The sequence below is a fragment of the Ferruginivarius sediminum genome (assembly GCF_003344765.1).
In the GTDB taxonomy this organism is placed as follows: domain Bacteria; phylum Pseudomonadota; class Alphaproteobacteria; order Kiloniellales; family Rhodovibrionaceae; genus Ferruginivarius; species Ferruginivarius sediminum.
Genome location: NZ_QPMH01000007.1, coordinates 111,212 through 168,593, shown reverse-complemented (window position 1 = coordinate 168,593; position 57,382 = coordinate 111,212). Strand labels below are relative to the sequence as shown.

51 protein-coding genes (2 of these 51 cut by a window edge) are annotated in these 57,382 nt (G+C 65.5%); 36 read left to right on the top strand and 15 right to left on the bottom strand.

Going from position 1 to position 57,382, the window contains the following annotated elements:
- The 18 genes from DRB17_RS09925 to lpxB all read left to right on the top strand — a co-directional run.
- Positions 1–726, top strand: partial view of a lipoprotein-releasing ABC transporter permease subunit gene (locus DRB17_RS09925; protein WP_114582037.1) — the 3' portion only. It extends 519 nt beyond the left edge of the window; only the last 726 of its 1,245 coding nucleotides appear in the window; the start codon falls outside the window, past its left edge; its stop codon occupies positions 724–726.
- Entirely contained in the window at positions 719–1,411 is a 693-nt protein-coding gene (locus DRB17_RS09920; protein ID WP_114582036.1) for an ABC transporter ATP-binding protein, read from the top strand. Before DRB17_RS09925 ends, DRB17_RS09920 begins: the two co-directional genes overlap by 8 nt.
- Before the next feature lie 179 nt (positions 1,412–1,590).
- Positions 1,591–5,070 (top strand): DNA polymerase III subunit alpha, encoded by a 3,480-nt coding sequence (dnaE, locus tag DRB17_RS09915; RefSeq protein ID WP_114582035.1) that lies wholly within the window; start codon positions 1,591–1,593, stop codon positions 5,068–5,070.
- Between the two features lie 201 nt (positions 5,071–5,271).
- A complete protein-coding gene (rpsB, locus tag DRB17_RS09910) occupies positions 5,272–6,189 on the top strand; it encodes a 30S ribosomal protein S2 (protein ID WP_114582034.1) in 918 nt (305 codons plus the stop codon).
- A gap of 60 nt (positions 6,190–6,249) precedes the next feature.
- Positions 6,250–7,167, top strand: coding sequence for a translation elongation factor Ts (tsf, locus tag DRB17_RS09905; RefSeq protein ID WP_114582033.1), 918 nt, complete (start codon positions 6,250–6,252; stop codon positions 7,165–7,167).
- 116 nt (positions 7,168–7,283) lie between these two features.
- Complete coding sequence (gene pyrH, locus DRB17_RS09900; protein ID WP_114582032.1) at positions 7,284–8,009, top strand: UMP kinase; 726 nt, start codon at positions 7,284–7,286, stop codon at positions 8,007–8,009.
- 42 nt (positions 8,010–8,051) lie between these two features.
- Positions 8,052–8,573 (top strand): ribosome recycling factor, encoded by a 522-nt coding sequence (gene frr / locus DRB17_RS20480; RefSeq protein ID WP_206607849.1) that lies wholly within the window; start codon positions 8,052–8,054, stop codon positions 8,571–8,573.
- A gap of 3 nt (positions 8,574–8,576) precedes the next feature.
- Positions 8,577–9,314: an isoprenyl transferase gene (locus DRB17_RS20475; protein WP_114582030.1), complete on the top strand. Its 738-nt coding sequence runs from the start codon at positions 8,577–8,579 to the stop codon at positions 9,312–9,314.
- Positions 9,247–10,116 carry a phosphatidate cytidylyltransferase gene (locus tag DRB17_RS09885; RefSeq protein ID WP_241503798.1) on the top strand — a complete coding sequence of 290 codons (870 nt, stop codon included), beginning with the start codon at positions 9,247–9,249 and terminating at the stop codon, positions 10,114–10,116. The genes DRB17_RS20475 and DRB17_RS09885 overlap by 68 nt, the downstream gene beginning before the upstream one ends.
- A 35-nt stretch (positions 10,117–10,151) precedes the next feature.
- Positions 10,152–11,348, top strand: a complete 1,197-nt coding sequence (gene dxr / locus DRB17_RS09880; protein ID WP_114582080.1) for a 1-deoxy-D-xylulose-5-phosphate reductoisomerase — start codon at positions 10,152–10,154, stop codon at positions 11,346–11,348.
- Between the two features lie 70 nt (positions 11,349–11,418).
- The gene (gene rseP / locus DRB17_RS09875) at positions 11,419–12,549 is read left to right on the top strand and encodes an RIP metalloprotease RseP (protein ID WP_114582079.1); all 1,131 of its coding nucleotides are present in this window, start codon (positions 11,419–11,421) and stop codon (positions 12,547–12,549) included.
- Between the two features lie 30 nt (positions 12,550–12,579).
- Complete coding sequence (gene bamA, locus DRB17_RS09870; RefSeq protein WP_241503797.1) at positions 12,580–14,874, top strand: outer membrane protein assembly factor BamA; 2,295 nt, start codon at positions 12,580–12,582, stop codon at positions 14,872–14,874.
- Between the two features lie 4 nt (positions 14,875–14,878).
- Positions 14,879–15,454 (top strand): OmpH/Skp family outer membrane protein, encoded by a 576-nt coding sequence (locus DRB17_RS09865; protein ID WP_147274869.1) that lies wholly within the window; start codon positions 14,879–14,881, stop codon positions 15,452–15,454.
- Positions 15,455–15,462: 8 nt separating this feature from the next.
- Positions 15,463–16,494, top strand: a complete 1,032-nt coding sequence (gene lpxD / locus DRB17_RS09860; RefSeq protein WP_114582028.1) for a UDP-3-O-(3-hydroxymyristoyl)glucosamine N-acyltransferase — start codon at positions 15,463–15,465, stop codon at positions 16,492–16,494.
- On the top strand, positions 16,487–16,957 hold the full coding sequence (gene fabZ / locus DRB17_RS09855) for a 3-hydroxyacyl-ACP dehydratase FabZ (RefSeq protein ID WP_114582027.1): 471 nt from the start codon (positions 16,487–16,489) through the stop codon (positions 16,955–16,957). Before lpxD ends, fabZ begins: the two co-directional genes overlap by 8 nt.
- Positions 16,957–17,760 (top strand): acyl-ACP--UDP-N-acetylglucosamine O-acyltransferase, encoded by an 804-nt coding sequence (lpxA, locus tag DRB17_RS09850; protein WP_114582026.1) that lies wholly within the window; start codon positions 16,957–16,959, stop codon positions 17,758–17,760. Before fabZ ends, lpxA begins: the two co-directional genes overlap by 1 nt.
- A complete protein-coding gene (locus tag DRB17_RS09845; RefSeq protein WP_114582025.1) occupies positions 17,750–18,577 on the top strand; it encodes an LpxI family protein in 828 nt (275 codons plus the stop codon). The genes lpxA and DRB17_RS09845 overlap by 11 nt, the downstream gene beginning before the upstream one ends.
- Positions 18,577–19,773, top strand: a complete 1,197-nt coding sequence (gene lpxB / locus DRB17_RS09840; protein ID WP_114582024.1) for a lipid-A-disaccharide synthase — start codon at positions 18,577–18,579, stop codon at positions 19,771–19,773. Before DRB17_RS09845 ends, lpxB begins: the two co-directional genes overlap by 1 nt.
- Before the next feature lie 69 nt (positions 19,774–19,842).
- Here lpxB and gltA read toward each other — a convergent pair whose 3' ends face one another.
- Both gltA and gltX read right to left on the bottom strand, forming a co-directional pair.
- Positions 19,843–21,177: a citrate synthase gene (gltA, locus tag DRB17_RS09835; RefSeq protein WP_114582023.1), complete on the bottom strand. Its 1,335-nt coding sequence runs from the start codon at positions 21,175–21,177 to the stop codon at positions 19,843–19,845.
- A gap of 118 nt (positions 21,178–21,295) precedes the next feature.
- Entirely contained in the window at positions 21,296–22,705 is a 1,410-nt protein-coding gene (gene gltX, locus DRB17_RS09830) for a glutamate--tRNA ligase (protein WP_114582022.1), read from the bottom strand.
- 181 nt (positions 22,706–22,886) lie between these two features.
- Here gltX and DRB17_RS09825 point away from each other — a divergent pair, with 181 nt between their 5' ends.
- Positions 22,887–25,034: a ComEC/Rec2 family competence protein gene (locus DRB17_RS09825; protein WP_114582021.1), complete on the top strand. Its 2,148-nt coding sequence runs from the start codon at positions 22,887–22,889 to the stop codon at positions 25,032–25,034.
- Here the strand turns inward: DRB17_RS09825 and lexA are convergent.
- From lexA to DRB17_RS09795, 6 genes are all read right to left on the bottom strand, one after another.
- Positions 25,028–25,735, bottom strand: a complete 708-nt coding sequence (gene lexA / locus DRB17_RS09820; protein WP_114582077.1) for a transcriptional repressor LexA — start codon at positions 25,733–25,735, stop codon at positions 25,028–25,030. The two genes, DRB17_RS09825 and lexA, sit on opposite strands and share 7 nt — an antisense overlap.
- A gap of 192 nt (positions 25,736–25,927) precedes the next feature.
- Complete coding sequence (locus DRB17_RS09815; protein ID WP_114582020.1) at positions 25,928–27,142, bottom strand: molybdopterin molybdotransferase MoeA; 1,215 nt, start codon at positions 27,140–27,142, stop codon at positions 25,928–25,930.
- A complete protein-coding gene (moaC, locus tag DRB17_RS09810) occupies positions 27,142–27,621 on the bottom strand; it encodes a cyclic pyranopterin monophosphate synthase MoaC (RefSeq protein WP_114582019.1) in 480 nt (159 codons plus the stop codon). The genes DRB17_RS09815 and moaC overlap by 1 nt, the downstream gene beginning before the upstream one ends.
- Positions 27,622–27,634: 13 nt before the next feature.
- Positions 27,635–28,450, bottom strand: a complete 816-nt coding sequence (trpC, locus tag DRB17_RS09805; protein ID WP_114582018.1) for an indole-3-glycerol phosphate synthase TrpC — start codon at positions 28,448–28,450, stop codon at positions 27,635–27,637.
- 14 nt (positions 28,451–28,464) lie between these two features.
- A complete protein-coding gene (gene trpD, locus DRB17_RS09800; protein ID WP_114582017.1) occupies positions 28,465–29,505 on the bottom strand; it encodes an anthranilate phosphoribosyltransferase in 1,041 nt (346 codons plus the stop codon).
- A 17-nt stretch (positions 29,506–29,522) separates the two neighbouring features.
- Complete coding sequence (locus DRB17_RS09795; protein WP_114582016.1) at positions 29,523–30,104, bottom strand: anthranilate synthase component II; 582 nt, start codon at positions 30,102–30,104, stop codon at positions 29,523–29,525.
- 173 nt (positions 30,105–30,277) lie between these two features.
- Between DRB17_RS09795 and DRB17_RS09790 the strand changes: the two genes are divergently transcribed.
- From DRB17_RS09790 to DRB17_RS09780, 3 genes are all read left to right on the top strand, one after another.
- Positions 30,278–32,800 (top strand): heavy metal translocating P-type ATPase, encoded by a 2,523-nt coding sequence (locus DRB17_RS09790; RefSeq protein WP_114582015.1) that lies wholly within the window; start codon positions 30,278–30,280, stop codon positions 32,798–32,800.
- Positions 32,797–33,234, top strand: a complete 438-nt coding sequence (gene cueR, locus DRB17_RS09785; protein ID WP_114582014.1) for a Cu(I)-responsive transcriptional regulator — start codon at positions 32,797–32,799, stop codon at positions 33,232–33,234. Before DRB17_RS09790 ends, cueR begins: the two co-directional genes overlap by 4 nt.
- An 86-nt stretch (positions 33,235–33,320) precedes the next feature.
- Positions 33,321–34,568, top strand: coding sequence for a divergent polysaccharide deacetylase family protein (locus DRB17_RS09780; protein WP_114582013.1), 1,248 nt, complete (start codon positions 33,321–33,323; stop codon positions 34,566–34,568).
- Positions 34,569–34,657: 89 nt separating this feature from the next.
- Here the strand turns inward: DRB17_RS09780 and DRB17_RS09775 are convergent, their stop codons facing one another.
- On the bottom strand, positions 34,658–35,866 hold the full coding sequence (locus DRB17_RS09775) for an MFS transporter (protein WP_114582012.1): 1,209 nt from the start codon (positions 35,864–35,866) through the stop codon (positions 34,658–34,660).
- A gap of 121 nt (positions 35,867–35,987) precedes the next feature.
- Here DRB17_RS09775 and DRB17_RS09770 point away from each other — a divergent pair, with 121 nt between their 5' ends.
- Positions 35,988–36,887: a LysR substrate-binding domain-containing protein gene (locus DRB17_RS09770; RefSeq protein ID WP_114582076.1), complete on the top strand. Its 900-nt coding sequence runs from the start codon at positions 35,988–35,990 to the stop codon at positions 36,885–36,887.
- 175 nt (positions 36,888–37,062) lie between these two features.
- Here the strand turns inward: DRB17_RS09770 and trpE are convergent, their stop codons facing one another.
- Both trpE and DRB17_RS09760 read right to left on the bottom strand, forming a co-directional pair.
- The gene (gene trpE / locus DRB17_RS09765) at positions 37,063–38,571 is read right to left on the bottom strand and encodes an anthranilate synthase component I (RefSeq protein ID WP_114582011.1); all 1,509 of its coding nucleotides are present in this window, start codon (positions 38,569–38,571) and stop codon (positions 37,063–37,065) included.
- 20 nt (positions 38,572–38,591) lie between these two features.
- The gene (locus DRB17_RS09760; protein WP_114582010.1) at positions 38,592–40,478 is read right to left on the bottom strand and encodes a peptidyl-prolyl cis-trans isomerase; all 1,887 of its coding nucleotides are present in this window, start codon (positions 40,476–40,478) and stop codon (positions 38,592–38,594) included.
- A 212-nt stretch (positions 40,479–40,690) separates the two neighbouring features.
- Between DRB17_RS09760 and tpiA the strand changes: the two genes are divergently transcribed.
- From tpiA to DRB17_RS09700, 12 genes are all read left to right on the top strand, one after another.
- Complete coding sequence (tpiA, locus tag DRB17_RS09755; protein ID WP_161958774.1) at positions 40,691–41,437, top strand: triose-phosphate isomerase; 747 nt, start codon at positions 40,691–40,693, stop codon at positions 41,435–41,437.
- Positions 41,438–41,567: 130 nt separating this feature from the next.
- Entirely contained in the window at positions 41,568–41,939 is a 372-nt protein-coding gene (gene secG, locus DRB17_RS09750) for a preprotein translocase subunit SecG (protein ID WP_114582074.1), read from the top strand.
- A gap of 164 nt (positions 41,940–42,103) precedes the next feature.
- Positions 42,104–43,732 carry a CTP synthase gene (locus tag DRB17_RS09745; protein WP_114582009.1) on the top strand — a complete coding sequence of 543 codons (1,629 nt, stop codon included), beginning with the start codon at positions 42,104–42,106 and terminating at the stop codon, positions 43,730–43,732.
- A gap of 13 nt (positions 43,733–43,745) precedes the next feature.
- Positions 43,746–44,603, top strand: coding sequence for a 3-deoxy-8-phosphooctulonate synthase (gene kdsA, locus DRB17_RS09740; RefSeq protein ID WP_114582008.1), 858 nt, complete (start codon positions 43,746–43,748; stop codon positions 44,601–44,603).
- An 86-nt stretch (positions 44,604–44,689) separates the two neighbouring features.
- Positions 44,690–45,967 (top strand): phosphopyruvate hydratase, encoded by a 1,278-nt coding sequence (gene eno, locus DRB17_RS09735; RefSeq protein WP_114582007.1) that lies wholly within the window; start codon positions 44,690–44,692, stop codon positions 45,965–45,967.
- 134 nt (positions 45,968–46,101) lie between these two features.
- On the top strand, positions 46,102–46,434 hold the full coding sequence (locus DRB17_RS09730; protein WP_241503796.1) for an FtsB family cell division protein: 333 nt from the start codon (positions 46,102–46,104) through the stop codon (positions 46,432–46,434).
- A 214-nt stretch (positions 46,435–46,648) separates the two neighbouring features.
- On the top strand, positions 46,649–47,731 hold the full coding sequence (gene pdhA, locus DRB17_RS09725; protein ID WP_114582006.1) for a pyruvate dehydrogenase (acetyl-transferring) E1 component subunit alpha: 1,083 nt from the start codon (positions 46,649–46,651) through the stop codon (positions 47,729–47,731).
- A 78-nt stretch (positions 47,732–47,809) separates the two neighbouring features.
- Positions 47,810–49,276, top strand: a complete 1,467-nt coding sequence (locus DRB17_RS09720; protein ID WP_114582005.1) for a pyruvate dehydrogenase complex E1 component subunit beta — start codon at positions 47,810–47,812, stop codon at positions 49,274–49,276.
- A 31-nt stretch (positions 49,277–49,307) separates the two neighbouring features.
- Positions 49,308–50,702: a pyruvate dehydrogenase complex dihydrolipoamide acetyltransferase gene (locus DRB17_RS09715; RefSeq protein ID WP_114582004.1), complete on the top strand. Its 1,395-nt coding sequence runs from the start codon at positions 49,308–49,310 to the stop codon at positions 50,700–50,702.
- 33 nt (positions 50,703–50,735) lie between these two features.
- Positions 50,736–52,139, top strand: coding sequence for a dihydrolipoyl dehydrogenase (gene lpdA / locus DRB17_RS09710; RefSeq protein ID WP_114582003.1), 1,404 nt, complete (start codon positions 50,736–50,738; stop codon positions 52,137–52,139).
- 21 nt (positions 52,140–52,160) lie between these two features.
- Positions 52,161–53,114, top strand: coding sequence for a lipoyl synthase (gene lipA, locus DRB17_RS09705; protein ID WP_114582002.1), 954 nt, complete (start codon positions 52,161–52,163; stop codon positions 53,112–53,114).
- 23 nt (positions 53,115–53,137) lie between these two features.
- Positions 53,138–53,605, top strand: coding sequence for a type II toxin-antitoxin system RatA family toxin (locus DRB17_RS09700; RefSeq protein ID WP_114582001.1), 468 nt, complete (start codon positions 53,138–53,140; stop codon positions 53,603–53,605).
- Positions 53,606–53,625: 20 nt separating this feature from the next.
- Here DRB17_RS09700 and DRB17_RS09695 read toward each other — a convergent pair whose 3' ends face one another.
- From DRB17_RS09695 to DRB17_RS09680, 4 genes are read right to left on the bottom strand one after another with little or no spacing between them, the layout of a single operon-like run.
- Positions 53,626–54,339, bottom strand: a complete 714-nt coding sequence (locus tag DRB17_RS09695; protein WP_161958773.1) for a CPBP family intramembrane glutamic endopeptidase — start codon at positions 54,337–54,339, stop codon at positions 53,626–53,628.
- Positions 54,340–54,384: 45 nt separating this feature from the next.
- Positions 54,385–54,876: a CinA family protein gene (locus tag DRB17_RS09690; RefSeq protein WP_338322693.1), complete on the bottom strand. Its 492-nt coding sequence runs from the start codon at positions 54,874–54,876 to the stop codon at positions 54,385–54,387.
- Entirely contained in the window at positions 54,873–55,352 is a 480-nt protein-coding gene (locus DRB17_RS09685) for a phosphatidylglycerophosphatase A family protein (RefSeq protein WP_241503795.1), read from the bottom strand. Before DRB17_RS09685 ends, DRB17_RS09690 begins: the two co-directional genes overlap by 4 nt.
- Positions 55,349–56,518 carry a bifunctional 2-C-methyl-D-erythritol 4-phosphate cytidylyltransferase/2-C-methyl-D-erythritol 2,4-cyclodiphosphate synthase gene (locus DRB17_RS09680; protein WP_114581997.1) on the bottom strand — a complete coding sequence of 390 codons (1,170 nt, stop codon included), beginning with the start codon at positions 56,516–56,518 and terminating at the stop codon, positions 55,349–55,351. The genes DRB17_RS09685 and DRB17_RS09680 overlap by 4 nt, the downstream gene beginning before the upstream one ends.
- 87 nt (positions 56,519–56,605) lie before the next feature.
- Between DRB17_RS09680 and ccsA the strand changes: the two genes are divergently transcribed.
- Positions 56,606–57,382, top strand: the 5' portion of a protein-coding gene (ccsA, locus tag DRB17_RS09675) for a cytochrome c biogenesis protein CcsA (protein WP_241503794.1). Its footprint extends 48 nt past the window's final position; only the first 777 of its 825 coding nucleotides appear in the window; the start codon lies at positions 56,606–56,608; its stop codon lies beyond the right edge, outside the window.

The following is a 57,382-nucleotide window of genomic DNA, read 5'->3' as shown; positions in this document are numbered from 1 at the left end:
ACCACGGTGATGGGCACCGTGCCGCGCGTGAAGAGCTATCCCATCGCCGGCCTGTTCCAGGTCGGCATGTACGAATACGACAGCAGCTTTATCTACCTGCCGTTGGCGGCCGCGCAGAAGTTCTTCAAGCATGGCGACACGGTGAACGCCATCGAGGTGTTCGTGCGCGATCCCGACACCGTCGACGAAGTCCGGGGCGAGATCGCGCGCGTGCTGGGGCCCGGCTATCGCACGGTTGACTGGCAGCGGGCGAACGCCAGCTTCTTCAACGCTATCCAGGTTGAGCGGAACGTCATGTTCCTGATCCTGACGCTCATCATCCTGGTGGCGGCGTTCAACATCATCTCCGGGCAGATCATGCTGGTGAAGGACAAGGGCGCGGATATCGCCATACTTCGCACGATGGGCGCAACGCGCGGCATGATCATGCGGATATTCCTGATCTCGGGGGCCAGCATCGGCGTCGTTGGCACCTTTTTGGGATTCGTGCTGGGCCTGACGTTCTCCCTCAACATCGAGACCATCCGGCAGTGGCTGCAAAGCCTGACGGGAACGGAGCTCTTCGCCGCCGAGATCTACTTCCTGTCGAACCTGCCGGCCAAGGTCGACCCGAACGAGGTCGTCTCCGTGGTGCTCATGGCGCTGGCCCTGTCGCTACTGGCGACGCTCTATCCCTCTTGGCGGGCGGCACGGCTCGATCCAGTTGAGGCGCTGCGTTATGAGTGATCGCGCGGCATCACCAGCGCTGGATATCCAGGAGATCCGCAAGACCTTCCGGCAGGGTGAGCGGGCGCTGCACGTGCTGGCGGGCGCATCGCTGCAGGTCTCGGCCGGGGAGATGGTGGCGCTTGTGGGGCCCTCCGGGTCGGGCAAGTCCACGCTGATGCAGATCGCCGGGCTGTTGGAGCGGCCGGACGATGGCTCGATCCGCGTCGCCGGCGCCGATTGTACCGCGATGTCGGATGGAGAGCGCACGCGGCTGCGCCGGGGTGCCATCGGCTTCGTCTACCAGTACCACCATCTGCTGCCCGAGTTCTCGGCGCTGGAGAACGTGGTGCTGCCGCAGATGATTGCGGGTGTCGGCAAGCGCGATGCCCGGCAGCGTGGGCAGGAACTTCTCAGCCGCGTGGGGCTTGGCGAGCGGATGGAGCACCGGCCCGCGCGCCTGTCGGGCGGCGAGCAGCAGCGTGTGGCGGTGGCCCGCGCGCTGGCGAACGCCCCCAGCCTGCTGCTGGCGGACGAGCCGACGGGCAATCTCGATCCGCACACCTCCGACCGGGTTTTCGAGATGCTCACCGGACTGGTCAGGGACGTCGGTCTTGCCGCCCTTGTGGCGACGCATAACCTGGACCTCGCCGCACAGATGGACCGCACCCTGCGGCTTGAGGACGGTCATATCGTTCAGGTGTGAAGAAGGCGTTGCCGGACTCGGGCCGGTACGGGCACACTAACCGAGAGGCGCGGTCGATAATGTCGACGGTTATATCTTAATATCAGGACGTTAGGAAGTTTCCTTCACGCGCCGTCGGTGCTGCCGTCCCGAAATCTTCGAGCGTCTGCAAACGTCATCAAACGCCAACAAATGTCAGCATGAACCACGCCGACTTCGTCCACCTGCGAGTCCACTCCGCCTATTCGCTCTCGGAAGGGGCGATCAAGGTCAAGCCGCTCGTGGAGCTGTGCAAGACGCACGGCATGCCGGCCGTGGCGATGACCGACACGAACAATCTGTTCGGCGTCCTTGAGTTCGCGCTGACGGCTGCGAAGGCGGGCGTCCAGCCGGTGGTCGGTTGCCAGATTTCCGTCGCCGGGAACGGCAACGACGAGCCCGCGGCGAATGCGCAGAACAGCAAGGTGCCGGCGCCCGACCAACTCGTGCTGCTGGTCCAGGACGAGACAGGCTACCAAAATCTGATCAAGCTGGCCTCGGATGCCTTCCTGCTGACCCCGACCGGGGAGGCGCCGCACGTCACCTGGGACAACCTGGCCGCTCATTCGGAAGGATTGCTGTGCCTGACCGGCGGGCCGGCGGGACCCGTATGCCGGCTGCTCGCGGCGGGCAAGCACGACAAGGCAAAAACGGCATTCGAGTGGCTTGTCAACACCTTCCCCGGCCGTCTTTACGCGGAAGTGCAGCGCCACGGCCTGCCCGAGGAAGAGGCCAGCGAGGATGCCCTGGTCGAGATGGCGTTCGACCTCGACGTGCCACTTGTGGCGACGAACGAGGCGTTCTTCGCGGACCGGGAGATGCACGCGGCGCACGACGCGCTGCTCTGCATCGCCGAGGGCGCCTATGTGAACCAGGACGACCGGCGCACGTTGACGCCGGAACACTACTTCAAGTCGGCCGAGGAGATGCGCGCGCTCTTCGCCGACCTGCCGGAGGCGGTCGACAACACGCTCGCCGTGGCGCGCCGCTGCGCATATTTCCCCGAGCCCATCGATCCGATGCTGCCGGCCTACGACACCGCCGGCGGCCGCAGCGAGGCGGAGGAATTGCGCGCGCAGGCCGAGGCAGGGCTCAGGGAGCGGCTGGAGACGCAGGTCTTCACGCCGGAGATGGACGAGGCGGCGCGGGAGCAGGCGGCCCATCCCTACTGGCAGCGGCTGGAGCACGAGTTGAACGTGATCCAGGGGATGGGCTTCCCCGGCTACTTCCTGATCGTCGCCGACTTCATCCAGTGGGCGAAGGGGCAGGACATCCCGGTGGGACCGGGCCGCGGCTCGGGCGCCGGCTCGGTGGTCGCCTGGGCGCTGACCATCACCGACCTGGACCCGCTGCGGTGGAACCTGCTGTTCGAGCGGTTCCTGAACCCTGAACGCGTGTCCATGCCGGACTTCGACGTGGACTTCTGCCAGGACCGCCGCGACGAGGTCATCAGCTACGTCCAGAAGAAGTACGGCCACGACCGCGTGGCGCAGATCATCACCTTCGGAAAGCTGCAGGCGCGCGCGGTGCTGCGCGATGTTGGCCGCGTGTTGCAGATGCCGTACCCGCAGGTGGACCGCATCTGCAAGCTGGTGCCGAACAACCCCGCCAATCCGGTGACGCTGGCCGAGGCCATCGAGGGCGAGCCGATGCTGCAGGCGCAGCGCGACGAGGACGAGAGCGTCGCGCGCCTGATCGATATCGCGCTCAAGCTGGAGGGCCTATACCGCCACGCTTCGACCCACGCTGCCGGCGTGGTGATCGGCGACCGGCCGCTCGACGAGATTATTCCGCTCTACCGCGATCCGCGCGCCGACATGCCGGTGACGCAGTTCAACATGAAGGACGTCGAGAAGGCCGGGCTGGTGAAGTTCGACTTCCTCGGCCTCAAGACGCTGACGGTGCTGGCGCGGGCGCTGGAACTGATTGCCGAGCGCGAGACACCGCCGGACCTGTCGATGATTCCCCTGGACGACCCGGATACCTACGACCTTCTCACACGCGGCGACACGGTCGGCGTATTCCAGCTTGAATCCTCGGGCATGCGCGATGTGTTGAAGCGGCTGAAGCCCGACCGCTTCGAGGACATCATCGCCGTCGTCGCGCTCTATCGTCCGGGTCCGATGGACAACATCCCCTCCTACATCAAGCGCAAGCACGGGGATGAGGAGCCGGACTATCTGCACCCGGCCCTGGAAGGCGTGCTGAAGGAAACCTTCGGCATCATGATCTACCAGGAGCAGGTGATGCAGGCCGCTCAGGAACTTGCGGGCTATTCGCTTGGCGCCGCCGACCTGCTTCGCCGCGCCATGGGCAAGAAGATCCAGGCCGAGATGGACGCCCAGCGCCAGACCTTTATCGAGGGCGCGACCGCGCGCGGCGTGGACAAGAAGCAGGCCTCGGCTATCTTTGACCAGATCGCCAAGTTCGCCGGCTATGGCTTCAACAAAAGCCATGCGGCCGCCTATGCCATGGTCGCTTATCAGACGGCCTATCTGAAGGCGAACTACCCGGTCGAGTTCATGGCCGCGATCATGACGTACGACATGGCGAACACGGACAAACTGAACGTGTTCCGCCAGGAACTCGATCGCATGGGTATCCCGGTGCTGGGGCCGGATATGAACCGCTCGCGCGCCGATTTCGCTGTCGAGACGGCGAAAGAGGGCCAGCGCGGCGTGCGCTATGCCCTGGCGGCCATCCGCAACGTCGGGCACGGCGCCATGACGGCGCTTGTGGCGCAGCGGGAGGCCGGCGGGCCATTCAAGGACCTGAGCGATCTGGCTCAGCGTCTGGATGCCCGTCTCATCAACAAGCGTCAGATCGAGCAGCTTGCCTGCGCCGGCGCTTTCGATTCGATGAACTCGAACCGGCATCAGGTCTACAAGGCGGCCGACCTGCTGGTGCGTCACGCCGCTGTCGCGGCCAGCGAGCGCGACAGCAACCAGTCCAGCCTGTTCGGCGGCGGGGCCGCCGAGACGCCGCGGATCGCGCTACCGCAGGTCGAGGACTGGCCGGCGATGGACCGCTTACGCCACGAGTTCGACGCCATTGGCTTCTATCTGTCGGCGCACCCGCTGGACGCCTACGGCAAGAGCCTGGAGCGCCTGCGCGTGGTGTCCTTCGGCGATATCCCGAAGTTGATCCGGGTCGAGCCGGGCCGCAAGAAGGTGGCCGGGATTGTCGTCGGCAAGCAAGAGCGTCGCGCCAAGCAGAGCGGCAACAAGTTCGCCTTCGTGCAGCTTTCCGACGCCAGCGGCGTCTACGAGGCCATCGTCTTCAGCGAGACACTGAACAAGGCGCGCGACCTGCTGGTGGCCGGACAGCCGGTGCTGGTGACGCTGGACGTCGGGGTTAACGGCGACGACCTGCGCTATTCCGCCGTCGAGATCGAGGATCTGGATCAGGCGGTGGCGCACGCGGCCGCGGGGCTGCGCATCTTTCTGAAGGACACGCGCCCTGTGGACAACCTGAAGAGCATCCTGGCGCGCGAGGGCCGAGGTAGGGGCAAGGTTTCGCTCGTGCTCGGCCTCGACGGCGGCGAGGAGGTGGAGATGGAACTGCCCGACACTTACCGCCTGTCGCCCAGTGCCCGCCAGGCGCTGAAGTCGCTTCCGGGCGTCGTCGTGCAGGACGTGTGATGGTGAGGGCGTGGGGCAGCAAAAGCGCGCCTTTGCGCTTGCATTCGCCGCGGAGGATCGTTATCTAGCGGCGCAAGCTTGAGTTAACCCACACGCGGGCTTCTGCGGCCGGCGGGGGAGACATCCCCGTCCGGTCGATCCGGTGTCCAGGCATTCTGGATTCCCGCCCGCGGCGGCCACGAACCGGAAAAGAGGTACGAGATGGCGCTTCCGACATTCACCATGCGCCAGCTTCTGGAAGCTGGCGTCCACTTCGGCCACACCACCCGTCGCTGGAATCCCCGTATGGCTCCCTTTATCTATGGGGAGCGCAATGGCATCCATATCCTGGACCTGCAGCAGACCGTTCCGCTGCTTTCCCGCGCGCTGGAGTTCGTGCGTGGCACCGTCGCCAACGGTGGGCGCGTGCTGATGGTCGGCACCAAGCGTCAGGCCAGCGACTACATCGCCGAGTCTGCGCAGCGCTGCGGCCAGTATTACGTCAACCACCGCTGGCTTGGCGGCATGCTGACCAACTGGAAGACGATCAGCCATTCCATCAAGCGCCTGCGGCAGCTTGAGGACATCCTGGCCGAGGGCGGCAGCGGCCTCACCAAGAAGGAACTGCTGAACCTCAACCGGGAGAAGGACAAGCTCGACCGCGCGCTGGGCGGTATCAAGGACATGGGCGGCCTGCCGGACGTGCTGTTCATCATCGACACGAACAAAGAGCATCTGGCCATCAAGGAGGCGCGGAAGCTCAATATCCCGGTCGTCGCGGTGCTGGACTCGAATTCGGATCCGGAGGGCATCGACTATCCGATCCCGGGCAACGACGACGCCATCCGGGCCATCAACGCCTACTGCGAGCTGCTCGCCGACGCCGTGCTTGACGGCATCCAGGCGGAGCTCTCGGCATCCGGCGCCGATGTTGGCGAGGCGGCCGACGCGGGCGAGACTGTGGTCGAGGCGGCGCCCGAAGCCGCGGAAACAGCCGGCGAGGGCGAGGGTGCTGCCGAGGCGGCCCCGGCAGAGCAGCCGGCCGCCGGGGACGAGAGCAGCGCCACGGCTTCCCTGGGCGAGAAGGCCGAGGAAACCGAGTCCAAGAGCAACGAGGCCGAGAAGACCACGAGCGCGTAACACAACGCTGCTAGGTCTAGGGTCTTATCGGGAACGAGCAAGCAAGGAAAGGGTCACGCCATGGCGCAAATCAGTGCGGCGATGGTCAAGGAGTTGCGCGAGCGCACCGGCGCCGGAATGATGGACTGCAAGAAGGCACTCGCCGATACGGATGGCGACATCGAGCAGGCGGTCGACTGGCTGCGCAAGAAGGGCCTGTCTCAGGCCCAGAAGAAGGCTGGGCGCACGGCGGCCGAGGGCCTGATTGGCGTCAAGAGCGAGGGCAAGAAGGGCGCTATCGTCGAGGTCAACTCGGAAACTGACTTCGTCGCCCGCAACGAGACGTTCCAGGCGTTCGTGGAGAATGTCACCGCGCTGGCCCAGGATGCCGGCGGCGACCTCGATGCGCTGAAGCAGGCCAGCTATCCGGGCACTGGCCGCACGGTCGAGGAAGAGCTGACGCAGCTCATCGGCACCATCGGCGAGAACATGAAGCTGAACCGCTGCGCGGCGGTATCGGTCGACAAGGGCGTTGTGGCGTCCTACGTCCACAACCAGCTCAAGCCGGGCCTCGGCAAGATCGGCGTGCTCGTCGGGATCGAGGCGGATGCCGAAGCCGACAAGCTGGAGAGCCTCGGCAAGCAGCTTGCCATGCACGTCGCCGCCGCCAATCCGCAGGCCGTCAGCCAGGAGGACGTCGATCCTGCCTTGGTGGAACGGGAGCGGGCCGTGCTGGTCGAGCAGGCGCGCGCCAGCGGCAAGCCGGAGAACATCATCGAGAAGATGGTGGAGGGTCGGTTGCGGAAGTTCTACGAGGAGGTCGCGCTGCTCGACCAGATCTTTGTCGTGGACGGCGAAAACCGCGTGCGTCAAATCGTCGACGATCTGTCGAAGTCGCTGGGTGTTCCGGTCAAGGTCGCGGGCTTCGTCCGCTACCAGCTTGGTGAGCAGGCGAGCGCCGAGGAAGGCGAGGGCGCCGAGGCAGCGGCGGCAAGCTAGCGCCTGTTGCCGGCGCGTCTCGTCGCGCCGGATAATTCAGGGGCGACGCCGAAGGTGGAATCGGCTTAGGCTGGCCCACCGGAGCAATGGTCCGGTAAACACCAAGACGTGGGGTCATGGGCAAAAGACCGCTGTACAAGCGGGTGCTGCTGAAAATCTCCGGCGAAGCCCTGATGGGGCAGCGGGAGTACGGGCTGTGCTCGGAAACCGTCTCCCGCATCGCCGAGGATATCAGGGCCGTGCACGAGCTTGGCGTGCAGGTCTGTGTGGTTGTCGGCGGCGGGAACATCTACCGCGGACTTGCGGGTGCGGCCAAGGGAATGGACCGCGCGACCGGCGACTACATGGGTATGCTGGCCACGGTGATCAATTCGCTGGCGATGCAGAACGCGATCGAGAAGATCGGCGTTCCGACGCGCGTGCAGTCGGCCATCCCGATGGCATCCGTTTCCGAGCCGTATATCAGGCGTCGGGCTTTGCGGCATATGGAGAAGGGGCGGGTGGTGATCTTCGCCGCTGGCACCGGCAACCCCTTCTTCACGACCGATACGGCGGCGGCCCTGCGTGCGTCCGAGATGGGGTGCGACGCCCTGCTGAAAGGGACGAAGGTCGATGGCGTTTACAGCGCCGACCCCGTCAAAGTAAAAGACGCCGAGCGGTACCGGCAGCTTGGATATATGGAGGTCCTGTCGCGGGATCTTGGCGTTATGGACCATTCGGCCATTTCGCTCGCGCGTGAAAACAGGATACCCATTATCGTATTCTCAATTACCAAGCCCGGAAGCTTCGCCGAGGCCGTGTGCGGCGAAGGGCTTTACACGATCGTGAAGGACGAGGGTTGAGCCGTGTCGGAAACAGCGGACTTCGCAGACCTGCAACGCCGAATGGACGGAGCCCTTGAAGCGCTTAAGCGTGAGTTCCAGGGGCTTCGTACCGGTCGCGCCCATTCCAGCCTTCTCGAGCCGGTGAAGGTCAAGGCCTACGGCACCGAAATGCCGTTGAACCAGGTTGCTACCGTCAGCGCGCCGGAATCGCGGATGCTGTCGGTCCAGGTATGGGATCGCTCACTGGCTTCGTCCGTGGAAAAGGCGATCCGCGACGCCGGGTTGGGCCTCAATCCGCAGGCCGAGGGCCAGGTGATCCGGGTGCCGATCCCGCAGCTGAGCGAGGAGCGCCGCCAGGAGATGTCGAAGGTGGCCAGCAAGTACGCCGAGCAGGCCCGGGTGGCGGTGCGCAACGTGCGGCGCGACGGCATGGAGGCTTTGAAGAAGCAGCAGAAGGACGGCGATATCTCCGAAGACGAGCAGAAGCGGCTCTCCGATCAGCTTCAGAAGTTGACCGACGACCACATCAAGGCCATCGACGAGCATCTGGAGCACAAAGAGCAGGAGATCATGCAGGTTTAGCCGATGGACGGCACTGGCCCGAACGTCGTGACGGATATTCCCGCGCACGTTGCCATCATCATGGATGGCAACGGCCGGTGGGCACGTGAACGCGGGCTGCCCCGCACGGCCGGACATCGTCAAGGGGCCGAAGCCGTGCGCCGTACCGTCCGCGCGGCGGCGGAGATGGGAATACGCTATCTCACGGTATTCGGTTTCTCGGCCGAGAACTGGAAGCGGCCATTGAGCGAGGTCGACGACCTCATGTGGCTGCTCAAACGCTACCTGCAAAGTGAGATCGCCGAGCTTCACCGCAACAACGTGCGGATGCGCGTTATCGGCGAGCGCTCCCGGCTTGCGCCGGACATCGTCCGTCTCATCGAGGATGCGGAGGCGACGACGGCGGAGAATGATCGGCTGACCTTCACCATCGCCCTGAATTACGGCGGCCGTCAGGAGATCGTGGAGGCCTCGCGAAGGCTTGCCGAGAATGTGGCTGCCGGACGTCTGGCCCCGAAGGACATCGACGCCACTGTCTTCGCGCAACATCTCTCGGCACCGGATATCCCGGATCCGGATCTTCTGATTCGTACCAGCGGCGAGAAGCGCATCAGCAATTTCCTGCTCTGGCAGTGTTCCTACAGCGAGTTGGTCTTTATCGACCGGCTGTGGCCGGACTTTTCGGGCGAGGATCTTGCCGACGCCGTTCGTGAATATCAGCGGCGCGAGCGACGCTACGGCGCGGCAATCGGTTCGCGTTGAGGTGAGTGGCCTGTCTTTGCGCATCCTGTCGGCGGGCGTGCTCGCGCCGCCCGTTCTGCTGGCGATTTACGCGGGTTCGCCGTTTACCGATCTGCTGGTGCTGATTGCCGGTGTCGCGATGACATGGGAAGCCGGCAATGTCGTATTCGGCGCCTCAAAGCCTTGGCAGGCCGTCGTCGCCATGGCCGGAACCGGGGCGGCGGTGATCTGCGCTGGTTTTTACAGCTACGGATTGGCGCTGGCGGTATTGGCGGTGACGGCGGCGGGCGTGCCCGCGGCAATACGCACACGTTCCGGATTGATATTGGCAGGAGCCGCATTCTACCTGGGTACGGGATGTCTTGCGTTCCTGTGGCTGCGCCAGCTTGGCGAAGGCGGCTTGCTTATGGTGGCGTGGCTGATAGCCAGCGTATGGGCGACCGATATTGCGGCCTATTTCGCTGGTCGGGCGATTGGCGGTCCGCGCCTGGCACCCAGGATCAGCCCGAAAAAGACCTGGGCCGGGCTGCTCGGCGGGGCGGCGGGGGCAGCGGCCGTGGGCGTGGGATTCGCGCTCGGTGCGCCGGAAGTCCGTATGTTAATGTCGCTGCCCGGCCCCCTTACCATGGCCGCCGTCGGTGTCGCTCTCGCCGTCGTGGCGCAATTGGGCGATTTGCTGGCATCGGCATTCAAGCGATACTTTGACGTGAAGGACGCCAGCCACCTGATTCCGGGACATGGCGGCGTCATCGACCGGGCCGACGGGTTGCTGGCTGCAAGCCTTGCCGTTGCGTTCGCCACCATGCTGACGAAAGGTGCATGATGCCGGCCATTCCGAAAGACCAGCCCGTGGCGCCGATGCCGAACAACGTCGAAGGCCTGTTTCGGGGGGCTGAGCCGCGACGGATCGCCATCCTTGGCGTGACCGGCTCCGTCGGCGCGAACACGCTGGATCTGGTGCGGCGCCATCCGGCCGCGTTTCAGGTGGAGGCCGTCACGGCACACAACAACGTGGCCGGCCTGGCCGAGGCGGCGCGGGCGGTGGGGGCGCGCTTTGCTGCAATCGGCAATCCCGAGCGCTATGTTGAACTGAAGGAGGCGCTGGCGGGCACCGGCATCGAGGCCGCCGCCGGTGCATCCGCGGTGACGGAGGCCGCCGAGAGGCCCGCCGACTGGGTCATGGCCGCAATCGTCGGTGCGGCGGGTCTGGAGCCGTCTCTGGCCGCGATCCGGCGTGGGGCGACGCTGGCGCTGGCCAACAAGGAGACGTTGGTCTGCGCCGGCGCTCTTATGATGGCGGAAGTGAAGCGCCACGGCGCCACGGTGCTGCCGGTCGATTCCGAGCATAACGCGATCTTCCAAGTCATCGACTTCGACCATCTGGATACCGTCGAACGTGTGATCCTGACGGCCAGCGGCGGCCCGTTTCGAACCTTTGCGAAGGCGGACCTGCGGGCGGTAACCCGCGAACAGGCGGTGGCGCATCCGAACTGGAGCATGGGGGCCAAGATCTCGGTCGACTCGGCCACGATGATGAACAAGGGGTTGGAATTTATCGAGGCGCACCATCTGTTCGGCCTGCCGCCGTCGCGCATCGAGGTTCTGGTCCACCCGCAGTCGATCGTCCACAGCCTTGTGGCCTATCGCGACGGCTCTGTTCTGGCACAACTCGGCACCCCCGACATGCGCACGCCCATCGCCCACACGCTGGCTTGGCCGACCCGCATGCACGCCCCGGTGCAGCCCCTGGACCTGGCAGCCATCGGACAGCTCAGCTTCGAGGCGCCGGACGAGGACCGCTTCCCCGCGCTGCGCCTGGCGCGGGAAGCCTTGCAAACGGCGGGCGCGGCGCCAACTATTCTCAACGCGGCGAATGAAGTTGCCGTCGGTGCGTTCCTGGAGGAGCGTATCGGCTTTCTGGACATTGCCGGGATCGTCGAGGCTGCACTGAGTGAGCTTGGCGTGCAGCCCGTGACATCCATCGAGGATATCGGCATTGTCGATGCGGCCGCGCGCGATGCGGCCGGACGACGGGTGGAGCGGATTTCCGCCTGAGCGCGGCGCGCGCCAGGGTTTCGCGACGCATTCAGGCGTGTCACACAGGCAAGACGATGGATTGCAGTTCATGGGTATTTTCGGCGGCATCGCGGACTATCTGATCCCCTTCCTTGTCGTTCTCACGGTCCTCGTCTTCGTGCACGAGCTGGGACATTACCTGCTGGCGCGGCGCAACGGCGTGCGGGTCGATGTCTTCTCGATCGGGTTCGGGCCCGAGATATTCGGCCGCACCGACAAGGCCGGCACCAGGTGGAAGTTCAGCCTGATCCCGCTGGGCGGCTACGTGAAGATGTTCGGCGACGCCAACGCGGCGAGCCAGCCGGGCGAGGCCGGCGATGTTCCGCCGGAACTGCAACAGTACGCGTTCCAATACAAGCGATTGCGCCAGCGTGCCTGGATCGTGGCAGCTGGCCCGCTGGCAAACTTCCTGTTTGCAATCGTGGTGCTGGCTGGCTTGTTCATGATCTACGGCCAGCCGTACACGCCGCCCGTCGTTGGCCAGGTACAGTCCGACAGCGCAGCGGCGCAGGCCGGAATCCAGCCCGGTGACCGCATCGTCGCCATAGACGGGGCGAGCATCGAGCGGTTCGAGGAGGTGCAGCGGATCGTTCGTCTCAACCCCGACAGCCAGCTCACCATCGCGGTGCGGCGCGACGGCGAGCGCGTGGAGGTCAGCGCGCGCCCGACTCGAACCGAGGTGACCGACAACTTCGGCAATGAGCATGTGATCGGCCTGCTGGGTGTGACGCGGTCGGGCATGGAGTATCGCCGGCACGGCCCGATCCGCGCGCTGCTTCAGGCTGGCGAGGAAACAGCGGCGCTGACGGTGGGGACGTTGCAGGCCGTCGGCCAGATCATCTCCGGCACGCGAAGCGCCGAGGAATTGGGTGGCCCGATTCGAATCGCTCAGATGTCGGGTGAGGTCGCGGATACCGGAACGGTGAACCTGATCTGGTTCATGGCCGTGCTGTCCATCAACCTTGGCCTGATCAACCTCTTCCCGATCCCGATGCTTGATGGCGGACACCTGCTGTTTTACGCGATCGAGGCCGTGCGCGGGCGTCCACTGGGCGAGCGCGCCCAAGAATACGGTTTTCGGATTGGGTTGGCTCTGGTATTGACGCTGATGCTTTTCGTCACCTGGAACGACCTGGTGCAGCTTCAGGTCGTTGCTTTCTTTAAGCAACTGGTGACTTGAGCCAAGGCTGAGACGGGGGGCGACTTGGGGGTGGTTTTTCGTGCAGGGCTTCGTGCGGTCGTCGCCGGGGTTCTGATCCTGCTGGCGGTGCCATTGCTGCCGGTGACGCCGGCGTCGGCGCAAGCCATCATGAGTGGCGGTACGATCGACGAGATCGTCGTCAGGGGCACGCAGCGGATCGAGCCGACGACGGTCCGGTCTTACTTGACGGTCGATCCTGGCGACCGTTTCGATCCGGCCGCGCTCAACGAATCGCTTAAGAACCTATTCAACACCGGCCTGTTCGCCGACGTGACCCTGCGTCGCGAGGATGGGCGGCTTATCGTTAACGTCGTCGAGAACCCGATCATCAATCGGATCGCCTTTGAGGGGAACGACGAGCTCGAGGACGAGAGCCTGCGCAACGAGGTCGAACTGCGGCCGCGCGTCGTCTATACGCGCACGAAGGTCCAGAACGACGTGAAGCGTCTTCTCGAGGTCTACCGCCGCAACGGCCGCTTCGGGGCCACGGTCGAGCCGAAGGTTATTCAGCTTGAGCAGAACCGCGTCGATCTGGTGTTCGAGATCGATGAGGGGCCCGAGACCGAGGTCCGCGCCATCAACTTTGTCGGCAACAAGGCCTTTTCCGACGGTTCGCTGCGCAGCGAGGTCGCGACGTCCGAGGCGGCCTGGTGGCGCTTCCTGAACCCGAACGATACCTATGACCCCGACCGCATGGCCTTTGACCGGGAGCTTCTCCGGCGCTTCTATCTCAGCGAGGGATATGCGGATTTCCAGGTCGAATCGGCGGTTGCCGAACTGACGCCTGATCGTGATGCCTTCATCCTGACCTTCACGGTCAGCGAGGGGGAGCGCTATACCTTCGGCGATATCGGTATCGAAACGACGCTGAAGAACCTGGATCCTGAGGAGCTTCGCAACCAGCTCACCACCGAAAAAGGCGATTGGTACGACGCCTCGGAGGTGGACGAGTCGATCGACAATCTGACAGAGGCCGTCGGCAACCTTGGATACGCCTTTGTCGACGTGAAGCCGAGGGTCGATCGGAACCGCGAAGAGAATATCATCAATCTCACCTACGATATCCAGGAAGGCCCCAAGGTCTTCATCGAGCGCATCGACATTTCCGGGAACGTTCGGACCCTGGACCGCGTGATCCGCCGGGAGTTCCGTGTGGTGGAGGGGGATGCGTTCAACGCATCGAAGATTCGCCGCTCCAGGGAGCGCGTTCAAAACCTGGGCTTCTTCAAGACTGTCCAGGTGGAGAATGAGCAGGGCTCGGAACCCGATAAGACGATTGTGAACGTCAACGTTGAGGAACAGTCCACCGGCAGCTTGAGCTTCGGCGCCGGTTTCTCCACCGACTCGGGTCCGCTTGGCTCGATCCAGCTTCGCGAGCGAAACCTGCTTGGCAAGGGCCAGGATCTTCGACTGGACTTCTCCCTCTCGGCGGAGCGTCAGCAGATCGACCTCGGCTTTACCGAGCCATATTTCCTTGGGCGTGACCTGGCCGCTGGTTTTGATCTGTTCCGCACGGAAACCAACCAGGACGAATTGACCTTCGATGAAAAGCGCACCGGCGGCGCTCTGCGCGCCGGTTATCAGGTGATCGAGCATTGGCGGCAGAGCTGGAAGTATGAATTCAGCCGGCGTGAGATCACCGATGTCGATGGCGATGCCGCGGTAGCCATCAAGCAAGAGGAGGGTACGACCGACCGTTCGGCCGTCAGCCATACCTTGCGCTACGACACACGCGACAGCCGTTTTGATCCGCGCAAGGGCATGACTGCGTTCATCAGCAACACCTTTGCGGGGATCGGGGGCGACGTGACGTGGATCAAGAACATCGCCGGTGCCGACTACTACTATCCGTTATCGGATAATTGGACGGTGCGGGTTGGCGCCGAGGCGGGGCAGATCACCGGCATTGGGGAGGATACCCGGGTACTCGACCGCTTCTTCGTCGGCGGCTCACAGATCCGTGGTTTCAGGACGGCCGGTGTTGGGCCACGCGACAAGGCGACGGACGATCCACTCGGCGCCAAACAATACTACACATCCACGCTCGAACTCCGTTTCCCGCTTCCATTGCCGGACGAGTTCCCGATCCGCGGTCGTTTCTTCACCGATGTCGGCGCGGCCTGGGGGGTAGACAACGTTCCGGGAGAGGTTCTAGATGAAAGCAGTCCCCGGTTGTCCGTGGGCACGGGTGCGAGTTGGCGATCGCCGCTTGGCCCGATCAACGTCGATCTCGGCTTCCCGGTGGTGAAGGAAGACTTCGACGAAGAAGAGATCTTCCGCTTCAGCTTCGGTACGAGGTTCTAGAGTGATGGCCCGATATACGCGAATACTCACGATGCTCGCGGCCTTCGCACTGATGGCTGTCGTTGCCGCCCATTCTGTGCCCGCGAACGCGCAGACGGACAAGATGGAATCCCCGACGATCGCCGTGATCGACATGCAGAAGATCATGCGCGAATCGACGGCCGTTCGCTCAATACAACAACAGATCGAGAAGCAGCGCTCCGACTACCAGGAAGAGCTCAGCAAGAAGGAGCAGGAATTGCGTGCCGCGGACGAGGAGCTGGCGCGGCAGCGCACGATCCTGTCATCAGACGCGTTCAAAAAAAAGCGGCAGCAGCTTGAGCAACGTGTAGGAAAGCTGCAACGGAATATCCAGACCCGAAAACAGAATCTCGATCAGACCTACGGCCGCGCGATCCGGCAGGTACAGCAGGAACTGGCCAAGATTGTCAGTGAGGTGATGAAGAATCGCGGCATCGATCTTGTGCTAACGAAGACTTCGGTATTCCTGGTTCACAAGGACATGGAAATCACGGATGTCGCGTTGACACGCCTGAACGACCGCCTGACCTCAATCGACGTTTCCAGCTTGCAAAACTAGGCTGGCCCATGGCGGATGCCCGCTTTTTCGAGCTCGCTGGTCCGTACTCCTTGAATCGTCTGGAGGAAATTTCAGGAGCGACGCTGGCGAATGCATCGGACGCGGCCCGTGAGTTCGAGGATGTGGCACCGCTGTCCGCTGCGCGGGCCCAAGACGTTAGCTTTTTAGACAACAAAAGATACCTGCCTGATTTCCAGGCAAGCAAGGCCGGCGCCTGTGTCGTGGATCCCACTTACGCCGATCACGCGCCCGCGGGCATGGCGCTGCTTGTTACAAGTAAGCCTTACCGGGCTTTCGCCCGAATAGCGGCGGCTTTCCACCCGGAACCGCCACCGCTGGGTCGCGTAGACGACCATGCGCATATCGATCCCCGCGCGGCGCTCGGCACAGGCACGACAGTGGAAGCGGGGGCCATTGTCAACAGCAACGCGCAAATCGGAGAACGCTGCCATATCGACGGCAATGCCGTGATCGGCGAGGGTGTGGTCATCGGCGACGATTGCATTGTGGGGGCGAACGCCTCGCTCAGCCATTGCCTTGTCGGATCGCGTGTGCGTATCCATCCCGGTGTACGCATCGGGCAGCGCGGATTCGGCTTCGACATGTCCGATTTTCCCTACCTTGATGTGCCGCAGCTTGGCCGCGTCATCGTCGAGGAGGATGTGGAAATCGGCGCCAACTCGACGATCGATCGCGGGGCTGGGCCGGACACGGTGATCGGGGCGGGCAGTAAGCTGGATAATCTCGTGCAGATCGGGCACAACGTGCAGGTGGGTCGTGGCTGCGTCGTCGTTGCTCAGGCCGGCATCGCGGGAAGCAGCGTACTTGAGGATTTCGCCGTGGTCGCCGCCCAGGCCGGCGTTGCCGGACACCTTCGAATAGGCAGGGGTGCACAGATCGCCGCGACGTCCGGCGTCATGCGCGATGTTCCGGCGGGCCAGAAGGTTGCCGGCGCCCCGGCCATGCCTGTGCGGGACTTTTTCCGCCTTGTTAGTATCTGGCAGCGCTTGCTGAAGGCGAAAGGCAAGAGCGATGAGTGAGCAAACCGGTACCATGACCGAGGTGACTTCAGCCGACATCATGCGGGTGATGGAAATGATCCCGCATCGCTATCCGTTTCTCATGATCGACCGTGTTGTCGACATCGAAAAGGACGTCGGCGCCGTCGGTATCAAGAATGTCTCGATCAACGAGCCATACTTTATCGGTCACTTTCCGCGCCAGCCGGTCATGCCGGGCGTGCTCATCGTGGAATCGATGGCGCAGACCGCGGCTGTCCTCGTCGTCGAAACGCTCGAGGGCGAGGCCGCGGGTAAGCTGGTCTATTTCATGACGGTGGACGAGGCACGCTTCCGCAAGCCCGTGTTTCCGGGCGATTGCGTGCGCGTTCACGTCAGTAAGCTGCGTAATCGCGGCAATGTCTGGAAGTTCAAGGGCGAGGCCAGGGTCGAGGGCGCGCTCGTCGCCCAGGCGACGTTTTCCGCCATGATCAGAGACGACTGATGGCCGACGTCCACCCAACAGCGATCGTCGACCCTGCCGCTCGTATCGGCGAAGGGGTATCGATCGGCCCGTACTGCGTTGTCGGGCCGGATGTCGAGCTAGGCGACGAGGTCGTGCTGAAAAGCCACGTGGTCGTCGAGGGCCATAGCCAGGTGGGTGCGCGCTGCCGCGTCTATCCTTTCGCAGCGGTCGGCACACCTCCGCAGGATATGAAGTATGCGGGGGAGGTCACCCGGCTTGTCATCGGCGAAGGCACAGTCATCCGCGAGCATGTCACATTGCACCCCGGGACTGTTGGCGGTGGTGGAATCACGCGCGTGGGACGGAACTGCCTGCTGATGATTGCGACGCACATCGCCCATGATTGCATCGTTGGTGACCGCGTCGTGATGGCCAACAACGCGACGCTGGGCGGACACGTTACGGTGGGCGACGACACCTTGATCGGCGGCCTGTCGGCCGTGCATCAGTTCGTGCGGATTGGACACGGCGCCATGATCGGCGGCATGTCCGGGGTGGAGCACGACGTCATTCCTTTCGGTCTTGCAATGGGCAATCGCGCACGGTTGAACGGGTTGAACGTCATCGGTCTGAAGCGGCGGGGGATGGCGCGAACAGACCTGCAAACCCTTCGCGGCGCCTATCAAACCCTGTTCGAGCAGGACGCGCCGACGTTCCGCGAGCGGCTGGACGACGTCGCGGCGCGCTATGGCGATGTCGAGGCTGTGTCCCAGGTGGTCGAATTCATCCGGACGGACGCCGACCGCGCGCTATGCCATCCGCAGCAGGGCAATGCCGGGTAAATTGGGCCTGATCGCCGGCGGTGGCACGCTGCCGCGCCGCATCATCGAGGCCTGTCATGCCCAGGGGCGGGCGGTATTCGTCGTGGCGCTGGACGGACAGACCGACGCCGCGACGCTTGAGGGGGACGTTCCGCATATCAGGATTCGCATGGGAGCGGCCGGGAAGGCCGTGAAAGCCCTGCGTGGTGCGGAATGCGAGGAACTGGTCCTGGCCGGCCCAGTCCGCAGGCCCAGCTTCAGCGAGTTGCGGCCCGACCTGACGGCCGCGCGGTTCCTGAGCCGGGTCGGCGCAAAGGCACTCGGCGACGATGGCCTACTACGCGCCGTCATGGACCTGCTGGAGGAAGAAGGGTTCCGCGTCATCGGCGTTCACGACATCCTCGGCGACATTCTGGCTTCCGAGGGTGTCTGGGGACGCGAACAGCCCGATGAAGACGCATGGCGGGACATTCGCCGCGGGCTTCAGATCGCGGGCGACCTCGGCCGTCAGGACATCGGCCAGGCCGTTGTCGTGCAGCAGGGCATCGTCCTTGGGGTCGAGGCCATAGAGGGGACGGACAGGCTGTTGCAACGCTGCGGCGAGCTGCGCCGGCCCGGACCTGGCGGCGTTCTCGTCAAGATCAAGAAGCCGGGGCAGGACGATCGGGCGGATTTGCCGACGGTCGGACGACATACCGTCGAGGGTGCGGCAAAGGCAGGCCTGCGCGGAATCGCCGTCGAGGCGGGTGCGACCATCGTCATGGAGCCTGACGACCTTGTGGCCGCGGCCGATGCCGCCGGGCTGTTCGTCGTCGGTGTGGCCGTGGACAAAGGCTGATGGCGCGCGAGCGTAACTCGGACGGTCCGCTGATTTTCCTGGTCGCGGGTGAGCCCTCGGGCGACCAGCTCGGTGCCCGGCTGATGGCTGCGCTGAAGACGGAAACCGGTGGCAAGGTGCGCTTCGCCGGCGTTGGCGGCGAGCGCATGGCGCGGGAAGGGCTGCAGAGCCTGTTCCCGATGGAGGAACTCGCCGTCATGGGGCTGGCGGAGGTGGTTCCGCATCTACGCCGGATCCTGCGGCGGCTGCGGGAGGTTGTGGCGGCGGTGCGCACCTCCGGCGCCGATGCCGTTGTAACCATCGACAGCCCAAGTTTCGGCCTACGGGTGTTGAAGCGTCTTTCCGGGATCAGGCGGCCGCGGATCCACTATGTGGCGCCGCAAGTCTGGGCGTGGAAGCCGTGGCGGGCTAAGCAGATGGCTGGTTGTGTCGACCATCTCCTGGCGCTCTTGCCGTTCGAGCCACCGATATTCGAGCGTCACGGCCTGCGCACGACTTTTGTTGGCCACCCCGTTGTCGAGGTTGCGGGGCAGGCGCATGACGGTGCCGCGTTCCGACGCGAGCATGGAATTCCCGCCGACGCCCCGATCGTGTGTATGCTTCCCGGCAGCCGGGGCGGGGAGGTGGCGCGCCTGTTGCCGGTTTTCGAGGAGACGGCGTGCCTGCTTGCCGAAAGCCTGCCCGGCCTTCAGGTGGTAGTTCCCACCGTTGCCGGCGTTCGACGAACGGTCGAACGGAGCTCGCGCGGCTGGACGGTGCCGGTAACCGTCGTGGCGGGCACCGACGAAAAATACGCGGCCTTCGCGACCTCGCAGGCCGCCATCGCGGCGTCGGGAACGGTTGCGGTGGAGCTTGCCGTGGCGGGATTGCCGGCCATCATCGCTTACCGTGTAAATCCGGTCACGGCATTCCTTGCCCGGCGGTTGATCCGGGTACGCTTCGCCAGCCTGCCCAACCTCGTCCTCGATCGCGAGGTCCAACCCGAACTGCTGCAGGAAAACTGCACCCCGGACAAACTGGCCGAGGCACTGCGGCCGTTGCTGGCGGATGCGGCGATCCGGGCAGACTATGTCAGGGATTGTCGCCTGGCCGCCGAAGCGCTTGGTCTTGGCGGCCTCCCACCCAGCCGTCGGGCGGCACGCGCCGTGCTCGAAACAGTGACCGATTGGCAGACGCGGACCGGGCCAACAGCCTGAAACGCAAAAGGCGCCGGGAGCCACCCCCGGCGCCTTTGGATCGATCCGCCGCGAAAGATGGCTGGCGGCTCAATCCCGCTGATCCATAGGCACGTAATCGCGCGGCCCGTAGCCTGTGTAAAGCTGGCGCGGGCGGCTGATCTTCTGGCCCGGATCCTCGATCATTTCCTTCCACTGGGCCACCCAGCCGACGGTGCGCGCAAGCGCGAAGAGCACCGTGAACATGGAACTGGGGAATCCCATCGCCTTCAGGATGATACCGGAATAGAAGTCCACGTTGGGGAACAGGTTCTTACTGACGAAGTACTCGTCCTCCAGCGCGATCCGCTCCAGCTCCATCGCAAGATCGAGCAACGGATCGTCCCGCTTGCCCAGCTCGTCCAGCACCTCGTGCGCGCTGTTCCGCAGGACCGCGGCCCGGGGGTCGTAATTCTTGTAGACGCGGTGACCGAAGCCCATCAGGCGGAAGGGATCGTTCTTGTCCTTCGCCCGCTCCAGGAACTCGGGGATACGGTCCTTGTGGCCGATCTCCTGCAGCATCTCCAGCACCGCCTGGTTGGCGCCGCCGTGTGCCGGGCCCCACAGGCTGGCGATTCCGGCTGCGATGCAGGCGAAGGGATTGGCGCCTGACGAGCCGGCGATCCGCACCGTCGACGTCGAGGCGTTCTGCTCGTGGTCGGCATGAAGAATGAAGATCTTGTCCATCGCCCGCGCCAGCGTCGGGCTGACCTTGTACTCCTCGGCCGGGACCGCGAAGGTCATGTAGAGGAAGTTCTCGGCATAGCTCAAATCGTTGCGCGGATAGATGAACGGCTGGCCGACCGAGAATTTGTAGGCCATCGCGGCGATCGTCGGCATTTTCGCGATCAGCCGGTGCGAGGCCACCATGCGCTGGTGCGGATCGGTGATGTCCGTCGAGTCGTGGTAGAAAGCCGACAGCGCGCCCACCGCGCCGACCATCACCGCCATCGGATGCGCATCACGGCGGAAGCCCCGGAAGAAGTAGAGCATCTGTTCGTGCAGCATCGTGTGATACGTGATGGCCTGCTCGAATTCCGCTTTCTGCGCGTGCGAAGGCAGTTCGCCATGCAGCAGCAGGTAGCACACCTCCATGAAGTCGCTCTTCTCGGCGAGGTCCTCGATGGAATAGCCGCGATGCATGAGCTGTCCCTTGCCGCCATCGATGAAGGTAATGGCAGACGAGCAGCTTGCGGTGGATGTGAATCCAGGGTCGTAAGTGAAAGCGCCCGTTTCGGCGTAGAGCTTGCGCACGTCGTAAACGCGCGGGCCCATATTGCCCTCGATGATCGGAAGCTCCCAGCTTTCGCCGGTTGAATTGTCAGTGAGCGTTGCCGTCTTCTCGCCCGCCTTCGGCGCGCGGGTCGCCGCTTTGCTCTGATCCATGGGCCTGTTCCTCGAAAGTGTGAGAATGAAAGGCTCTTAATGGCTAAATTAGCTGCAATGCAGCATAGAGACTACCGCGGTTGCGATCAACGCTGGCCGTCCCACGCCATTGCGGCGCTCAAGCTTCGGCCGGCGCGGCCTGCGCGGCCAGACGCGCCAGTGTTTCCGTTCGCCCGAGCACGGCCATGACCTCGAAGATGCCGGGCGATACCGTGCTGCCCGTCAAGGCCGCGCGCAGTGGTTGGGCCACCTTGCCGAGTTTCAGGTCCTCGTCCTCGGCAAAGCGGCGCACGGCCTCCTCGATCGCGGTCTCGGACCAGTCGTCCAGTCCGTCGAGGCGAACTTGCAGGCGAGCAAGCCGGCCGCGCGCGTCGTCGTCGAGCTGCTTAGCCGCCTTGGGGGTCAACGCCTGCGGCCGGGCCACATAAAATTCAGCGTTCTCAGCGAGTTCTACCAGAGTTTTTGCGCGTTGCTTGAGACCATCCATGCCCCGCAGCAACCGTCCGCGCTCTTCCGCTGTCACGCTTCGTCCCAAACGGGATTCGAGGCGCTGCGTGACATCCTCGGTCAGGCGGCTGTCCTCGGCCTCGCGAATGTAGTGGCCATTGAAGTTGGCGAGCTTGTCGAAATCGAAGCGCGCCGCGGAGCGGCCGACGCCGTCCAGGTCGAATAGCCTGACGGCTTCCTCCGTCGAGATGATCTCGACGTCCCCGTGGCCCCAGCCAAGACGCAGCAGGTAGTTGCGCAGGGCTTCCGGCAGGTATCCCTGTTCCCGATAGGCTTCCAGCCCGACGGCACCGTGGCGCTTCGACATCTTGGCGCCGTCCGGGCCATGGATCAGCGGGATGTGGGCGAAGACGGGCGGCTCCCAGTCCATCGCGCGGTAGAGCTGATACTGTCGGAAGGCGTTGGTCAGATGGTCGTCGCCGCGGATGACGTGGGTCACGCCCATGTCGTGGTCATCCACCACCACCGAAAGCATATAGGTCGGCGAGCCGTCTGCGCGCAGCAGCACCATGTCGTCGAGCTGCTCGTTGTTGACGGTGACCTGGCCCTGTACGCGGTCTTCGATGACCGTCTCCCCCTCAAGCGGCATCTTGATTCGCACGACGGGGGTCACGTCCGCCGGCGCCTCCGCGGGATCGCGGTCACGCCAGCGGCCGTCGTAGCGAATGGGCCGGCCTTCGGCGCGCGCCTTCTGCCGCATCTCTTCCAGCTCTTCCTTGCTGGCATAGCAGCGGTAGGCCCGGCCCTGTTCGAGCAGCTTGTAAGCCACCTCCGCATGCCGTTCCGCCCGGGCCGACTGATAGGTTTCCGGCTCGTCCCAGTCCAGGCCCAGCCAGCGCATACCGTCCAGGATCGCCTGGATCGCCGCCGGGGTGGAGCGCGCCCGGTCCGTGTCCTCGATCCGCAGCAGGAACTTACCGCCGTGGTGGCGCGCAAACAGCCAGTTGAACAGCGCTGTCCGGGCACCGCCGATATGGAGGTAGCCAGTCGGCGAAGGCGCGAAACGGGTAACCACACTCATCGTCGGAATCCGTCCTTCTGGTGGATCGTCCCAAAGGTGCGAAAGGCGCGCGAGGCTCTAGGCCGCTCGGGCGCGATTGCGCCGCTCATGTACCACAGCGCCGCCGGTCACGCCATGTCCACGCTCTTTCCCGTATCGACTGCATACTTTAGTGTGACGACACCAACCCAGTGCAACACCGATGCGACAACGCGTAGCCGACCATTCCCTGGCGGGCGGCGCCCTTACCGAGGCCGCCGCCAACGCCGCTCGCCGGCTGGCCATGCAGCTCCTTAAGGAGCGCGAACGCTGGCCGCTTTGGCTACCCGTCGGATTCGGCACGGGAATCGCCTTCTATTTTACCTTGGCAAGCGAGCCGCCGGTCTGGCTTGGCACGGCCGGTCTGGCGTTTGCCCTGTTGCTCGCCGTCGCCGGCCGGCTGCAGCCTGGGCCGATGTTCGCCGCTCTCGCCCTGGCGGCTGTATTTGGCGGCTTCGCTGCGGCGCAGCTCCGCACGCAGCAGGTAGCGGCCCCGATCCTGCACGACGAGCTGCGGGCCGTGGACGTCATCGGGCGCGTCGTGGAGGTGGAGCCGCGACGGCGTGGCGACCGGATCCTGCTCGCCAGTCCCGAGATCGAAGGGCTGCCGCCTTCGCATACGCCGGCGCGCGTACGGACAACGGTCGCCGCCGGGGCACCGGGAATAGTTCCGGGCGATCGGGTTCGTCTGCTGGCCGTACTGCAGCCGCCGCCAGCCCCCGCCGCACCGGGCGCCTTCGATTTCTCGCGCCGCGCATTCTTTCAGCGCCTGGGCGGCGTCGGTTTCGCGCTGGGCCGTGTCGAGCGGCTGTCGAGTCCGCCGGCGGGACCGTGGACACAGTGGCGCGAATGGTGGGCGGGCCTGCGCCGGGACATTGCAGCGCGGGTGCGAGACGGCTTGCCGGCGGAGAGCGGCGCGGTGGCAGCCGCGCTGATGACGGGCGAGCGCGGCGCCATTTCCGAAGGCACGCGCGAGGACATGCGCCAGTCGGGATTGGCGCACTTGCTGGCCATCTCTGGCCTTCACCTTGGGCTCGTGGCCGGCATCGTGTTCTTTACGGTGCGCGCGTTGCTGGCACTTATCCCCGCCGTCGCGCTGCGCTGGCCCATCAAGAAGTGGGCGGCGGCGGTGGCGATCATGGCCGCCGCCAGCTACATGCTGCTGGTGGGCGCCACCGTTCCGACGCAACGCGCCTTTGCCATGACGGGTCTGGTGCTGCTCGCGGTTGCCCTGGATCGCCGGGCTTTGACCATGCGGCTCGTTGCGTGGGCCGCGATGGCGGTGTTGCTGTTCAGTCCGGAAGCACTGCTCGGCGCCAGCTTCCAGATGTCGTTCGCGGCGGTGACCGCGCTTGTGGCAGCGTACGAAACGTTGCGCAATCGTGCCGGTATCCCTGCCAGGGCGGGGCAGGGCGGCATGTTGAGCCGGGCGCTTCTGTACATAGGTGGCGTTGCGCTCACCTCGCTGGTGGCAATGGCGGCCACGGCGCCATTCGCGGCGTTTCATTTCAATCGCGTGGCCGTGTTCGGCTTGGCCGCGAACATCGTTGCGGTGCCGCTCACCGCATTCTGGATCATGCCCTGGGCGCTTGCAGCCTTTCTGATGATACCGTTTGGATTGGAAGCCGTGGCTCTGACGCCGCTTGGCTGGGGCCTCGATGCGCTTCTCATGATAGCCGGGACCGTCTCTGCGTGGCCGGGATCGGCCGTGAGCGTGCCTAGCGCCCCGGTCTGGGCCCTCGGCCTCGTCGCCATCGGCGGGATCTGGCTATGCCTGTGGAGCCGGCGTTGGCGTCTGCTGGGGCTTGTTCCTGTCGCCTGTGGTGCGGCGGCCCTGGCCTTCGTGCGCCCGCCGGACGTGCTGGTAAGTGGCGACGGACGCCTCATGGCCGTACGCGGGGCGGATGGAACGATGTGGCTGTCCAGCGAACGGCGCGAGCGCTTCACGGCCGATGTCTGGCGGCGACGCGCCGGCGCGAAGGAATCGCGGGCTTTCGACACAGCCGGCCCAATGGATGCCATCGCCTGTGACAGCCTGGGCTGCATCTACCGTCTGCATGGCAACACCGTGGCACTGGTCGAGGATGGAAGAGCGCTGCCCGAGGATTGCCGCGTCGCGACCATCCTGATCAGCACCGATCCCGTGGACCGCCACGATTGTCCGGGTCCCGTCGTGGTGGTCGACCGCTTCGATCTCTGGCGCGACGGCGCGCATGCTCTGTGGCTCTCGCGCGGACCGCCCATAACTCTATCGGTGCGCGATCATCGCGGTAGCCGTCCGTGGGTCCGCACGCGTCGACGCAATCAGTAGCGGCGCACGAGACCTACTAGACGGCCCTGCACGTTGACGCGGCCGGGCGGGAAAATGCGGGTTTCGTAGGCCTGATTGGCCGGCTCCAGCGCAACCGACTGGCCGCGCCGACGGATCCGCTTCAGCGTCACCTCTTCCCCATCGACAAGGGCGACGACGATGCTGCCGTTCTCGCTACGATCGCAGCGCTCGATAATCACGGTGTCGCCGTCGAGGATGCCCGCGTCGACCATCGAATCGCCCTCGACCTCAAGGCAGTAATAATCGCCGCGACCGAGCAGCGAGCCCGGCACATCCACGAAAGCGGACTCGTCGCGCAGCGCCTCGATCGGCGTGCCCGCCGCGATGCGTCCGTAAAGCGGGAGCTGAACGGCCTCCAACCCCCGTGCGCGCGCCATCTGGTCGGGCGAGGCACCACGGAAGTCGGCCTGTACCACGTTCGAATTCGGGTCGCTCGTGGCGTTCTTCGTGGCCGACGCGGCGGTGTTCTCCGGCAGGCGGAGCACTTCCAGCGCACGGGCCCGATGGGGCAGACGCCGCAGGAACTTGCGCTCCTCCAGCCCGCTGATCAGGCGGTGGATGCCGGACTTCGACTTCAGGCCGAGGGCATCCTTCATCTCGTCGAACGAGGGCGAAACGCCGTACTCGTTCAGGTGGCGATGGATATAGAGCAGAAGTTCGTGCTGTTTGCGTGTCAACATATGGCCGCGTTCCCAATTTGCCAGGCGCTGCGTTCCGCCCATATACCGCCGTGCTGCCTGCGGTTGTTGGCCAACCTACATCCTGCGGCTGTTGCCCGGCTTGCCCCCAATATTTAGGAACAAAACATCAACGTTCGCGGGTATGTTCTACTTTAGTTCCAGGTGGCGGTCAAGCGATTTCCTGGTGACGGGCTAGATTTCCAGGTGCCCCCCGCCAAAAGGAACGATCTCGACGGCATCGCCCGCCTTTGCGGGGGGCGCTTCCGGCGGGCGCACGACAAGGCAATCGGCTCGTGCCATGCGGGTCAGCATGGAGCTGTCCTGCTTGTTGAAGGGGGTGGCGACCTGCTTGCCGTTGCCGTCGGTTTCGAGCCTTGCGCGCAGGTAATCCTGCCGCCTGTCGTTGGCCGGAAGGTCGCAGCCCAGTACGGCACGGGCACTTTCCGGGACGGGGCTCTCCTGGCCCAGCATGCGCGCGATGGCGGGGCGTGCGAAGATCGCGGCACAGACGAGACTGGAGACCGGGTTCCCGGGCAGGCCGACCACGGGGGTATTGCCCAGACGGCCGAACATCAGCGGCTTGCCCGGCCGCATGGCGATCTTCCAGAAGTCGATCTCGGCGCCGTTTCGCCGCAGCACGTCCTGCACGAGATCGTGCTGGCCCACCGACGCACCGCCAGAGGTAAGCAGCATGTCGCTGCCCCTGGCGCCATCGATCATGTCGCCCAGCGCGGCAGCATCGTCCGGCGCGATGCCGAGGTGCAGCGGCTCGCCGCCGCAGGCCTGGACAAAAGCGGCAAGCGCGAAGCCGTTCGAGCTGACGATCTGGTTTTCCATCAGCGGATCGCCAGGAAGCACGATCTCGTCACCGGTTGCCAGGATGGCTACGCGCGGCCTGCGGTGGACGCGCAGCCACGGCCGGTTCATCGCCGCCGCCAGACCGACATCGCGGGACGTCAGCCGACGGCCCGCGCAAATCCCGATCTGCCCCGCGGTGAAATCGAGGCCCGCCGGGCGCACATAGGTGCCGGCGGCCGCACCCTGGTGGATCGTGACGCGGTCGTCGTCCCGCGTCGCGTTCTCCTGAATGACGATCGTGTCCGCACCAGCCGGCAAGGGGCCGCCGGTGAAGATGCGCACCGCCTCTCCCACGTCCAGCGCACCGGGATAGTGGCTGCCCGCCGGCACGTCGCCGACGACGCGCAGCGTCACGGGCGCCTCGGCCACATCGGCGGCGCGCACGGCGTAGCCGTCCATCGCCGAGAGGTTTTTGGGCGGCTGCGTCACGCGAGAAGTCAGATCCTCGGCCAGCACGCGGCCCAGGGCCTCGGCGACGTTCACCGTCTCCGCGGGCAGCGGCGCGAAGGCGGCCAGGATGCGCGCGCGGGCGTCCTCGACCGGCTGCATCAGGCCGCCTCGTAAGTGCCCGACTTGCCGCCGGACTTGTGCACCAGCCGGATGTCCGAGATGCGCATGCCCTTATCGACCGCCTTGCACATGTCGTAGACGGTCAGCACGGCGACCGACACGGCCGTCAGCGCCTCCATCTCGACGCCCGTTCGCGCGGCGATCTTGCAGGTGGCGGTGACCTCGACCGCGCTCTCGGCATCGTCGAGCGTCAGGTCCACGGCGACGGACGAAAGCTGCAGCGGATGGCATAGCGGGATCAGGTCGGGCGTGCGCTTGGCCCCCATGATGCCGGCCAGCCGCGCCACGGACAGCACGTCACCCTTCTTGACCGCGCCCTCACGGATCAGGCGGGCGGTTTCCGGGCTCATCAGGATGCGTCCCTTGGCGACCGCCGTGCGTTCCGTCTCAGCCTTGGCCGAGACGTCGACCATGCGGGCCTTGCCCTCGGCGTCGAAATGCGTGAACTCACCGCTCATCGCTGGGTCTCCTTCAGGCGCTGCGCCGGTGCATCGGCGGCAGGCCGAGCAGCTTGGCGGTGGCGGCTGTGACGTCGGGCTGCCGCATCAGCGACTCGCCGATCAGGAAGGCGCGCGCACCGTGGCCCCGCATTTCCAGGATGTCGTCGCGGGTATAAAGGCCGCTTTCGCAAACCAGCATGCGGTCGTCCGGAACGCGGGCGGCGAGTTCCCGCGTGGTGTCAAGATTGACATTTAATGTCTTGAGATTGCGATTATTAATGCCGATCAGATTGCCTTCGATCCGCAGCGCGCGCTCAAGCTCGGCCCCCTCGTGTACCTCCAGCAGCACGTCCATGTCCCACTCATATGCGGTGGCGGCAAGCTCCGCCGCCTGGCCATCCTCCAGCGCGGCCAGGATCAGCAGCACACAGTCGGCGCCAAGGGCGCGGGACTCCACGATCTGATACGGGTCCAGCATGAAGTCCTTGCGCAGCGCCGGCAGTTCGACCGCCTTTCGCGCGGCCATCAGGTATTCGTCCCGACCCTGGAAGTATGGCTCGTCTGTCAGCACCGAGAGGCAGGCCGCGCCGCCATCGCGGTAGGCGCGGGCAAGCGCTGGCGGGTCGAAATCGTCGCGAATCAAGCCCTTGGACGGCGATGCTTTCTTGATTTCGCAGATAAGCGCGACCTCGTCTTCCCGCGCGCGGCGGGCAAGCTCGCGTGCAAAACCACGCGGCGTATCCATCGCCCGGGCGCGCCGCTCCAGCGAACCAAGCGTCTCGGCCGCCTTTCGGCGCGCCACGTGCTCGCGCTTGTCGTCACAGATTTTCCGCAGCACATCGCTCATCGCGCGCTTCCCGCCTATTGCCCGGACTCGTGCTCGTTCGTGATGGCGACCAACCGCTGCAGCACCTGCCGGGCGCGGCCGTTGTCGATCACCTCTGCCGCCATCTCCGCGCCTTCGCGCAGATCGCGCGCCTTGTCCGCGACGTGGAGCGCGGCGGCGGCGGAAAGCAGTACGATGTCGCGGAACGGGCCGGGCTCCCCATCCAGCATCGCCTGCATGACATGGGCGTTGCGCTCGGCCGTGCCGCCCTTGAGGTCGGCCAGCTTGGCACGCGCCAAGCCGGCCTGTTCCGGCGTCACCTCGAAGGTATCGATCCGGCCGTCCTTCAACTCCGCCACGAAGGATGCGCCCGTGGTGCTCAACTCGTCCAGCCCGTCGGCCCCATGGATAACCCAGGCCCGCTCATGACCCAGGTTCTTCAGGACGTTCGCCAGCGGCTCCACCCACTCCCTGGCGTAGACGCCGACGATCTGACGCTTTACTTTGGCGGGGTTGGAGAGCGGCCCCAGGATATTGAAGATCGTTCGCGTGCCGAGCTCCACGCGGGTCGGCCCGACATGACGCATCGCGCTGTGGTGGCGTGGGGCCAGCAGGAAACAGGTTCCGGCCTCGCGCAACGCGCGTTCCATCAACGGCATCTCGGCCTCAAGCTCGACGCCCAGTTCCTTCAGGACGTCGGCGGCACCCGACTTCGACGAAACGGCCCGGTTGCCATGCTTCGCCACCGGCACGCCACAGGCGGCCACGACGAAAGCCGTGGCCGTGGAAACGTTATAGGTGCCGGCCCTGTCGCCGCCCGTCCCGCAGGTGTCGATGGCGCCGGCGGGCGCCTGGATCGCCGTCATCTTGCCGCGCATCGCCCGGGCCGCGCCGGTGACCTCGTCGACGGTCTCGCCGCGCACGCGCAGGGCCATCAGGAAGCCGCCCATCTGCGAGGGGGTGGCGTTGCCCGTCATCATGATCTCGAAGGCCTGCTGCGCCTGCGCCGCCGAGAGGGAGCGGCCGGCCGCGACCACGTCGATGAGGGCCTTCAGGTCTGTCATGTCGCCGTTCATGCCGGGTCCTTTTGGGCTTATGCGTTATGTCCGGCCAAACGCAGGAAATTCCGCAGGAGCTGGTGGCCGTGCTCGGAGGCGATGCTCTCGGGATGGAATTGCACGCCGTGCAGCGGCAGCGACCGGTGGCGCAGGCCCATGATTACGCCATCGTCCGTCTCCGCCGTGATCTCCAGGGTCTCCTCGGGAAACCCTTCGCGGTCGATGGTGAGCGAGTGGTAGCGCGTTGCCGAAAGCGGGCTGGGAATGTCGGCGAAGACGCCGGCACCGGCGTGCCTGATTTCGCTGACCTTGCCGTGCATCGGGGCCGGCGCCCGGCCGATGCGCCCGCCGAAGGATTGGCCGATCGTCTGATGCCCAAGGCAGACGCCCAGGATCGGCATCTCCTCAGCCAGCCTTCGCACGACGTCCAGGCAGATACCCGCGCGGTCCGGGTCGCAGGGACCGGGCGAGATCACGATGCCTTGCGGCTTCATGGCGCGGATATCGTCGACGGTGATGGCGTCGTTCCGCCGGACCTCCACGGTGGCGCCCAGCTCGCCAAGATAGTGGTACAGGTTGTAGACGAAGCTGTCGTAGTTATCGATCAGGAGAAACATGTCAGGGGCTTGCGTCGCGTTCTTGATGTGGGCGCCGATACCGGCTGCGTGTCTTATATCAAGGGCGTCCGGAGAACGAAAGCAAGCCGGGGTGTTCCCAATTCCCACCTCTTGACCTTCCAGTCACTGGAAACCCTATCTGAGTTCCGGTCTCATGAATGGGGGAATCGGGAATGTCGGTGGCCGATGACCCGGCCAGCCTTACGGCCGGAGAAAATGTGCTGAGCCTTGCGGTGTCCGGAATGCGCTGTGGCGGCTGCGCCGGCAAGGTGACGCGTACGCTGGAGGCATTGCCCGGCGTCGCTGTCCTCGATGTCGACCATACGCAAGGGCTGGCACGGGTTTCCCTCAAGGGCGACGCGCCCGATCCGGCGGCTCTGGCCGCCGCCGTCCGCGAGGCCGGTTTCGGCACCCCTGAATACGCACGGCCAGCGCAGGCTGCCGCGTCCCACGAGGATTCGGCGCCGGTCTCCGGTGCATCGGGGGCTTCGGAGCGGTTTCACGACCTGTCCATCGACGGGATGACCTGTGCGTCCTGCGTCGCAAGTGTGGAGAAGGCGCTGACGGGGGTTGAGGGGGTAACCGCTGCCTCCGTCAATCTGGCGAACCACCGCGCGCGGGTCAGTCTGGACCGCGAGGTTCCAGCCGAGCGACTCGTCGACGCAGTGCGCAGGGCCGGCTATGCGGCCGAGCCCACGCAGGCGGAGGCGGATCAGGCGGCCGAGGCCGCGCGAGAGCAGCGCAAGAGTCGGCGAGAATGGTGCATGTTCGCGCTGATGGCGGCGCTGACGCTGCCGCTGGTAGCGCAGATGGCGTTTCCGCTATTCGGCGTTCAGGGACATCTTCCGCCGATGCTGCAGCTTGCGCTGGCGGCGCCCGTGCAAGTCTTCGGTGGCTGGCGGTTCTACCGCTCGGCGTGGCCCGCCCTGAGGCACATGACGGGGAACATGGATACGCTCGTCGCCCTGGGGACCACTTCGGCATTCGGGCTCAGCCTCTACAACACGCTTATCCCCGGCAACGCGGGGCAGGGGCTTTACTACGAAGCCTCGGCGGCGGTCATCACGCTGGTCCTGCTGGGCCGTATCCTGGAGCAGCGCGCCACCCGCCAAGCCGGAGCGGCGGTGCGTGCCCTGATGAATCTCCGCCCCGAGGAGGCGCGTGTCGAGTGGGACGGCGAAACGATCAGTCTTCCCACGGACCGGGTGCGTGTCGGCGATGTCGTCATCGTCCGGCCGGGTGAGCGCATCCCCGTCGACGGCAAGGTCATCTCGGGCGACAGCCAGGCGGACGAGAGCCTTGTCACTGGTGAAAGCCTGCCGGTGGACAAGGGCGCCGGTGCCGATGTCATAGGGGGATCGATCAACAGCGGCGACGGCCTGCTGCGCGTCGAGACGACGGCCGTCGGCGGGCAGTCGATGCTGGCGCGCATCATCGACCTGGTGCAGTCGGCGCAGGCGTCGAAGCCGCCGGTGCAGCGCCTTGTCGACAAGGTTGCCTCGGTTTTCGTCCCGGCCGTGGTCGTCGTGGCTGCCGGGACCTTCACAGCCTGGTGGGGAGCCGGTGCGTCCGCCGAGGTCGCGCTCCTGAACGCGGTCGCCGTGCTGGTCATCGCCTGCCCATGCGCGTTGGGGCTGGCGACGCCAACGGCGATCATGGTCGGCACGGGGCTTGCCGCGCGGCGCGGCGTGCTGATCAAGGACGCCGAAGCGCTGGAACGGGCGAGGGAGGTCACGACCGTGATCTTCGACAAGACCGGAACGATCACCGAAGGCCGGCCCAAGGTTCGTGACGTGGTCGCGCTCAATGCCGAGGAAAGCGAATTGTTGCGCCTGGCCGGCTCCGTCCAGCGCGGCAGCGGCCATCCCCTGGCTGCGGCCATTGTCCGGCGCGCGGAGGAGGAAGGCCTTTCCCTGAGCGAACCGGAGGCGTTCCGCAATGTCGCCGGCAGGGGCGTACTGGCGCGTGTCGCGGGGCGCGAGATCGTTATCGGCAATCGGCGCCTGATGACGGAGCTGCACATCGACCCGGCCGCCGGCGAGGCGGCGGCGCGGCGCTTCGAGGATCAGGGCTGGTCGGTTGCCTGGATCGGCGAGCGCGGCGCCATGCCGCCTCTGCTGGGCGTGATCGCCCTCGGCGATGTTCTGAAACCCGGCGTCGGCGAGGCGATTGCAGAGCTGAAGGCGGCGGGGATCGCCCCGGTGCTGCTGACCGGCGACAACCGCCGCGCCGCCGAGGCCATTGCGCGGCAGGTGGGCATTGAGCGGGTGTTGGCGGATGTCCTGCCGGAAGACAAGGCGGCGGAGGTCCGGCGGCTTCGCGGGAATGGCGAGGTGGTGGCGATGGTTGGCGACGGCGTCAACGACGCGCCGGCGCTGGCCGCGGCGGATGTCGGCCTGGCCATGGGCAATGGCACGGATGTCGCGCTGAAGACGGCGGGGATCGCCCTGATGCGCGGCGAGCCACGGCTGGTGGCGCAGGCGATCCGGCTGAGCGCGCGCACCTTCGTCAAAATCCGCCAGAATCTGTTCTGGGCCTTCGTCTACAACGTCGTCGCCATCCCGCTGGCCGCCGCCGGCTTGCTGAGCCCGGTCGTCGCCGGTGCCGCGATGGCATTGTCCTCGGTCTCGGTGGCCACCAATTCCTTGCTGCTTTACCGTGACAACCGGAAAACCCGGGAAGCGCGATCGGCATGAACATCGGACAGGCAGCAAAGAAGACCTGCGTTCCGGCGAAGACGATCCGGTACTACGAGAGTATCGGGCTGATCGCGCCGGCCAGCAGGACGGCCAGCGGTTACCGGACCTACGATGACCGGGATGTGCAGACCCTGCGCTTCATCCAGCGGGCCCGGAACCTGGGCTTCTCGGTCAAGCAGGTCGCGAACCTGCTGGCCCTGTGGCGCGACCGCGACCGCAGCAGCGCGGACGTCAAGGCGCTTGCGCGCGAACACCTTGCCGAGATCGATCAGCGCATGGCGGAACTTCAAAGCATGCGCGAGACGCTTGAGCATCTCATGCAGCGCTGTCACGGCGACGAAAGGCCGGAGTGCCCGATACTGGCCGATCTGGCCGGCGACGAAGCCGAGGCCGAACACAAGAGCCGCCGCATCAAGGACTTCGCAGGCTGAAAATATCGCCAGCGCTATGCACGCTGTTAACCATGTGCTGCATGTCTCTGTTAGACTTACGCCGTCGAGTCTGATTGGAATGGCGGATGGGGCAGCAGATCTCGAATGCCCGCAAGCGCGCCTGGGCGCGTCAGATGAAACGCGAGGCGCAGCAGAAACAGGCCCGCCGGCGACTCCTGGCCGCCGGCGGAAGCGTGTTTGTCATCGGCGTTCTGCTGGGGCTGGCCGGCGGGTTTTATTTCGGCGCGCCGTCGAGCGAAGAAGCCAAGCTGGCGGATATAGCCTCCGGCGCCACGATTGAGCAGCCCGGGCCGGCCGCTGCCGGTCGCTCGGCGGGCGCGGAAGCGGACCGCACAGCGTCGACGGCCCGACCCTCCAATGCGCAACCGCCATTGCGGGAAATGGCGGAGGCCGATGCGTACGCCAGCGAGGCGCCGGCGCAAGACTCCCGCTCCGGCGAGACCGATTCGGAACCGCCCGTCGCCGCGTTCCAGCCGGCACCCGAAACGGACATGGACAGCTCGTCGGTGTCCGACAAGACTGCGCCACCGTCACCGCGGGGAGCGGCCGCATGGGAACGCAACGCCATCAGGACAGTGCGCGGACCAGGCGGCGATAGTCCGCGGATTGCCATCGTCATCGACGACCTTGGTCTCAATCGCAGCAATGCGTGGGCAGCCATCGACCTGCCGACCCCGCTGACGCTGGCCTTCATGACCTACGCGCCGAAGGTGGAGAGCCTGACGGAACAGGCGCGGGCAGCCGGGCATGAATTGATGGTGCACGTGCCGATGCAGCCAAACGATCCGGAAACGGACCCCGGCCCCAAGGTGCTGCGAAGCGGCTTGTCCCAGGATGAGTTGCTGGCCCGCCTGACGTGGGGACTTTCGCGGTTCCCCGGCTATGTCGGTATCAACAACCACATGGGCAGCGCCTTCACGGCGGATCGCGCCGGCATGGACATCGTTACGAAGGAACTCCGCCGACGGGGACTGCTGTTCCTGGATTCAGTGACGGCCGCGGAAACCGTGGCGGGGCGGGCAGCGCGGCAGGCGGGCGTCCCTTATACGATCAGGGACGTCTTCCTGGACAACGAGCGCGACGAGGCGGCGATCCGCCAACAGCTTGCCGTGACCGAGCGCCTGGCGAGAGAGCAGGGCTACGCCGTGGCCATCGGCCATCCCCACGACGAAACCATCGCGGTCCTTCGGGACTGGCTGCAAGATGCGCCGGAGCGCGGCTTCACGCTGGTCCCGATCAGCGCACTGGTCCAGGGCGGGCGCGGCGGCAAGGACATCGCACGTCTTGACGGGCAGACCTCCAGGTCCCGGTAACTAGATGATGATCTAGGCAATGAGATAGATCGCACTGGTCAACACAATCAGCACGGCGACCGCTGCACCTGCCTTTAAGCGATCTGCGTTCACGCCACCCTCCGTTGCGCGCTCTGCGCGGCCGCGAGGCGCGGCTTCGGGCGCTCGGCGATTGGCCAATGGAGCGCCGCCGAGAGCAGGGCGAGCGCCACGTTGACCCACCACATCACCTCGTAGGAACCGACCGTATCAAAGACGAAGCCGCCGAGCCAGGAACCGAAGAAGCTGCCGATCTGATGGCTCACGAAAACGATACCGAACAGCGTCGAGAGGTAGGTGGTGCCGAAAATGGTCGCGACCAGGCCGCTGGTGAGCGGCACGGTGCCGAGCCACACGAAGCCGATCACCGCACTGAAGATCAGCACGCTCGCTTCCGTGAGCGGCACCACCAGGAAAGCGAGAAAGATTGCCGCGCGCGAGAGATAGAGCAGGCTCAGCATCGTCTTCTTGGAATAGCGCCCGCCAAGCGCCCCGAAGATATAGCTGCCCACGGCGTTGAAGAGGCCGACCAGAGTGAGACCGGTGGCCGCCAGCCAGGACGCAAAGCCCTGGTTAGCGAGATAGGAAGGCAGGTGCACGCCAACGAAAGCGAGGTGGAAGCCGCACACGAAGAAACCGGCGTTGAGCAGCCAGAAGCCGCGTTCGTCGCGGGCCTCGGCGAGCGCCTCGCGAAGGGTCTGGCCACCCTCCGCTCCCCCCGTTGGACGGCCGGCGACCCCGCTGGCAAGCGGCACCATTACCAGCATGATGGCGGCCGCCACCATGAGGCTCGCGCCCCAGCCCAAGCCGCCGATCATCGCGTGCATGAACGGCAGCGCCACGAACTGCCCGAGCGAGCCGACCATCGTCACGATGCCGAGAGCCTTGCTGCGGTGCTCGGGCGGGGCCGCGCGTCCCGCCGCGCCGAGCACCACCGAGAAGCCGCCGCCGCTCAAGCCGAGGCCGATCAGGATGCCGCCCAGCAGGAGTTGCTCACCGTCGCCGCTCACGGTGAGCAGCAGGAGACCGGCCGCGTAGCACAGTCCACCCACGACCACCACACGCCCCGCGCCATGGCGATCGGCGATGGCGCCGGCGAAAGGCGAAATCAGCCCCCACACCAGGTTCATGAGGCCGAGGGCGAGGGCGAACACTCCGAACCCCATGTCGAGTTCGACCGAGATGGGGGTGAGGAACAGACCGAGGCTGTGGCGGACGCCGAGCACCAGCCCCAGGACCGTGCCGCTGCAGAGCACGACGAGCCACACCGATCGCGACATAAAGCGCTCCCTCATTGGTGGCGGCCGAGCGGCCTCCGGAAACACGATGCTGACAGGGGCCTTTCAATCTGAAAAACGAATTAATATGATGGTCTAATCACGTATTGTGATGAGTTATGCCATGACTGCCAACCTTAATATCGAGCTGCTGCGAGCCTTCGTCGCGGTCGCGGAGTGCCGTCATTTCACGCTCGCGGCCGAGCGCCTCATGCGCACGCAGTCGGCGGTCAGCATGCAGGTGAAGCGCTTGGAGTCGCTGGTCGGCACCCGGCTTTTTGAGCGCAACAAGCGCGTGGTGCGCCTCACCGCCGACGGTGAAGCCTTCCGGCGCTATGCCCAGCGCCTGCTGCGCCTCAACGATGAGGCGCTTGCGGCTTTCGGCCGACCGTCGCTGCAGGGGCGGGTCCGGCTTGGCGCCACCGACACCACCATGTGCCTGCTGCCACCGATCCTGTCGCGCTTTGCAGAGGCCTATCCGTTGGTCGAGCTGGAGATTCGCTGCGACCGCAGCTGGGAGGCGCTGACCGCGCTCGAGCACGGCGAACTCGACCTCGCATTGGTGACCCAGTCCTGTGGGCACAGGGGCGGCGAGGTGCTGTGCCGCGAGCCGCTGGTCTGGGCCGCCGCGCGCGACTCGGCGGTCGACGAACTCGACCCGCTGCCGCTAGCCCTCTTTGGGCCGGGCTGCATCTATCGCGATGCGGCGCTCAAGGCGCTGACCGCCGCCGGGCGAGGCTGGCGCCACGCCTACAACAGTTCGAGCCGCGATGGGCTGGACGTCGCAGTCTCAGCCGGCCTTGCGGTCACCGCGACGCCGTTGAGTGCGCTGCCATCCGGCTGGCGTACCCTCGGGCCTGAGCGGGGCTTTCCGCCGCTGCCGGAGATGGATGTGCTGCTCTATCGCGCCGCCGACGAAGCGAGTGGGCCGGTCGCGACCTTCGTGCGAGTTATTGTCGAGACCCTGCGCGAACGCCCCGCCCAGCGCCCATATTCGGCGACGTTCGCGCTTGCGGGGGAATAGCTGCCTACGCGGTCGCCCGGTCGTCAGAGGATTACCGAGCCGACTCCCGGCTGGACCCGGTCGCCTGACGAGGTCCGAGCCACCACCTCCAGCGTGCGGCGGATTCAGGGCACGACCAAGCCGGACGGGTTGGCCGGAACGCTCGCGTGGTAGACGTTCGAGCGGGAACTGACATTTAGCGCCCGCCGGCGGCGAAGCGCATGGCCTCTTCGGCGGCGCGGATCAGGGCGCGGGCCTTGTTGCAGCTTTCCTGGAACTCGGCCTCCGGATCGCTGTCGGCCACCACGCCGCCGCCGGCCTGCACGTACATCTTGCCGTCCTTGATGACGGCGGTGCGCAGCGCGATGCAGGTGTCCATGTCGCCGCCGGCACCGAAATAGCCGACCGCACCGGCATAGATACCGCGGCGTTCCGGCTCCAGCTCGTCGATGATCTCCATCGCCCGCACCTTCGGGGCGCCCGACACGGTGCCCGCCGGAAACCCGGCCACAAGGGCATCCATCGCGTCGTGGCGCGGGTCGAGCCGGCCCTCCACGTTGGAGACGATGTGCATGACGTGGCTGTAGTTCTCGATCACCATCTTTTCCGTGACGGTCACCGTTCCCGTCCGGGCGACCCGGCCGACGTCATTGCGGCCGAGGTCGAGCAGCATCAGGTGCTCCGCCAGCTCCTTGGGATCGGAGAGCAGGTCCTCCGCCAATGCCTTGTCTTCCGCCGGGGTCGCGCCGCGCTTGCGCGTGCCGGCAATGGGCCGGATTGTGACCGTATCCTCGCGCAGACGCACCAGGATCTCCGGGCTGGAGCCGACAATGGCGAAATCCTCGAACTGGGCGAAGAACAGGAACGGCGACGGGTTCAGTCGGCGCAGCGCGCGATAGAGCGCGAACGGCGGCAGTTCGAAGGGTAGGTTGAAACGCTGCGAAGGCACGACCTGGAAGATGTCGCCGGCGTAGATGTACTCCTTCGCACGCTCGACCATCTTGTGGAAGGCTTCGCGCGACATGTTCGAGGTCGGCTCCGGCAGCTTCGCGTCGAGCTCCACCCGCTCGCGCCGGTAGGGCAGGGAGCGTTCGAAGTCGCGCACCGTGTCGGCCAGGCGCTCGCAGGCCCGGTTCCACGCCTGCTCCGCGCTCAAGCCGGCTTCGGGATAGACGGGCGAGAATACGGTGACCTGATCCTCGATCCGGTCGAACACCGCCGTCACTGTCGGCCGCACGAAGATCGCATCCGGTACGCCCAGGACGTCGGGGTTCTCGTCGGGGATCCGTTCCATCAGCCGGACCGCGTCATAGCCCATGTAGCCGATCAGCGAGGCGGCCATGGGTGGGGTGCCCTCTGGAAGGTCGATGCGCGACTCCGCCTGCAGCGCGCGCAGCGTGTCCAGCGGATGTCCCTCAAGCGGCTCAAACGCGGTCGCGTCGTATCGGGCCTTGCGGTTGACCGACGCTTCGCCGCGCTGGCAGCGCCAAATCACGTCGGGTTTCATGGCGATGAAGGAATAGCGGCCGATGTGTGCGCTTCCCTCCACGGATTCGAACAGGAAGGTGTTGGGCTGTCCGTCCGCCAGCTTGAGGAAGGCGGAAACGGGGGTTTCCAGATCGGCGATCAGGCTGGTGCGGACGACCTGCGGCCGACCCGCATCATAGGATTCGGCGAACGCCGCGAAATCGGGGGTGGTGTTCATGTCGACGCGTTGACCGGCGCTTATTGGAAGCGGTTCACGACCTGCTCGAGGCGGCCGCGGTTCACCTGCACCTCGTGCATCTGCTGTAGCGAGTTGGCGAACTGCGAGAGAAGGTCGTTGCGCATCGACTGGGCGACTTGCTGGCGCAGGCTTTCGACCTCGCTGGGATGAGCCGAGGGATCGGCCTTCTGGATTTCGCTCAGCGCCGCCACGACGACACCCTTCTCGGTGCTGCTCGTCGTCGCCTCGCCCGGCTTGAGCTCGAACAGCGCGCCGGCAATCGCCAGCTCCGCCGGCGAGGATTCCGGCGACGGTCGCCGACCAAGCGGTTTGCTCGTCTGTGTCTGCAAGCCGGCTGTCTTGGCCGCCTGGGCCAAACTGGCGCCGCCCTCTACTGACTTCACGATGGTTTGTGCCAGATCGCGGGCCTTCTCCTGGCGGGCGTCGCGCAGGAAGCGCTCGCGCACCTTCTCCTCGACCTCTGCGAAGGGCCGGCGCTGCTCCGGGGTCACGCCGTCCACGCGCAGGACGAAGTAGTCCCCGGCAGCGGTTTCGCGCAGAAGGCTCTGCTGTCCCTCGGGTGTGTTGAAGGCCGTTTCCAGGAAGGTCTGCTTCTCCGGCAGGTTTTCCACCGCGTTCCCGTCCGGGGTATTCCCGTCGCGGCTGATTGCGGGGATATGGCGGAGTTCGGCACCGACTTCGGCGGCAGCTTCTTCCAGGCGCGCACCGCCGGCAAGACTGTCATCCAGCCGGTTGGCAAGCTCCACCAGGCTGTCGACGGCCTTGTTCCGCGCCAGGTCCTTGCGAAGCTGGTCGCGCGCCTCCTCGAACGAAGGGCTGGAACCTTCCTCCACCTTGTTGACCTTGACGATGTGCCAGCCAAGGGTGGTCTCGATGGGGGCGCTGACGTCGCCCTCCGAGAGGGCGAACACCGAATCGACAAGACCCGGCAGCATGTCCTCGCGCGTGCTGGCGCCGAGATCAATGGGTGCCTGGCCGGTCATATCCTCCGCCACGGCCGCGAAATCCTCGCCGCCGTGCGCACGTTCCGCGGCCGCTTCGGCCTTTGCCTTGTCGTCGAAGACGATCTGTTCGATGTGGCGGCGTTCGGGCGAGCCGAGACTGGATTTACGGCTCTCGTACGCCTCCCGCAGGTCCTCCTCGGTTACCTGCACCTCATCGAGAAGGTCGTCGGCCTTCAGGTGGACCAGCGTGACCTCGCGGTATGCCGGCGCCATGAAGGCGTCGCCGTTCTCTTCGTAATAGGTGCGAAGCTCGCTCTCGCTCGGCTCGTCGGCCTTGAAGCTGTCGCGTTCGATCTCGGCGTAGGTGGCGACGCGCTTTTCGTTGCGGTAGCGGTACAACGTCGCCGCCAACGCCTCCGGTACGCGAAGGCCACCCGTGGCCGTCTCGACCAGGCGCTGGCGATGGATGTTGCCGCGCACCTCATCGACGTACTGGGCTTCGCTGTAGCCGGCGCGGCGCAGTGTGGTCTCGAACACCCGCCGGTCGAAGCCGCCGGTGGAGTTCTGGAAGCTGGGCTGCTGGCGGATTTCCTGCACGACCTGCTCGTCGGCGACGAGCAGGCCCATGTCCTTTGCCTGCTGCGTGAACAACTCGCGCGTAATGGTCTGGCGTACGATCTGATCCACCAGCCCCATGCTCTTGGCGGTCTCGATATCCAGTTCGCCGCCCAGGCGCTGGCGAACCCGGCTGAACTCGCGCTGGAAGGTGCGCGCGAACTCGTTCTGGGAGATCTCCGCGTCACCGACTTGCATGACCGCGGTGCCCTGGGCGCCGCCACGGAAGATATCGCCGATCCCCCAAAGCGCGAAACTGGCGATCAGCAGGCCGAAGAGGGCGACGGTTGTCCACTTGGCGACTGTGCGGCGTAGGCCGGATTGCATGATACGGTTCAGGCCCTTCGTTGGTGAGGCGGAGTTCCTTGTGACGTCGCCGACCTGCCGGCCGGTGCGGCGGCATATTAGGAACGAGGCAGCCGGGGAGCAACACGCAATGCGGGAAGCGGGATCACCGGGCGGGACGCGGGGGGCACTGGCACCGTGCGGTGGCCTGTGCTATCCCCCGCGCGATCACCAGGAGGAGTGGAGGCAGCATCGTGTCCCGAAAGCTGATCGCCGGGAACTGGAAGATGAACGGGCTTCGTGCCCAGGGCGAGGCACTGGCGCGTGGATTGGCGGAGCGGGCTGCCGCCAGCGGGCCGGATGTCGAGTGGCTGGTCTGTCCGCCATTCACGCTGTTGGCCCCGGTGGGCGAGGCCCTGGAGGGGACTAGCGTCGCGCTGGGCGCCCAGGACTGCCATCCACAGGGGCAGGGAGCCTATACCGGCGACATTGCCGCCGACATGCTGCGCGACCTTGGCTGCGCCTATGTCATCGTCGGCCACTCCGAGCGCCGCCATGGCCACGGCGAACGCAGCGAACTCGTCCGCGGCAAGGCCGAGGCGGCCGCGCGGGCGGGACTGAAGCCCATTGTCTGCGTCGGCGAATGCGAGAGGCAGCGTGTTGCTGGCAAGACCCTCGCGGTGCTGGAGGAACAGCTTGCCGATTCCCTGCCTGATGCATGCCCGGAGGGACTGGTCGTCGCCTATGAGCCGGTGTGGGCCATCGGAACGGGCAAGACGGCGACGCCGGCGGATGTGGAGCAGGCGCACGGCCATATCCGCGGCCTTCTGGCGCACCGCTATGGCGAAGCCGGCAGGGGCGTGCGGCTGCTCTATGGCGGCTCGGTGAAGCCGGGCAACGCGGGCGAACTGCTGCGCACGCCGGACGTCGACGGGGCGCTCGTCGGCGGCGCCAGCCTGAAGCTGGACGATTTCTGGGGGATTGGCGAGGCGGCGGCATAGCCAGCGCCGGGTGCGATCGGCTCTGGAAATCCGTGGCGCAAGGCTTTAGAACCGCGCCCAGCGATCCGACATCAAGGTGTGTGCCGGCTTTGGCGGCATGCATGAATGCAAGGGCAAAACGGCGGACCTTATGACGACGGTTCTACTGGTTATCCACCTGCTGATCGCCATCGCGCTGGTGATCCTCGTGCTGCTCCAGCCCAGCGAGGGCGGCGGCCTGGGTATCGGCGGCGGCAGCGGCGGCGGTTCCGGCCTCGGCGGCTTCCTCGGCGGGCGCGGCACGGCGAATCTTCTGACCCGCACGACGGCAGTGCTGGCCGCGCTGTTCATGGCGACGTCGATGGTCCTCACCATCTTCGCCGGCGGTGGGGAGCAGCGCTCGATCCTGGACCAGATTCCCGAATCGGAGGCACCGGCGGCGCCGGCCGCTGGTGGCGCGGAAACCTCGCCGGAGCCTGGTGCGGGGTCGGGCGAGGAAACGCCGGACGTTCCCGTTCAATAGCAAGATCAAGGTTCAGCAGAGCGGGCACGCCTTCGCGGACGACGTCTCGCAACCAACAGCGACAACAGGAATCCGGATATGCATCGCGCCGCTGCACGCGGCGTGGCAGGCAGGTCGTTTAAGGCGCTTGCCCGCATTCCGGCTTGGAGCCATAGTGTCGGTCCATGACGCGATTCATCTTTATCACCGGCGGCGTTGTATCCTCTCTTGGTAAGGGTCTCTGCTCCGCGGCGCTGGGGGCATTGCTGCAGGCGCGCGGCTTCAAGGTCCGCCTGCGCAAGCTCGATCCCTACCTGAACGTCGATCCGGGCACGATGAGCCCGTACCAGCATGGCGAGGTGTACGTCACCGACGACGGCGCCGAGACGGACCTGGACCTGGGCCACTACGAGCGCTTCACCGGCGTACCCTCGCGCAACAGCGACAACGTCACCACCGGCCAGATCTACTGGAAGGTGCTAGCGCGCGAGCGCCGCGGCGATTATCTGGGCGCCACGGTGCAGGTGATTCCGCACGTTACCGACGCCATCAAGGAGTTCATCTACGCCGACGTGGCCGACGAGGATTTCGTCATTTGCGAGATCGGCGGCACCGTCGGCGACATCGAGGGACTGCCGTTCCTGGAGGCGATCCGTCAACTCGGCAACGAACTGGGCCGTTCGCGCAGCCTGTTCCTGCACCTCACCCTGGTGCCCTATATCGCCTCCGCCGGGGAATTGAAGACGAAGCCGACACAGCACTCCGTGAAGGAGCTTCTGGGCGTGGGCATTCAGCCGGATATGGTGGTTTGCCGGGCGGAGCAGCCCATCGGCCGCGATTCCCGCCGCAAGATCGCGCTGTTCTGTAATATCCGCGAGCAGGCCGTGATCCAGGCGCTGGACGTCGACAGCATCTACGCGGTGCCGCGCAGCTATCACGAAGAAGGGCTGGACGACGAGGTCTGCCGCCACTTCGAGATCGACGAGGCGCCGACGCCGGATCTGTCGACCTGGGACCGGGTGATGGAAAGCGTTCGGCATCCGGATGGCGAGGTCACCATCGGCGTCGTCGGCAAGTACACGAGCCTGCTGGACAGCTACAAGTCGCTGGCCGAGGCGTTGGCGCACGGCGGCATCGCGAACAACGTGCGCGTCAACGTGAACTGGCTGGACGCGGAGATCTTTGAGCGCGACGACGCCGCGACCTACCTGGAGGACGTGAACGGCATCCTGATTCCCGGCGGCTTTGGCGAGCGCGGCGCGGAAGGGAAGATCGCCGCCGCACGCTTCGCGCGCGAGCGCAACGTGCCTTACTTCGGCATCTGCTTCGGCATGCAGATGGCCGTGATCGAGGCGGCGCGCGATCTCGCCGGGCTGAGTGCCGCCGGCTCGACCGAGTTCGGGCCATGCGAGGACCCCATCGTCGGCCTGCTGACGGAGTGGACGCGCGGCAACGTCGTGGAGCGGCGCAACCTCCATTCCGAGAAGGGCGGCACGATGCGCCTGGGCGCCTATCCCGCGCAACTGGCGGCCAACAGCCGGGTTGCCTCGATCTATGGCGCGAGCGAGATCAGCGAGCGTCACCGCCATCGCTATGAGGTGAACGTCAACTATCGCGAGGTTCTGGAGCGAGCCGGGCTGCATTTCTCGGGCATGTCGCCGGACGGCGAGCTTCCGGAGATCGTCGAGCTTCCCGGCCATCCCTGGTACATCGGCGTTCAGTTCCATCCCGAGTTGAAGTCCAAGCCCTTCGATCCACACCCGCTGTTCACGTCGTTCATCCATGCGGCGGTCGAACAGTCGCGATTGATGTAGCGGGACGAGGACCGTGAGCACCCAGACGGGGACCCGCCATATCCAGATTGGCCGGCTGACGCTTGGCAACGATCTTCCGCTGACGCTGATCGCTGGCCCCTGTGCACTGGAGAGCCGGGCGCACGCGTTGGAAACGGCGGCGGCGCTGGTCGAGGTGACGGCGAAGCGCGGGATTGGCCTGATCTACAAAAGCTCGTTCGACAAGGCGAACCGGACCAGCGCGGCAAGCGCCCGCGGCTTGGGGATGGACAAGGGCCTGCCGATCCTGGCGGAGGTGCGCGACACCCACGGCTGTCCCGTGCTGACGGATGTGCACGAGGCGGCGCAATGCGCACCGGTCGCGGAGGCGGTGGACGTGTTGCAGATTCCCGCGTTCCTTTGCCGGCAAACCGACCTTCTCTTGGCAGCCGGCGAGACGGGCCGCGCGGTCAACGTTAAGAAGGGACAGTTCCTGGCGCCCTGGGACATGCGCAACGTCGCGGCAAAGGTGGCCTCCACCGGCAACGAGCGCGTTATGGTGTGCGAGCGGGGTGTGTCCTTCGGCTACAACACGCTCGTCTCAGACATGCGCGGGCTGCCGATCATGGCACGGCAAACCGGCTGTCCGTTGGTCTTCGACGCCACCCATTCGGTGCAGCAGCCGGGCGGGCAGGGCGCGACCTCGGGTGGCCAGCGGGAGTTCGTGCCGGTCCTGGCCCGGGCCGCCGTCGCGGTCGGCGTGGCGGCTGTCTTCATGGAAACGCACCAGGATCCGGACAGCGCGCCGTCGGACGGGCCGAACATGGTGCCCCTCGACTCGCTGCCCGAATTGCTCGACACGTTGGTTGCCTTCGACCGGGTGGCCAAGGCGTATCCCGTCTCGATTGGCTGAGGTTCGCAAAAGCGGTTGTCTCGCCGGCCCAAAGGTCGTATCCCGCAATGCAACACGATCCACGGACACCAGCTTCGGGGGGAAGCATGACCGCCATCGTTGAGATCCGCGCCCGCGAAATCCTCGATTCCCGAGGCAACCCGACGGTTGAGGCCGATGTCACGCTGGAAAGCGGCGCTTTCGGCCGCGCCGCCGTGCCCTCGGGTGCCTCGACCGGCCAGCACGAGGCGGTGGAGCGTCGCGATGGCGACAAGGCGCGGTACAACGGCAAGGGTGTCCTCGACGCGGTTCTGGCCGTGAACCACGAGATCCACGACCTCCTGGCCGGCTTCGACGCGGAGGACCAGGTCAAGATCGACCGTATGCTGATCGACCTGGACGGCACCGCCAATAAGGGCCGTCTTGGCGCCAATGCGATCCTCGGGGTCAGCCTGGCCGTCGCCAAGGCCGCGGCACAGGAAGCGGGGCTGCCGTTCTACCGCTACGTCGGCGGCGCGGCCGCGCGGACCCTGCCGGTGCCGATGATGAACATCGTAAATGGCGGCGCCCATGCGGATAACGCGCTCGACTTCCAGGAATTCATGATCATGCCGGTCGGCGCCGACACCTTCGCCGACGCCCTTCGTTGCGGCGCCGAGGTGTTCCACGCCCTGAAGGCACAGCTCAAGTCGGCGGGCCATAATACCAATGTCGGCGATGAGGGCGGCTTCGCGCCGGGGCTGAATTCCAACGAGGAGACGCTGCACTTCATCCAGAAGGCGATCCAGGCGGCCGGCTATAAGCCGGGCGAGGACGTGGTCCTGGCGCTGGACTGCGCGGCCAGCGAGTTCTTCAAGGGCGGTAACTACGAGTTGGCGGGCGAGGGAAAAAGCCTGGATGCCGCCGCTTTCGCCGACTATCTCGCCAAGCTCTGCGAGGCCCATCCCATCGTCTCCATCGAGGACGGCATGGCCGAGGACGACTGGGACGGCTGGAAGACGCTGAGCGAAAAGGTTGGCAGCAAGGTGCAACTCGTTGGCGACGACCTTTTCGTCACAAACACCGAACGCCTGTCCCAGGGTATCGAGCGGGGGATCGCGAATTCGATCCTGGTGAAAGTGAATCAGATCGGCACCCTCAGCGAGTCGCTGGCAGCCGTCGAGATGGCGCACAAGGCTGGCTACACCGCGGTGATGTCGCACCGTTCCGGCGAGACGGAGGATGCCACCATCGCCGATCTGGCCGTGGCGACGAACTGCGGCCAGATCAAGACAGGCTCGCTGTCCCGCTCCGACCGTCTCGCGAAATACAATCGGCTGCTCCGCATCGAGGAGCAGCTCGACATCGCCGCGGTTTACGCCGGACGGGCCGTCTTGAAGCGTTAGCGGTGCGGCGGCACCCGCCGCAGCGTAGGGCGAGTCCAAATCGCGAACATCGGTTTCATAGCGCAAATTTCTGGAATCGCTCACTCTTTTCGGTTGACCGTTGGAGTCGGGCGTGATTCGCTCATGGTATGGCCATGGTTCGCGAAATTCGCCGTCGTGCACGTCAGGTCGCCCCGCAGGTGATTGCGGTTTGCCTTGTCGGCTATTTCGTCTTTCACGCCGTGCAGGGCGAACGCGGGCTGCTTGCCTACCTGCGTCTGCAGCAGGATCTGGCGCAGGCGAAGGCCGTGCAGAGCGAACTGGCCGCGCAGCGTAAGGAAATGGAGCACCGGGTATCGCTTCTGCGCCCGGACAGCCTCGACCCCGACATGCTGGAAGAGCAGGCGCGGCACGTGCTTAATTTCGCGCGTCCGAATGAGGTCGTGATCTTCTTGAAGGAACCGAAGGATACTGCCACCGCCGATTGAGGTAGGGGGCGGATCAAATGGAGATGCAGGGCTCTTGCTCCTTTTAACTAATCCTAAGTTAAAACCTACTTATTCGTTTTTTATCAGCATGTTACGGATAGTATAGGGCTGTCGCGTTCGGCTTGCAATCGGACGTGTTTGCCCATAGGCTACCCCGGCAATCACGGCAATGCGCTGAACGCGCGCGCCGTCTACGGCGTGATAAGGGGGAGCCATGGCGACCAAGAAGGGCAGCTCCGGCGCAGCATCCAGCAAAACCGGGTCCCGCAGCGGCACCTCGACAAGCCGCCGCACGAGTAGTCGCGCGCGCAAGCAAAGCGATCCCACCCTTGGCCTGTCCAAGGACCGGCTGCTGAAGCTTTACCGTGACATGCTGCTGATCCGCCGCTTCGAGGAGAAGGCGGGCCAGCTTTACGGCATGGGCCTCATCGGCGGCTTTTGCCACCTCTACATCGGGCAGGAAGCGGTCGTGGTCGGAATGAAGGCCGTCACGAACGACGACGACCCGGTGGTCGCCTCCTACCGTTGCCACGGGCATATGCTCGCCAGCGGGATGGAGGCGCGCGGCGTCATGGCCGAGCTGACGGGTCGGCGTAACGGCTATTCCAAGGGTAAGGGCGGCTCGATGCATATGTTCAGCGTCGAGAAGGCCTTTTATGGAGGTCACGGCATCGTCGGCGCGCAGGTGCCTGTCGGCACCGGCGTCGCCTTCGCGATCAAGTACAACGGGGAAGACAAGGTCTGCCCGACCTACCTTGGTGATGGCGCGATCAACCAGGGACAGGTTTACGAAAGCTTCAACATGGCTTCGCTGTGGAAGCTACCGGTCCTCTACGTCATCGAGAACAACAAGTACGGCATGGGCACCAGCGTGGAGCGCGCCTCGGCGACGACTGAGCTCTACATGCGTGGTCAGGCATATGACATCCCGGGTGAGCAGGTGGACGGCATGCACGTGCTCTCGGTGATCGAGGCATCGCAGCGCGCGGTGGATCATGTGCGCTCCGGCAAAGGCCCCTACATCCTGGAGATGCTGACCTACCGTTATCGCGGCCACTCCATGTCGGACCCGGCGAAGTACAGGTCCAAGGAAGAGGTGCAGAAGATGCGCCAGGAGAAGGACCCGCTGCTCCGCCTTCGTGACGTCATGGAAAATCATGCCGATGTGACAGAGGACGAGCTGAAGCAGATCGACCGCGAGATCAAGGATATTGTTTCCGATGCGGCCGAATTTGCCCAGAATAGTCCCGAGCCCGATTCAAGCGAACTTTACACCGACGTGACACTGCCGGTTTGACGCTTCGGCGTTGGCGACCGCCGGCCAACCGCCGGGTGCGATGATGGAACCTGGCTTGTCTGCTCTGGGGAGGAGTGGATGCCCACAGAAGTGCTGATGCCGGCGCTGTCGCCCACCATGACCGAGGGCAACCTCGCGAAATGGCTCAAGAAGGAAGGCGACAGTGTCAGTGCCGGCGATGCGATCGCCGAGATCGAGACCGACAAGGCGACGATGGAGGTCGAGGCCGTCGACGAAGGCACGCTCGGCCGCATCCTGGTGCCCGAGGGAACCGAAGGCGTGGCTGTGAACACACCAATCGCGCTGCTGCTGGCAGAGGGCGAGAGCGCCGAGGACCTGGAGGGCGCCGCCGGCGCCGGCGAACAGCAGTCGCCGTCTGGAAGCGCGGAGGCGGAGGCGCAGACCGAGGCGCCCGCGGCCGCACCGGCGGGGGGCGAGCAGGTGGAGAAGTCAGTGACCGACGCCGAGGGGAACGTAAATATCCCCGCGACCGTGGCGGCCGAGCCGCGCACGTCCTTCGCGCCGACCATGGCGGAAGAGCCGGAGTGGACGGGCGCGACGAAGACTGAAACCGTGCGCGAGTCCTTGCGCGACGCCATGGCCGAGGAGATGCGTGCCGATGACCGCGTCTTCCTGATGGGCGAGGAGGTCGCCGACTACGAGGGTGCCTACAAGGTCACCGTCGGCATGCTGAAGGAGTTCGGGCGTCGCCGCGTGGTCGATACGCCGATCACCGAGCACGGCTTCACTGGCGTTGGTGTCGGCGCGGCTTTCTACGGTTTGCGGCCGATCGTCGATTTCATGACCTGGAACTTCGCCATGCAGGCAATCGACCAGATCATCAACTCTGCGGCGAAGAAGCTCTACATGTCCGGCGGGCAGATCCATTGCCCGATCGTTTTCCGGGGCCCGAACGGCCCGGCCTCGCGCGTTGCCGCCCAGCACAGCCAGGAATACGCAAGCTGGTACGCCCACGTGCCCGGGCTCAAGGTCGTCTCGCCTTATCACGGCGCAGACTTCAAGGGCTTGCTCAAGTCGGCCATTCGCGACCCGAACCCGGTCGTGTTCCTGGAGAACGAGCTGCTTTACGGCCACAGCTTCGACGTGCCGGACACCGACGACTGGACGGTGCCTATTGGCAAGGCGAAGGTGCGCCGGCAGGGAACCGACGTGACACTGGTGGCGCACTCCATCATGGTTCACCGCGCGCTGGAAGCGGCCGAGCAGCTTTCCCAGCAGGAGGGTATCGAGGCCGAGGTCATCGATCTTCGCACCATCCGGCCGTTCGACGTCGATACGCTCATCGCCTCGGTGAAGAAGACCAACCGCGTGGTGTCCTGCGAGGAAGGCTGGCCGTTCGCCGGCATCGGCTCGGAAATCGCGGCGCTGTGCATGGAATACGCTTTCGACTATCTCGATGCGCCCGTCCTCCGCGTCTGTGCGAAGGACGTGCCGCAGCCGTACGCCGCCAACCTGGAGCAGCTTGCCGTTCCGGGGCCCGATGCCGTCTTCGAGGCGGCCAAGCAGGTTTGTTACCGGTCCTGACGCCGGGTTCGCGCAGGGGGAGCCGAACACGATGCCCGTGAATGTTCTGATGCCGGCGCTGTCGCCCACCATGACCGAGGGCAACCTCGCGAAGTGGCTCGTCAAGGAAGGCGACGAGGTGAGTTCCGGCGACGTGCTTGCCGAGATCGAGACCGACAAGGCGACGATGGAGGTCGAGGCGGTGGACGAGGGCCGCGTCGGCAAAATCCTGGTTCCCGAGGGCAGCGAAGGCGTGAAGGTCAACGAACCCATCGCCATCCTGCTGCAGGAGGGCGAGGACGAAAGCGCCCTGGATCAGGCGCCCACCCCGCCGGCCGCACCCTCCGGCAACGGGGAGGCCAAGCCGGCCGAAGCAGCACCCAAGGCGGAAGAAGCGAAGTCCGCCACGCCGTCGTCCGCGACGTCGGGGTCTTCCGGCGCCGCTGGCACCCAGCAGATGCTGGAAAAGGCACCGCCGGCGCCGCCAGCGCCGAAGGACGCCAGCGGGGAGCGGGTCTTTGCTTCGCCCCTGGCCCGGCGCATGGCGAAGCAGGCCGGCCTGGACCTGACGCAGTTGAAGGGCAGCGGGCCGCACGGCCGCATCGTCCGTGCCGATGTTGAGCAGGCGATCGAGCGCGGCGTGGGTGCGCCAGCGCCGACCGAAGCGCCCGCGGCGGCGGAAGGCAAGGCCCCCGCGGCGGCAGCTCCGGCAGCCGGACCATCGGCCAAAGAGCAGGCCGAGATGTTCGGCATGCCCTACGAAGAGGTCTCGCTGTCGTCGATGCGCAAGACGATCGCGCGCCGCCTTACCGAGTCCAAGCAGACGGTGCCGCACTTCTACCTCTCCATCGAGGTCGAGATGGACGAGCTGATGAAGGTGCGCAAGGAGCTGAACGCCCGCGCCGAGGCAAGCGGCGATGACTACAAGCTGTCGGTGAACGACTTTATCATCCGAGCCTGCGCCCTTGCCCTGAAGAAGGTGCCGGCGGCAAACGCCTCCTACAACGGCAATACCGCGCTGATGTACGAGCACGCCGACGTCTCGGTTGCCGTGGCGATTGAAAGCGGGCTCATCACGCCCATTGTCAAGAAGGCGGAAACCAAGGGTCTGGCGCAAATCAGCCGGGAGATGAAGGACCTTGCCAAGCGCGCACGCGACGGCAAGCTGAAGCCGGAGGAGTATCAGGGCGGTACCTTTTCGCTCTCCAACCTCGGCATGTTTGGCATCAGCCAGTTCGAGGCGATCATCAACCCGCCGCAAGCTTGCATCCTCGCCGTGGGCAAGAGCGAGCAGCGCCCCGTCGTCAAGGACGGCGCGCTTTCCGTCGCGACCATGATGACGGCCTCGCTGTCGGTCGATCACCGGGTGGTGGACGGCGCAATCGGCGCGGACTTCCTGGCCGCCTTCAAGAAGCTGGTCGAAGACCCGCTCACAATGCTGCTCTAAACATGACAATGCTGCTCTAAAGCGGAGAGCCCGATGGCCGAGAACAGCTATGACATCGCCGTCGTCGGCGGCGGTCCGGGCGGCTACGTCGCCGCGATCCGCGCCAGCCAACTTGGCTTCAAGACCGCCGTAGTGGAGCGCGAGCATCTGGGCGGCATCTGCCTGAACTGGGGTTGTATCCCGACCAAGGCGCTGCTGCGCGTGTCGGAGGTCAACCACATCCTCTCGGAACTGGACAAGTTCGGCTTTACCGCCAAGGACGTGTCCTTCGACGTTTCCAAGGTGGTGAAGTACAGCCGAGATACGGCGAAGACCCTTACCCAGGGCGTCACGCACCTCTTGAAGAAGAACAAGGTCGACGTCATCGATGGGCACGGCAAGCTCGCCGGCAAGGGCAAGGTCGCGGTGGAGAAGGACGGCAAGAAGGTCGCCGACGTCCAGGCCAAGCACATCATCCTGGCGACCGGCGCGCGGGCCCGGGCGCTGCCCAACGTCGAGCCGGACGGCAAGGTCATCTGGACCTACAAGGAAGCGATGGTGCCGAAGGCCATGCCGAAAAAGCTATTGGTCATCGGCTCGGGCGCCATCGGCATGGAATTCGCGTCCTTCTATAGCGACATGGGCGTCGATGTGACGGTTGCGGAGGTGGTGGACCGCATCCTTCCGGCCGAGGACGAGGAGATCTCCGACTTCGCGAAGAAGTCTTTCGAGAAGAAGGGAATGAAGATCCACACGGGTGCCAAGGTCACGGGCGTCAAGACCAACAAGAACGGCGCCACGGCGAAGATCGAGACCGCGAAGGGCAAGACCGAGGAAATCCAGGTCGACAACATCGTCCTCGCTGTCGGTATCGTCGGCAACGTCGAGAACATTGGCCTCGACAGCACGAACATAAAGGTCGAAAAGAGCCATATCGTGGTGGACGAATGGTTGCGCACGGGCGAGCCGAACGTCTACGCCATCGGCGATCTCGTCGGGCCGCCCTGGCTTGCGCACAAGGCCAGCCATGAGGGCGTGATCTGCGTCGAGAAAATCGCCGGGCTGAACGACGTCCACCCCTTGGACACCAGTCGCGTGCCCGGCTGCACCTACTGCCGCCCGCAAGTCGCCAGCGTCGGCATGACCGAGAAGGAAGCGAAAGAGAAAGGCCACAAGCTCAAGGTCGGCCGCTTCCCCTATCGCGGCAACGGCAAGGCGCTGGCCCTGGGCGAGACAGAAGGAATGGTGAAGACCATCTTCGACGAGAAAACCGGCGAGCTGCTGGGCGCGCACATGATCGGGGCCGAGGTGACGGAGCTGATCCAGGGCTACGCGGTGGCACAGACGCTGGAGACGACCGAGACGGACCTGATGCACACCATCTTCCCGCACCCGACGCTGAGCGAGATGATGCACGAGTCCGTGCTTGACGCCTACGGCCGCGCCATCCACTTCTAGAGTAGTACAACAAGGCCGCTCATGACCGTCGAAACCGAGCATAAGCCGCGGGTGCGGCACCCCGAGAAGGCCCACAAGCCGGACAATCCGATCCAGCGCAAGCCGAAGTGGATCCGGGTGAAGGCGCCTGTCTCCTCCGGCTATCGCGAAACCCGCGAGATCATCCGCGACAACGGCCTGCACACGGTGTGCGAGGAGGCCGCGTGCCCGAACATCGGGGAGTGCTGGGCGAAGAAGCACGCCACGATGATGATCATGGGCGACACCTGCACCCGCGCCTGCAGCTTCTGCAATGTGGCGACGGGGCGGCCGGACGCGCTCGACATCTTCGAACCCAAGCGCGTCGCCGACGCGGTGGCCAAGCTGGGGCTTGAGCATGTCGTCGTGACCTCGGTCGACCGCGACGATCTGGAGGATGGCGGCGCGGCGCATTTCGCGCAGACGATCCGCGCCATCCGCCACGCGTCGCCCGGCACCACGATCGAGGTGCTGACCCCCGATTTCCTTCGCAAAGACAATGCCTTGGAGGTCGTTGTCGAGGCGAGGCCCGATGTCTTCAACCATAACCTGGAGACGGTGCCGCGACTCTATCCTTCGGTGCGGCCGGGCGCACGCTACTACGCCTCGTTGCGCCTGCTTGACCGGGTGAAGGACATGGACCCGTCGATGTTCACCAAGTCAGGCATGATGGCGGGCCTTGGCGAGGACCGGCAGGAGGTGCTGCAGGTGATGGATGACCTGCGCTCGGCCAGGGTCGACTTCCTGACAATCGGGCAGTACCTGCAACCGACCGTCAAGCACCATCCTATCGAGAAGTTCGTGACGCCGGACGAGTTTCAACAGTACGAGACGCGGGCCTACAACAAGGGCTTCCTGATGGTTTCGGCCACGCCGCTGACGCGCTCGTCCTATCATGCGGGCGAGGACTTCCAGCGATTGCGCGCGGCACGCGAAGCGAAGCAGGCGGCCAGCTAAGCGGCCGCGAGTATCAACCTCTCATGCCCACGCACGCCGAACAGCGCAAGCTTCCACACAGTCCGGACCAGATGTTCGATCTGGTCGCCGATGTGGAAAAATACCCGGAATTCCTGCCGTGGTGCATCGGCGCGCGCATCCGGCGCCAGCGTGGCGACCTGATCGTCGCGGACCTCGTGATCGGCTTCAAGATGATCCGCGAACGCTTCACCAGTCAGGTGAAGCTCGACGGCGAGGGGATGCGCATTGACGTTACCTACCTTGAAGGTCCGTTCAAGTACCTGAACAACCATTGGGTTTTCTACGAAGACAACGGCGGGTGCCTGATCGATTTCTACGTCGATTTCGAATTCCGCACCCGCTTCCTGCAGCGCATGATGGAGCCGCTGTTCAACGAGGCGGTAAAGCGCATGGTGCGGGCCTTCGAGCACCGGGCCGACGAACTTTACGGAACAAGTCCGAAGGCGTCCGCCGCCGGCAGTCAGGCGTAGGCGCTAGGCGTCTTCCTTGCTTACATCCCGGGCGGCTTGATGCCCTGCGCAAGTGCAGCATAGAGTACGGTCGTCACCACGGCGTTGTAGGTGCCGTGCAGGATTACCGGCGCCCATATCGACTGCGCCCGCTCATACGTCCAGGCAAGGATGGCGCCCAGCAGCGCGATAGCCGGGATAAGCCCGGCGATGCCATGCAGGAGGGAAAAAGCGAGCGCGCTGCCGATGACGCCGACGACGAAGCCGTAACGCTCCCGGATCCAACGGTAGAGTAGCCCGCGAAAGACGATCTCTTCGACCAGCGGTGCCAGCAGGCCGGCCACGGCCAGCGTGCCGAGATAGGCGGCCCATGAAAACTCCGACGGCGCCATCGCGGTAAGCTGCGGGTTGCGGAACTCCTCGCGGACGATCTGCTGTTGCACCCAAGACACCGCGCCCATCAGCGGAAAGCTCAGCATGGCGATGGCCACCGCACGGCCGCCCCAGATGCGCGGCAACGGCACAAGGCCAAGTTCCTGCCATGTCACCCCGCGCCAGCGCACGGCGACGAGGTAGACGACGAAGAGCAGCAGCAGTGTCTGAAGCGCCAGCATCGTCATCACGACGCTGACGCGGTGATCTCCGGCAACCAGCGCACGCAGATCAAACATTGCGGCGATGGCGGGCAGCAGAAATCTCGCGCTGCCCAGGCCAAGGATCAGGATCAGCAGAAGATCGCTGGCTGTCAGCGGCAAGTGACGAGGCTGCGGGGACTGGGAGTTTGCCATCAGCGGTAACGACTATCGCGTCGCGTCGAGCAGCAGGTCGAGGGCAATTGAGACGCTTTGCCGCCGGACTTCGCTACGATTGCCGGAAAGCACGTGGCGCTCGTGGCTGCGCAATCCCTGCTGTGTCGCCATACCGAAATAGACCAGCCCGACCGGCTTGTCCGCGCTGCCGCCGCCCGGTCCGGCGATGCCGGTGGCGGAGAGGGTCGCCTGTACCGGCGAATGCGCGAGTGCGCCCGCCGCCATCTCCTCCGCAACCTCGCCGCTGACAGCGCCCACGCGCTCCAACGTGGCAGAGGCGACGCCGAGCATTTCCATCTTCGCTGTATTGGTGTAGGTGACGAAGCCACGCTCGACCACATCGGACGAGCCTGCGATCTCGGTCAGGCATCCCGAAATCAAGCCGCCGGTGCAGCTTTCCGCCGTCGCGAGCATCCAGCCCTTCTTGCGATAGGCTTCAAGCAACACTTCGGCTTTTTCAAGTAACTCACTGGAAAACATCATACCTGCCCCGCGAGGTTCAGGATTGCATAGCCGATGATACCGGCATAACCGGCGGCGAGCAGGTCGTCCACCATGATGCCCCAGCCGCCGGACAACTTCTCGAACCTGCGGATCGGCCAGGGCTTCGTCGTATCGAACAGCCGGAACCCGACGAAGCCGACAAGGTAGCTCAAAGGCTCGAACCCCAGCGGCACAAGCGTTGCCCATTGTCCCACGACCTCGTCGATGACGATGACGGAGGGATCTTTCATGCCGCTTTGTCGGGCATAGGCCTCGGCCACCACAGTGCCGACGGCGAGGACGACCAGCGTCCCCAGCATCAGCGCCCATGCGCCCCCGGCCCATTGCAGCGCCGCGGCCACCGGCAGCGACGCGAGCGAGCCCCAGGTGCCGGGCATCCACGGCAGCAGCCCAGTGCCAAACCATGTGGCGGAGAGGCCGAGAGGGGAAAGGGCGGGCGGGCGTTCTGCGCTCACGCCGCGCTCCGTGGAACCTGAAGTGTCGCGATGGCCTGTGCGGCGATGCCCTCTCGCCGGCCGGTGAAGCCCAGGCCTTCCGTCGTGGTTCCCTTGACGCTCACCCGTCCGGCGTCGATGCCCAGCAGTTCCGCGATCCGGGCCGCCATCTCGGCACGATGCGGGCCGATCTTCGGGCGCTCGCAGATCAGCGTGATGTCCACATTCAGGATGCGTGCCCCGCATCCCGCAACAAGGTCTCGGACGTGGCGGACGAAGACGGCGGAGTCGGCGCCCTTCCACTGTTCATCCGAGGGAGGGAAGTGGCTGCCGATGTCGCCTTGCGCCAAAGCACCCAGGATCGCGTCCACCAGGACATGCAGGCCGACGTCGGCGTCGGAATGGCCCGCCAGCGCGCGGTCGTGCGGAACGGATACCCCGCACAGCATGACTGGACCCTCGCGGTCCTCGGCGAAGCGATGCACGTCGAAGCCCTGGCCGGTCCTTATCTCCATACCGCCGGCGAGCCATCTTTCGGCGCGCGTGAGATCGTCCTGCGTGGTCACCTTCATGTTCTCCGCCGATCCCTGCACGATGGCGACGGGCAGTCCCGCGCGCTCGGCAATGGCCGCGTCGTCGCTATAGCCGCCGTCCACGGAGGCCTGTTCGTGGGCGTCCAGTATGGCGTGGAAAACGAATCCCTGTGGCGTTTGCGCCCGCCACAGGCCGTCGCGCGCCACGGTTTCCACGATCCGGCCGGCCTCGACTCGCTTCAGGGTGTCGCTGACGGCGATGGCCGGAATGGCGCCGTCCGCCTCGTCCAGGGCGGCCAGGACGCGGTCGACCAGCGCGGCATCGACGAACGGCCGCGCACCATCGTGAATGAGCACCTTCGCCGGATCGATGTCCGCCAGACTCTCCAGGCCGAGGCGCACCGAGTCCTGACGTGTCGCGCCACCATGCACCGGCGGCAGAAGGTCGAGGCCGCGCGTGGCCGCCGCGTAGGCTTCGCCATCCTCGGGATGAACAACGGTGCGCACCGCATCGATGCCTGGATGCGCGGCGAGCGCCTCGGCCGCGTGGCGCAGCACGGCCCGGCCCGCCAGGCTGACGTATTGCTTCGGCCGGTCGGCGCCGAAGCGGCTGCCCCGGCCCGCCGCAACGACGAGCGCGACCACCTGGCTCAAGTTCACTTGCTCCCTTGCTTCCCGAAGAACGTCCGCGGTGCGACGCCGCGCGAGGTTAGTGCGCTCTATCGCGGCGGCCAAGAGGTGATGTATACGACCAGGGTCATGGATAAGCTGCTGATCGGTCTCGCCGCAATCGCCGCCCAGGTTCCCGCTGCGCTGCTGCCGTTCCGGCGAACGGCGGAGCGAGCGAACATGGCGTTCTGGGCACTGCTCCTGGTCGCCCTGCTCGGCCCCTCGGCATACGTGGGCTCGCAGCTTGCCGGGCAGTGGCATAGCGGGTTGTCGGCCACGCTGTGGGTGTCGGTGACCGCAAGCGTCGGGCTGTTCCTTCTGCTGTGCGTGATAACACGCGAAGCGTGGCGGCTGACGCCACTGTTGCTGCCGTACCTCGCCTTACTCAGCCTGATCGCGGTGATCTGGGCGCACGCGCCGGCCCACATGCGCCCGCCGATGGCGATGAACGTCGGTGGCTGGCTCCTGGCGCATATCGTACTGTCGGTGCTGACCTATGCCTTCGCGACCGTCGCCGCCGTCGCCGGGGCGGCGGTTTTCCTGCAGGAACGCGCATTGAAGCGGAAGCGGCCGACCCGCCTGACTGCCGTGTTGCCGGCCGTGGCCGATGCCGAATTTCTGCAAGTGCGTTTGCTGGCCGCCGCCGGACTGGTCCTCGGCATTGATATTTTGTCCGGCATGGTGGTGGAGTATTTCGCGACCGGCATGCCGATCCACTTCGAGCACAAGCCCTTGCTGTCCATCCTGGCATTCGCCGTGATCCTGGGCCTGCTGGTCCTGCATCACCGCACGGGTATGCGCGGCCGGTCGGTGGCGCGGCTGGTGCTGGTGGCCTACCTGCTGTTGACG

Bases quoted from the DNA above. Each gene is read 5' to 3' on its own strand.
- DRB17_RS09770 (WP_114582076.1), top strand. From the start codon at position 35,988: ATGACTGCCAACCTTAATATCGAGCTGCTGCGAGCCTTCGTCGCGGTC.
- lpxB (WP_114582024.1), top strand. From the start codon at position 18,577: ATGGCGCGCGAGCGTAACTCGGACGGTCCGCTGATTTTCCTGGTCGCG.
- DRB17_RS09720 (WP_114582005.1), top strand. From the start codon at position 47,810: ATGCCCACAGAAGTGCTGATGCCGGCGCTGTCGCCCACCATGACCGAG.
- lpxA (WP_114582026.1), top strand. From the start codon at position 16,957: ATGGCCGACGTCCACCCAACAGCGATCGTCGACCCTGCCGCTCGTATC.
- DRB17_RS09790 (WP_114582015.1), top strand. From the start codon at position 30,278: ATGTCGGTGGCCGATGACCCGGCCAGCCTTACGGCCGGAGAAAATGTG.
- DRB17_RS09715 (WP_114582004.1), top strand. From the start codon at position 49,308: ATGCCCGTGAATGTTCTGATGCCGGCGCTGTCGCCCACCATGACCGAG.
- DRB17_RS09920 (WP_114582036.1), top strand. From the start codon at position 719: ATGAGTGATCGCGCGGCATCACCAGCGCTGGATATCCAGGAGATCCGC.
- pdhA (WP_114582006.1), top strand. From the start codon at position 46,649: ATGGCGACCAAGAAGGGCAGCTCCGGCGCAGCATCCAGCAAAACCGGG.
- moaC (WP_114582019.1), bottom strand. From the start codon at position 27,621: ATGAGCGGTGAGTTCACGCATTTCGACGCCGAGGGCAAGGCCCGCATG.
- rpsB (WP_114582034.1), top strand. From the start codon at position 5,272: ATGGCGCTTCCGACATTCACCATGCGCCAGCTTCTGGAAGCTGGCGTC.
- gltA (WP_114582023.1), bottom strand. From the start codon at position 21,177: ATGGATCAGAGCAAAGCGGCGACCCGCGCGCCGAAGGCGGGCGAGAAG.
- tsf (WP_114582033.1), top strand. From the start codon at position 6,250: ATGGCGCAAATCAGTGCGGCGATGGTCAAGGAGTTGCGCGAGCGCACC.
- frr (WP_206607849.1), top strand. From the start codon at position 8,052: ATGGACGGAGCCCTTGAAGCGCTTAAGCGTGAGTTCCAGGGGCTTCGT.
- lexA (WP_114582077.1), bottom strand. From the start codon at position 25,735: ATGTTGACACGCAAACAGCACGAACTTCTGCTCTATATCCATCGCCAC.
- trpD (WP_114582017.1), bottom strand. From the start codon at position 29,505: ATGAACGGCGACATGACAGACCTGAAGGCCCTCATCGACGTGGTCGCG.
- DRB17_RS09825 (WP_114582021.1), top strand. From the start codon at position 22,887: ATGCGACAACGCGTAGCCGACCATTCCCTGGCGGGCGGCGCCCTTACC.
- DRB17_RS09730 (WP_241503796.1), top strand. From the start codon at position 46,102: ATGGTTCGCGAAATTCGCCGTCGTGCACGTCAGGTCGCCCCGCAGGTG.
- DRB17_RS09745 (WP_114582009.1), top strand. From the start codon at position 42,104: ATGACGCGATTCATCTTTATCACCGGCGGCGTTGTATCCTCTCTTGGT.
- rseP (WP_114582079.1), top strand. From the start codon at position 11,419: ATGGGTATTTTCGGCGGCATCGCGGACTATCTGATCCCCTTCCTTGTC.
- trpE (WP_114582011.1), bottom strand. From the start codon at position 38,571: ATGAACACCACCCCCGATTTCGCGGCGTTCGCCGAATCCTATGATGCG.
- DRB17_RS09845 (WP_114582025.1), top strand. From the start codon at position 17,750: ATGCCGGGTAAATTGGGCCTGATCGCCGGCGGTGGCACGCTGCCGCGC.
- dxr (WP_114582080.1), top strand. From the start codon at position 10,152: ATGCCGAACAACGTCGAAGGCCTGTTTCGGGGGGCTGAGCCGCGACGG.
- eno (WP_114582007.1), top strand. From the start codon at position 44,690: ATGACCGCCATCGTTGAGATCCGCGCCCGCGAAATCCTCGATTCCCGA.
- lpdA (WP_114582003.1), top strand. From the start codon at position 50,736: ATGGCCGAGAACAGCTATGACATCGCCGTCGTCGGCGGCGGTCCGGGC.
- DRB17_RS09700 (WP_114582001.1), top strand. From the start codon at position 53,138: ATGCCCACGCACGCCGAACAGCGCAAGCTTCCACACAGTCCGGACCAG.
- DRB17_RS09795 (WP_114582016.1), bottom strand. From the start codon at position 30,104: ATGTTTCTCCTGATCGATAACTACGACAGCTTCGTCTACAACCTGTAC.
- DRB17_RS09775 (WP_114582012.1), bottom strand. From the start codon at position 35,866: ATGTCGCGATCGGTGTGGCTCGTCGTGCTCTGCAGCGGCACGGTCCTG.
- secG (WP_114582074.1), top strand. From the start codon at position 41,568: ATGACGACGGTTCTACTGGTTATCCACCTGCTGATCGCCATCGCGCTG.
- DRB17_RS09690 (WP_338322693.1), bottom strand. From the start codon at position 54,876: ATGATGTTTTCCAGTGAGTTACTTGAAAAAGCCGAAGTGTTGCTTGAA.
- trpC (WP_114582018.1), bottom strand. From the start codon at position 28,450: ATGAGCGATGTGCTGCGGAAAATCTGTGACGACAAGCGCGAGCACGTG.
- DRB17_RS09865 (WP_147274869.1), top strand. From the start codon at position 14,879: ATGGCCCGATATACGCGAATACTCACGATGCTCGCGGCCTTCGCACTG.
- DRB17_RS09780 (WP_114582013.1), top strand. From the start codon at position 33,321: ATGGGGCAGCAGATCTCGAATGCCCGCAAGCGCGCCTGGGCGCGTCAG.
- pyrH (WP_114582032.1), top strand. From the start codon at position 7,284: ATGGGCAAAAGACCGCTGTACAAGCGGGTGCTGCTGAAAATCTCCGGC.
- DRB17_RS09760 (WP_114582010.1), bottom strand. From the start codon at position 40,478: ATGCAATCCGGCCTACGCCGCACAGTCGCCAAGTGGACAACCGTCGCC.
- cueR (WP_114582014.1), top strand. From the start codon at position 32,797: ATGAACATCGGACAGGCAGCAAAGAAGACCTGCGTTCCGGCGAAGACG.
- dnaE (WP_114582035.1), top strand. From the start codon at position 1,591: ATGAACCACGCCGACTTCGTCCACCTGCGAGTCCACTCCGCCTATTCG.
- lpxD (WP_114582028.1), top strand. From the start codon at position 15,463: ATGGCGGATGCCCGCTTTTTCGAGCTCGCTGGTCCGTACTCCTTGAAT.
- DRB17_RS09815 (WP_114582020.1), bottom strand. From the start codon at position 27,142: ATGCAGCCGGTCGAGGACGCCCGCGCGCGCATCCTGGCCGCCTTCGCG.
- fabZ (WP_114582027.1), top strand. From the start codon at position 16,487: ATGAGTGAGCAAACCGGTACCATGACCGAGGTGACTTCAGCCGACATC.
- gltX (WP_114582022.1), bottom strand. From the start codon at position 22,705: ATGAGTGTGGTTACCCGTTTCGCGCCTTCGCCGACTGGCTACCTCCAT.
- DRB17_RS20475 (WP_114582030.1), top strand. From the start codon at position 8,577: ATGGACGGCACTGGCCCGAACGTCGTGACGGATATTCCCGCGCACGTT.
- lipA (WP_114582002.1), top strand. From the start codon at position 52,161: ATGACCGTCGAAACCGAGCATAAGCCGCGGGTGCGGCACCCCGAGAAG.